At 74.6% G+C, this 43,243-nt stretch carries 46 protein-coding genes, 3 tRNA genes and 2 pseudogenes; 36 read left to right on the forward strand and 15 right to left on the reverse strand.

Translation table 11 applies throughout. The features are described from left to right. Together E4P41_RS09265 and E4P41_RS09270 are read right to left on the reverse strand one after the other, a co-directional pair. Positions 1–424, reverse strand: a 424-nt coding sequence (locus E4P41_RS09265) for a hypothetical protein (protein WP_209307625.1), incomplete at its 3' end; no start/stop codon positions are given. Between the two features lie 20 nt (positions 425–444). Then, positions 445–1,248 (reverse strand): hypothetical protein, encoded by an 804-nt coding sequence (locus E4P41_RS09270; RefSeq protein ID WP_135140814.1) that lies wholly within the window; start codon positions 1,246–1,248, stop codon positions 445–447. A 185-nt stretch (positions 1,249–1,433) separates the two neighbouring features. Here E4P41_RS09270 and serA point away from each other — a divergent pair, with 185 nt between their 5' ends. The 3 genes from serA (at position 1,434) to cimA (ending at position 5,930) form a co-directional block, all read left to right on the forward strand. Further along, complete coding sequence (serA, locus tag E4P41_RS09275) at positions 1,434–3,047, forward strand: phosphoglycerate dehydrogenase (RefSeq protein WP_245177214.1); 1,614 nt, start codon at positions 1,434–1,436, stop codon at positions 3,045–3,047. Between the two features lie 16 nt (positions 3,048–3,063). Then, on the forward strand, positions 3,064–4,086 hold the full coding sequence (locus E4P41_RS09280) for a 3-isopropylmalate dehydrogenase (protein WP_135140816.1): 1,023 nt from the start codon (positions 3,064–3,066) through the stop codon (positions 4,084–4,086). Between the two features lie 257 nt (positions 4,087–4,343). Beyond that, complete coding sequence (gene cimA / locus E4P41_RS09285; RefSeq protein ID WP_135140818.1) at positions 4,344–5,930, forward strand: citramalate synthase; 1,587 nt, start codon at positions 4,344–4,346, stop codon at positions 5,928–5,930. A 77-nt stretch (positions 5,931–6,007) separates the two neighbouring features. Here the strand turns inward: cimA and E4P41_RS09290 are convergent, their stop codons facing one another. Beyond that, complete coding sequence (locus E4P41_RS09290; protein ID WP_135140820.1) at positions 6,008–6,337, reverse strand: putative quinol monooxygenase; 330 nt, start codon at positions 6,335–6,337, stop codon at positions 6,008–6,010. A gap of 130 nt (positions 6,338–6,467) precedes the next feature. Beyond that, the gene (locus E4P41_RS09295; RefSeq protein ID WP_135140822.1) at positions 6,468–6,836 is read right to left on the reverse strand and encodes a VOC family protein; all 369 of its coding nucleotides are present in this window, start codon (positions 6,834–6,836) and stop codon (positions 6,468–6,470) included. Between the two features lie 66 nt (positions 6,837–6,902). Between E4P41_RS09295 and E4P41_RS09300 the strand changes: the two genes are divergently transcribed. The 9 genes from E4P41_RS09300 (at position 6,903) to E4P41_RS23125 (ending at position 13,584) form a co-directional block, all read left to right on the forward strand. Next, entirely contained in the window at positions 6,903–7,715 is an 813-nt protein-coding gene (locus E4P41_RS09300; RefSeq protein ID WP_135140824.1) for a fumarylacetoacetate hydrolase family protein, read from the forward strand. Further along, a complete protein-coding gene (gene gltX / locus E4P41_RS09305; protein ID WP_135140826.1) occupies positions 7,712–9,187 on the forward strand; it encodes a glutamate--tRNA ligase in 1,476 nt (491 codons plus the stop codon). The genes E4P41_RS09300 and gltX overlap by 4 nt, the downstream gene beginning before the upstream one ends. Positions 9,188–9,191: 4 nt before the next feature. After that, the gene (locus E4P41_RS09310; protein ID WP_135140828.1) at positions 9,192–10,508 is read left to right on the forward strand and encodes a CPBP family intramembrane glutamic endopeptidase; all 1,317 of its coding nucleotides are present in this window, start codon (positions 9,192–9,194) and stop codon (positions 10,506–10,508) included. Next, positions 10,494–10,565, forward strand: a tRNA-Gln gene (locus tag E4P41_RS09315). The genes E4P41_RS09310 and E4P41_RS09315 overlap by 15 nt, the downstream gene beginning before the upstream one ends. Before the next feature lie 53 nt (positions 10,566–10,618). Continuing rightward, positions 10,619–10,691, forward strand: a tRNA-Glu gene (locus tag E4P41_RS09320). A gap of 108 nt (positions 10,692–10,799) precedes the next feature. Next, a tRNA-Glu gene (locus E4P41_RS09325) sits at positions 10,800–10,872 on the forward strand. A gap of 144 nt (positions 10,873–11,016) precedes the next feature. Further along, on the forward strand, positions 11,017–12,105 hold the full coding sequence (galT, locus tag E4P41_RS09330) for a galactose-1-phosphate uridylyltransferase (protein ID WP_135140830.1): 1,089 nt from the start codon (positions 11,017–11,019) through the stop codon (positions 12,103–12,105). Beyond that, positions 12,102–13,259: a galactokinase gene (galK, locus tag E4P41_RS09335; RefSeq protein WP_135140833.1), complete on the forward strand. Its 1,158-nt coding sequence runs from the start codon at positions 12,102–12,104 to the stop codon at positions 13,257–13,259. The genes galT and galK overlap by 4 nt, the downstream gene beginning before the upstream one ends. Before the next feature lie 31 nt (positions 13,260–13,290). After that, the gene (locus E4P41_RS23125; RefSeq protein ID WP_245177215.1) at positions 13,291–13,584 is read left to right on the forward strand and encodes a hypothetical protein; all 294 of its coding nucleotides are present in this window, start codon (positions 13,291–13,293) and stop codon (positions 13,582–13,584) included. A gap of 217 nt (positions 13,585–13,801) precedes the next feature. On the opposite strand, the gene E4P41_RS09345 is transcribed toward E4P41_RS23125, so the two are convergent. Continuing rightward, entirely contained in the window at positions 13,802–14,611 is an 810-nt protein-coding gene (locus E4P41_RS09345) for a M23 family metallopeptidase (RefSeq protein ID WP_209307626.1), read from the reverse strand. Then, positions 14,608–15,120: an ArsR family transcriptional regulator gene (locus E4P41_RS09350; protein WP_135140834.1), complete on the reverse strand. Its 513-nt coding sequence runs from the start codon at positions 15,118–15,120 to the stop codon at positions 14,608–14,610. Before E4P41_RS09350 ends, E4P41_RS09345 begins: the two co-directional genes overlap by 4 nt. Positions 15,121–15,383: 263 nt before the next feature. Between E4P41_RS09350 and E4P41_RS09355 the strand changes: the two genes are divergently transcribed. Then, the gene (locus E4P41_RS09355; RefSeq protein ID WP_209307627.1) at positions 15,384–15,947 is read left to right on the forward strand and encodes a Uma2 family endonuclease; all 564 of its coding nucleotides are present in this window, start codon (positions 15,384–15,386) and stop codon (positions 15,945–15,947) included. A gap of 45 nt (positions 15,948–15,992) precedes the next feature. On the opposite strand, the gene E4P41_RS09360 is transcribed toward E4P41_RS09355, so the two are convergent. Continuing rightward, the gene (locus E4P41_RS09360; RefSeq protein WP_135140836.1) at positions 15,993–16,694 is read right to left on the reverse strand and encodes an IclR family transcriptional regulator; all 702 of its coding nucleotides are present in this window, start codon (positions 16,692–16,694) and stop codon (positions 15,993–15,995) included. A gap of 79 nt (positions 16,695–16,773) precedes the next feature. Here E4P41_RS09360 and leuC point away from each other — a divergent pair, with 79 nt between their 5' ends. Together leuC and leuD are read left to right on the forward strand one after the other, a co-directional pair. After that, entirely contained in the window at positions 16,774–18,195 is a 1,422-nt protein-coding gene (leuC, locus tag E4P41_RS09365; protein ID WP_135140839.1) for a 3-isopropylmalate dehydratase large subunit, read from the forward strand. Positions 18,196–18,200: 5 nt separating this feature from the next. Next, positions 18,201–18,806, forward strand: coding sequence for a 3-isopropylmalate dehydratase small subunit (leuD, locus tag E4P41_RS09370; RefSeq protein WP_135140841.1), 606 nt, complete (start codon positions 18,201–18,203; stop codon positions 18,804–18,806). 95 nt (positions 18,807–18,901) lie between these two features. Here the strand turns inward: leuD and E4P41_RS09375 are convergent, their stop codons facing one another. Genes E4P41_RS09375 through cofC form a run of 3 tightly spaced genes read right to left on the reverse strand, consistent with a single transcriptional unit; the run spans position 18,902 to position 22,622 of the window. Beyond that, positions 18,902–19,843, reverse strand: coding sequence for an NUDIX hydrolase (locus tag E4P41_RS09375; protein WP_135140843.1), 942 nt, complete (start codon positions 19,841–19,843; stop codon positions 18,902–18,904). After that, on the reverse strand, positions 19,833–21,908 hold the full coding sequence (locus tag E4P41_RS09380; protein WP_135140845.1) for an RNA degradosome polyphosphate kinase: 2,076 nt from the start codon (positions 21,906–21,908) through the stop codon (positions 19,833–19,835). The genes E4P41_RS09375 and E4P41_RS09380 overlap by 11 nt, the downstream gene beginning before the upstream one ends. A 48-nt stretch (positions 21,909–21,956) precedes the next feature. Beyond that, positions 21,957–22,622 carry a 2-phospho-L-lactate guanylyltransferase gene (gene cofC, locus E4P41_RS09385; RefSeq protein WP_135140848.1) on the reverse strand — a complete coding sequence of 222 codons (666 nt, stop codon included), beginning with the start codon at positions 22,620–22,622 and terminating at the stop codon, positions 21,957–21,959. Between the two features lie 514 nt (positions 22,623–23,136). Here cofC and E4P41_RS09390 point away from each other — a divergent pair. Genes E4P41_RS09390 through E4P41_RS09400 form a run of 3 tightly spaced genes read left to right on the forward strand, consistent with a single transcriptional unit; the run spans position 23,137 to position 26,125 of the window. Continuing rightward, positions 23,137–23,952 carry a lysophospholipid acyltransferase family protein gene (locus tag E4P41_RS09390; protein ID WP_135140850.1) on the forward strand — a complete coding sequence of 272 codons (816 nt, stop codon included), beginning with the start codon at positions 23,137–23,139 and terminating at the stop codon, positions 23,950–23,952. Beyond that, positions 23,949–24,965 (forward strand): NAD(P)H-dependent glycerol-3-phosphate dehydrogenase, encoded by a 1,017-nt coding sequence (locus E4P41_RS09395; RefSeq protein ID WP_135140852.1) that lies wholly within the window; start codon positions 23,949–23,951, stop codon positions 24,963–24,965. Before E4P41_RS09390 ends, E4P41_RS09395 begins: the two co-directional genes overlap by 4 nt. Positions 24,966–24,994: 29 nt before the next feature. Continuing rightward, positions 24,995–26,125: a cystathionine gamma-lyase gene (locus E4P41_RS09400; RefSeq protein WP_135140854.1), complete on the forward strand. Its 1,131-nt coding sequence runs from the start codon at positions 24,995–24,997 to the stop codon at positions 26,123–26,125. 70 nt (positions 26,126–26,195) lie between these two features. On the opposite strand, the gene E4P41_RS09405 is transcribed toward E4P41_RS09400, so the two are convergent. Beyond that, positions 26,196–26,990: a CDP-alcohol phosphatidyltransferase family protein gene (locus E4P41_RS09405; protein WP_135140856.1), complete on the reverse strand. Its 795-nt coding sequence runs from the start codon at positions 26,988–26,990 to the stop codon at positions 26,196–26,198. Positions 26,991–27,080: 90 nt separating this feature from the next. On the opposite strand from E4P41_RS09405, the gene E4P41_RS09410 reads away from it, so the two are divergent. Then, a complete protein-coding gene (locus E4P41_RS09410) occupies positions 27,081–28,256 on the forward strand; it encodes a D-alanine--D-alanine ligase family protein (RefSeq protein ID WP_135140858.1) in 1,176 nt (391 codons plus the stop codon). After that, complete coding sequence (locus E4P41_RS09415; protein WP_135140861.1) at positions 28,253–28,900, forward strand: hypothetical protein; 648 nt, start codon at positions 28,253–28,255, stop codon at positions 28,898–28,900. Before E4P41_RS09410 ends, E4P41_RS09415 begins: the two co-directional genes overlap by 4 nt. Positions 28,901–29,079: 179 nt before the next feature. On the opposite strand, the gene E4P41_RS09420 is transcribed toward E4P41_RS09415, so the two are convergent. Continuing rightward, positions 29,080–29,586, reverse strand: coding sequence for a DUF3515 domain-containing protein (locus E4P41_RS09420; protein ID WP_245177218.1), 507 nt, complete (start codon positions 29,584–29,586; stop codon positions 29,080–29,082). 134 nt (positions 29,587–29,720) lie between these two features. Further along, entirely contained in the window at positions 29,721–29,954 is a 234-nt protein-coding gene (locus tag E4P41_RS09425; protein ID WP_135140864.1) for an Lrp/AsnC ligand binding domain-containing protein, read from the reverse strand. Positions 29,955–30,046: 92 nt separating this feature from the next. Here E4P41_RS09425 and E4P41_RS09430 point away from each other — a divergent pair, with 92 nt between their 5' ends. Genes E4P41_RS09430 through E4P41_RS09440 form a run of 3 tightly spaced genes read left to right on the forward strand, consistent with a single transcriptional unit; the run spans position 30,047 to position 32,218 of the window. Beyond that, positions 30,047–31,087: a thiamine-phosphate kinase gene (locus E4P41_RS09430; protein WP_245177219.1), complete on the forward strand. Its 1,041-nt coding sequence runs from the start codon at positions 30,047–30,049 to the stop codon at positions 31,085–31,087. After that, a complete protein-coding gene (locus tag E4P41_RS09435) occupies positions 31,071–31,586 on the forward strand; it encodes a GNAT family N-acetyltransferase (protein ID WP_135140866.1) in 516 nt (171 codons plus the stop codon). Before E4P41_RS09430 ends, E4P41_RS09435 begins: the two co-directional genes overlap by 17 nt. After that, on the forward strand, positions 31,583–32,218 hold the full coding sequence (locus E4P41_RS09440) for a cytidylate kinase-like family protein (protein ID WP_135140868.1): 636 nt from the start codon (positions 31,583–31,585) through the stop codon (positions 32,216–32,218). The genes E4P41_RS09435 and E4P41_RS09440 overlap by 4 nt, the downstream gene beginning before the upstream one ends. Before the next feature lie 318 nt (positions 32,219–32,536). On the opposite strand, the gene rpmB is transcribed toward E4P41_RS09440, so the two are convergent. Beyond that, a complete protein-coding gene (gene rpmB, locus E4P41_RS09445; protein WP_012950027.1) occupies positions 32,537–32,728 on the reverse strand; it encodes a 50S ribosomal protein L28 in 192 nt (63 codons plus the stop codon). A gap of 163 nt (positions 32,729–32,891) precedes the next feature. On the opposite strand from rpmB, the gene E4P41_RS09450 reads away from it, so the two are divergent. The 12 genes and pseudogenes from E4P41_RS09450 to E4P41_RS23130 form a co-directional block, all read left to right on the forward strand. Continuing rightward, complete coding sequence (locus E4P41_RS09450) at positions 32,892–34,496, forward strand: DAK2 domain-containing protein (protein WP_135140870.1); 1,605 nt, start codon at positions 32,892–32,894, stop codon at positions 34,494–34,496. Beyond that, positions 34,496–36,676 carry an ATP-dependent DNA helicase RecG gene (gene recG / locus E4P41_RS09455; protein WP_135140872.1) on the forward strand — a complete coding sequence of 727 codons (2,181 nt, stop codon included), beginning with the start codon at positions 34,496–34,498 and terminating at the stop codon, positions 36,674–36,676. The genes E4P41_RS09450 and recG overlap by 1 nt, the downstream gene beginning before the upstream one ends. A 211-nt stretch (positions 36,677–36,887) precedes the next feature. Beyond that, positions 36,888–37,442: a 16S rRNA (guanine(966)-N(2))-methyltransferase RsmD gene (gene rsmD, locus E4P41_RS09460; protein ID WP_135140874.1), complete on the forward strand. Its 555-nt coding sequence runs from the start codon at positions 36,888–36,890 to the stop codon at positions 37,440–37,442. Continuing rightward, positions 37,439–37,921 (forward strand): pantetheine-phosphate adenylyltransferase, encoded by a 483-nt coding sequence (gene coaD, locus E4P41_RS09465; RefSeq protein WP_135140878.1) that lies wholly within the window; start codon positions 37,439–37,441, stop codon positions 37,919–37,921. Before rsmD ends, coaD begins: the two co-directional genes overlap by 4 nt. Then, entirely contained in the window at positions 37,918–38,607 is a 690-nt protein-coding gene (locus tag E4P41_RS09470; protein WP_135140880.1) for a hypothetical protein, read from the forward strand. The genes coaD and E4P41_RS09470 overlap by 4 nt, the downstream gene beginning before the upstream one ends. Positions 38,608–38,860: 253 nt before the next feature. Continuing rightward, positions 38,861–39,508: a DUF177 domain-containing protein gene (locus tag E4P41_RS09475; protein WP_135140882.1), complete on the forward strand. Its 648-nt coding sequence runs from the start codon at positions 38,861–38,863 to the stop codon at positions 39,506–39,508. Between the two features lie 2 nt (positions 39,509–39,510). Next, on the forward strand, positions 39,511–39,690 hold the full coding sequence (rpmF, locus tag E4P41_RS09480; protein WP_135140884.1) for a 50S ribosomal protein L32: 180 nt from the start codon (positions 39,511–39,513) through the stop codon (positions 39,688–39,690). Positions 39,691–39,709: 19 nt separating this feature from the next. Beyond that, complete coding sequence (rnc, locus tag E4P41_RS09485; RefSeq protein ID WP_135140886.1) at positions 39,710–40,504, forward strand: ribonuclease III; 795 nt, start codon at positions 39,710–39,712, stop codon at positions 40,502–40,504. Positions 40,505–40,510: 6 nt separating this feature from the next. Beyond that, positions 40,511–41,392: a bifunctional DNA-formamidopyrimidine glycosylase/DNA-(apurinic or apyrimidinic site) lyase gene (gene mutM, locus E4P41_RS09490; protein WP_135140888.1), complete on the forward strand. Its 882-nt coding sequence runs from the start codon at positions 40,511–40,513 to the stop codon at positions 41,390–41,392. Then, a complete protein-coding gene (locus E4P41_RS09495; RefSeq protein WP_245177220.1) occupies positions 41,389–41,658 on the forward strand; it encodes an acylphosphatase in 270 nt (89 codons plus the stop codon). Before mutM ends, E4P41_RS09495 begins: the two co-directional genes overlap by 4 nt. 149 nt (positions 41,659–41,807) lie before the next feature. Then, on the forward strand, positions 41,808–41,999 hold the full coding sequence (locus E4P41_RS09500) for a hypothetical protein (RefSeq protein ID WP_135140892.1): 192 nt from the start codon (positions 41,808–41,810) through the stop codon (positions 41,997–41,999). Between the two features lie 119 nt (positions 42,000–42,118). After that, positions 42,119–42,409 (forward strand): annotated as a pseudogene (locus E4P41_RS23130) (AAA family ATPase); the annotation flags it as partial. On the opposite strand, the gene E4P41_RS23135 reads toward E4P41_RS23130, so the two are convergent. Continuing rightward, the gene (locus E4P41_RS23135; protein WP_245177221.1) at positions 42,343–42,570 is read right to left on the reverse strand and encodes a hypothetical protein; all 228 of its coding nucleotides are present in this window, start codon (positions 42,568–42,570) and stop codon (positions 42,343–42,345) included. The pseudogene E4P41_RS23130 and the gene E4P41_RS23135 sit on opposite strands and share 67 nt — an antisense overlap. Positions 42,571–42,609: 39 nt before the next feature. Here E4P41_RS23135 and E4P41_RS23140 point away from each other — a divergent pair. After that, positions 42,610–43,243, forward strand: a pseudogene (locus E4P41_RS23140) (chromosome segregation protein SMC); the annotation flags it as partial.

Here is a 43,243-nt window from a genome sequence, read left to right on the forward strand (position 1 = left end):
GAGGCCTGCGAGCCGCGGTGAAGTACTCCCGTGCAGGCGCCTGCAGCAGGAGGACGACGGCGGTGACACCGAGCAGCAGGATGAGCGCCGGGAAGAGGGCGAAACCGGTCCCGGATGCGATGCCGACGACGACGGCGGTCAACCCCAACGCGCCGGCGACCGCTCCCGAGGCGACCAGGAGGCGGCGGCCCCGGCCCTGGAGCGCCGCGACTCCGCCCCAGGCGCAGGCCACCGCCAGGGCCAGGTACAGGACGCCGAAGACCGCGAACAGACCTGCCGCCACGCTGAACGTGAAGGAGGCCAGGGCCGCCAGGAGGAGGAACCCGGCCTCGACGAAGCCTGCGACCGCCGCGAGGAGGACGTGGGGCGGGCGCCCGCCGCCGGCTGTGGGGATGCCGGGCTCGGGACGACGGGGCATCGACATGGTGCTGCGGTCCCGTGGGCTCAGCGACCGCGCCGCGCGCGGTGGGTGGCGAAGAACTGCCTGGCGGGCCGCAGGCAGAGCAGGACCACGATGGCCAGCGCGGCGAGGAAGAACAGCAGGAAGAAAACCACCTCGCCACCGCCGAACTCACCCGTCGACAGCCCGGAGAGGGCGGCGAGGAGGAAGAACGCGGTCACCGCGACCGCGATCGAGCCACCCACCAGCAGTGGCACCCGGCTGCGGCCGGTCAGCGCGCGCACCGAGCCCCAGACCATGAGCGCCGTCCAGAGGAGGGCGACCACTCCGAAGCCGATCCCGAAGAGGAGTGCGGCGTCGGTGACCTCGGTGGTGTCGACGCCCTCGAACGCCGGGTCGCTGGCGACCATGTCCTCGAGGAGGGGGCCCAGCAGGGCGCCGCCCAGGAGCAGGCCCAGGGTCACCAGCGCGCCGAGCGCACTGAAGAGGAAGCCGAGCACCGCGGCCACCACGACCGGCGCGGGCTTGGCGGGAGCCGCGGCGTAGCCGTACTGCCCGTACTGGCCCGGGGGCAGGTACTGACCGTAGCCCGGCGGCGGGCCGTATCGACCCGTGGGCCCGTACTGGCCGTAGTCCGGCTGCTGGCCGTACTGCTGCGGGTGTCCGGCCTCCCCCTGCGGCTGGCCCTGGCCGTAGGGGGAGGTCTGGTACTGCGGGCCCCCGTACGGCTGTCCGGTCGCCCCGTACTGCGGCTGCTGCCCGTACTGCGGCTGTTGCCCGTATTGCTGAGGCGGCCGTCCCGGCTGCGGGTCGGTGCCGGAGCCGTGCTCGTCGTCGTGGGTGCTCATGGTCTCCTCCGTCGGCGCCGGCGTCCGCCGACCGTTCGCGGCCAGGATGTCGGCCTACCCCTACCCGGGCAAGCGACCCCACCCCTCACGTGGGAGGTGGACCGGCACGCCCCGACCGGCGCGTCGCCGTCCGGAGAAGGGGCTGGTCGGGCCCTGGGGACCCGCCCTCCCTAGGCTGTGCTCCCGTGACCGTCACGATGTCAGGGACCGCGCCCGTCGTCCTGATCGCCGAAGAACTCGCCCCGAGCGTGCTGCAGGTGCTCGGGCGCGACGTCGAGATCCGCCACGTGGACGGCGCCGACCGCGCCGCGCTGCTCCCGGCGCTGGCCGACGCCTCCGCCGTGATGATCCGCAGCGCCACCCAGATCGACGCCGAGGCGCTGGCCGCGGCCCCGAACCTCAAGGTGGTCGCCCGGGCCGGCATCGGCCTGGACAACGTCGACGTGAGTGCGGCGACCGAGCGCGGCGTCATGGTCGTCAACGCCCCGACGTCCAACATCGTCAGTGCGGCCGAGCACGCGGTGGCCCTGCTGCTCGCGGCCGCCCGGCACATCCCGGCCGCCGACGCGTCGTTGCGCGAGGGCACCTGGAAGCGCTCGAAGTTCACCGGCGTCGAGATCACCGACAAGGTCGTCGGCGTGGTCGGACTGGGCCGGATCGGGCAGCTGGTCGCCCAGCGGCTGGCCGCCTTCGGCGTCACGTTGATCGCCTACGACCCCTACATCCAGCCGGGCCGCGCCGCGCAGCTCGGCGTCCGCATGGTCCCGCTGGAGGAACTGCTCCGCGAGGCCGACTTCATCACCATCCACCTGCCCAAGACGCCGGAGACGCTCGGCCTGGTCGGCGCCGCCGAGCTGGCCACCACCAAGCGCGGCGTCATCATCGTCAACGCCGCCCGCGGCGGGCTGGTGGACGAGGCGGCCCTGGCCGATGCGCTGAAGTCGGGGCAGGTCGGCGGGGCCGGTATCGACGTGTACGCCGAGGAGCCGTGCACCGACAGCCCGCTGTTCGGCCTGCCCAACACCGTCGTCACCCCGCACCTGGGGGCCTCCACCACCGAGGCGCAGGACAAGGCCGGTACCGCCGTGGCGCACTCGGTGCGCCTGGCGCTGCAGGGCGAGTTCGTGCCCGACGCGGTGAACGTCCAGGCCGGCGGGGTCGTCGCCGAAGACGTCCGCCCGGGGCTGCCGCTGGCCGAGAAGCTGGGGCGGGTGTTCACCGCCGTCGCCGGCGGGCTGGCCCAGTCGGTCACCGTCGAGGTCCGGGGCAAGATCGCCGAGTTCGACGACTCGGTGCTCCAGCTGGCGGTGCTCAAGGGCGTCTTCTCCGACGTCGTCGAGGAACAGGTCACCTACGTCAACGCCCCGCTGTTCGCCGACCAGCGCGGCCTCGAGGTCGCGCTCACCAGCGAGGTGGAGAGTCCCGACTACCGCAACCTCGTCAGCGTCCGCGGCGCGATGGCCGACGGCACGGAGGTGACCGTCTCCGGCACCCTCTTCGGCAAGAACCAGGTACCCAAGCTGGTCGAGGTCAACGGCTTCGACATGGACCTGGATGCCTCGGGCTACCTGCTCTTCTTCGTCTACACCGACCGGCCCGGCGTCGTCGGCACGGTGGGTGCGGCGCTGGGGGAGGCCGGCATCAACATCGCCGGCGCGCAGGTCAGCCGCACCACCCGCGGCGGCGAGGCGCTCATGGCGGTGACCGTCGACAGCCCGGTCCCGGCCGAGCTGCTCGGGGACATCGCCGGCCGGATCGGTGCGCGCGAGGCCCGCTCGGCGGACCTCACCGCGCGCTGACCCAGGGAGGACGACCATGCGATTGGCAGTGATCCCTGGGGACGGCATCGGCCCGGAGGTGGTGGCCGAGGGCCTCAAGGTCCTCCGTGAGGTGGCTCCCGACGTCGAGAGCACCCCCTACGACCTCGGCGCGCTGCGCTGGCAGCGGACCGGGGAGCTGCTGCCCGACACGGTGCTCGACGAGCTGCGCCAGCACGACGCGATCCTGCTCGGCGCCATCGGCGACCCGAGCGTCCCGCCCGGCATCCTGGAGCGTGGGCTGCTGCTGCGGCTGCGCTTCGAGCTGGACCACCACGTCAACCTGCGCCCGGCCCGGCTCTTCGACGGCGTCCGCAGCCCGCTGGCCGCCCCCGGCGGCATCGACATGCTCTGCGTCCGGGAGGGTACCGAGGGCCCCTACGTCGGCAACGGTGGCGTGCTCCGCAAGGACACCCCGCACGAGGTCGCCACCGAGGTCAGCCTGAACACCGCGTTCGGCGTCGAACGGGTCGTCCGCTACGCGTTCGAGCGCGCCCTGGCCCGGCCGCGCCGGCACCTCACGCTGATCCACAAGACCAACGTGCTCACCCACGCCGGGTCGCTGTGGTCGCGGACGGTCGAGGAGGTGTCTGCCGAGTTTCCCGAGGTCACCGTCGCCTACCAGCACGTCGACGCGGCCTCGATGTTCTTCGTGACCGACCCGGGCCGCTTCGACGTCATCGTCACCGACAACCTCTTCGGCGACATCGTCACCGACCTGGCCGCGGCGGTGACCGGCGGCATCGGGCTGGCCGCCAGCGGCAACCTGGACGCCTCCGGCACCAACCCGAGCATGTTCGAGCCGGTGCACGGCTCGGCGCCGGACATCGCCGGTCGGGGCGTCGCCGACCCGACCGCCACCGTGCTGTCGGTGGGCCTGCTGCTCGAGCACCTCGGCCGCGCCGACCAGGCCAGGAAGGTCGACGCCGCGGTCGCCTTCGACCTCTCCACCCGCGACCCGGAGGCGCCGGTCCGGACGCACGAGGTCGGCGACCGGCTCGCCGCGCTCGCCGGGGGCTGAACTCTCCGACGAGCGTGTGCGCCGACGCCCGGTTCTCAGCGTCCGAACCGGGCGCCGGCGCACACGCTGGCCGATCCTGCCGGGGCCCCTGCGGCCCACCACCGGCACCGGGCGCGTGCTTTACTCGACGCGATGTCCCGCACCGGCTCGATTCTCATCGCCTAGCGCGCAGTCACCTCTCCGACTGCGCGCAGACCTCCCGTTCCCGGGGGGTCTTTCTCGTGTCTGGGGCACTTCGCCGTCTCCGGGAGGACACCGTGCCGACTCCGACCAGCACCGACTTCCACGTCTTCGACACGACGTTGCGCGACGGCGCCCAGCGCGAGGGGGTCAGCTACTCCGTCGCCGACAAGCTGGCCGTCGCCCGTCTGCTCGACGAGATCGGCGTCGGCTTCATCGAGGGCGGTTGGCCGGGCGCCCTGCCCAAGGACACCGAGTTCTTCGCCCGCGCCCGCACCGAGCTGAAGCTGCGCAACGCCGCGCTGGTGGCGTTCGGCTCCACCCGCAAGGCCGGCGTCCGCGTCGAGGACGACGCCCAGGTGCGGGCCCTGCTGGACGCCGACACGCCGGTGGTCTGCCTGGTCGCGAAGTCCGACGTCCGGCACGTGCGCGAGGCGCTGCGGACGACGCTCGAGGAGAACCTCGCCATGGTGCGCGACACCGTGGCCTTCTTCGTCCGGCACGGCCGGCGGGTGTTCCTCGACTGCGAGCACTTCTTCGACGGGTACGCCGCCGATCCCGACCACGGCGTCGAGGTGCTGCGGACGGCGTTCGCGGCCGGGGCCGAGGTCGGCGTCCTGTGCGACACGAACGGCGGGATGCTGCCGATGGGCGTGGGCCGGGTCGTCGCCGACGTCCGCGCGCGGGTCGACGGCAAGCTGGGCATCCACTGCCAGGACGACACCGGCTGCGCCGTCGCCAACACCCTGGCCGCCGTCGAGGCCGGCGTCACCCACGTCCAGGGGACGGCGAACGGCTACGGCGAGCGCGCCGGCAACGCCGACACCTTCGCGTTGATCGCCAACCTGGTGACCAAGATGGGCATCCCGGCGGTGCCGGCCGAGTGCCTGCCCGAACTGCAGCGGGTGAGCCACGCGATCGCGGAGCTCGCCAACATCGCCCCCGACGACCACCAGCCCTACGTCGGTGCCTCGGCGTTCGCGCACAAGGCCGGCCTGCACGCCAGCGCGATCAAGGTCAGCCCCGAGCTCTACAACCACCTGGACCCCGCGGTGGTCGGCAACGACATGCGCATCCTGGTCACCGAGATGGCCGGCCGGGCGTCGGTGGAGCTCAAGGGCCGCGAGCTCGGCGTCGACCTCGACGGGCACGCCGACGTCATCGGTCGGGTCGTCGACCGGGTCAAGGTGCTCGAGGCCGGTGGCTGGTCGTTCGAGGCCGCCGACGCGTCCTTCGAGCTGTTGCTGCGTGCCGAGCTGCCCGACGCCCCGCCGCCGCTGTTCGAGCTGGAGAGCTACCGGACCTCCGTCGAGCACTGGGGCAACGGCGTCGTCGTCAGCGAGGCCACGGTGAAGGTCCACGTCGACGGCGAGCGGATCATCTCGACCGCCGAGGGCAACGGGCCGGTCAACGCCCTCGACAACGCGCTGCGCCAGGCGCTGGTGAGCCGGTACCCGCGGCTGGCCGACGTCTCGCTGGCCGACTACAAGGTCCGCATCCTCGGCTGGAAGGGCGGCACCGGCGCCACGACCCGGGTGCTCATCGACACCACCGACGGAGTGGGGGAGTGGACCACCGTCGGCGTCCACGCCAACATCGTCGAGGCATCCTGGCACGCGCTCGTCGACGCCCTCTCCTACGCCGTCCGGCATCGCCAGCGGTGACCTCCGGCGGGTGGGCGCAGGAGCGCAGATCTGCTCCCCGGATCGACTGCACCCCTGCGCACGCTGTCAGGCCGGAGTCAGCCCCTCGGCCGCACCTCGCCCATGGGGCCCCAGCCGCTGACGTCGGGGGCGTCGACGTAGACGATCTGCGGCTGCGCCGACACCAGGTCCGGCGCCTGCTCGACGAACCGGGTGAAGGAGTCCGTGCTCGTGTGCGCGCCACCGGCCTCGGCGTCCCGGAAGCCCTCGACGCAGACCCAGGTGTCGGGCTCCTCGACGCTCCTCGACCACTCGAAGAAGAGGCAGCCCTCCTCCGCGTTCACCGCGCGGGCGTAGTCGCGGGCCAGCACCGTCCACTCGTCGGCGCGCTCGGGACGCACGGGGAACTTCACGACGATCAGGATCACGGGCGATCTCCCCTGCTCGGTGGGATCGCGCCGAGTGGGGCCCGAAGGGTCCCGGGCAGGCGCGATGCAGCGGCTCAGCGGCGTCGGGGGACGGTACTTGGCCGCGGTGCCGTCCGGTAGGACGACGGTGTCACAGCCGGCTGCGCAGCAGGCAGAACGGGTTGCCCTCGGGGTCGGCGAGCACGTGCCAGCCCTCCCCGCCGGTCTGTCCCACGTCGGCAGGCGTGGCGCCCAGCGCGAGCAGCCGCTCCAGCTCGGCGTCCTGGTCGCGGTCGGTCGGGTTGAGGTCCAGGTGCAGCCGCGGCTTGCCCGGCGCGGGTTCGGCGACGGGGGCGAACACCAGGGTCGGGGCAGCCCCGCCGAACCCGGCCTCCGGCCCGATCTCGACCGCTCCCTCCTCACGGCCGAGCACCCGGTAGCCGAGGACCTCGGCCCACCACGCGGCCAGCGCCTCGGGGTCGCTGCTGTCGACGACGATCTCGCTGAGCCGGCACGCCATGGTGCGACCGTAGGGCCCGACCGGCGCGGGCGCGGGCCGAGGGCCGGGAGTCAGTAGCCTCGGAGCGTGCGCATCGTCCGTTTCGCCTCGCCCTCGGGCATGTCCTTCGGCGTCCTCGACGGCGACGGCCAGGTCGCCCAGATCGAGGGTCACCCGTTCGGGACCATCTCCTTCACCGGCCAGCGGTTCGCGCAGGCCGACGTCCGGCTGCTCTCGCCGATCCTGCCGAGCAAGGTCGTCTGCGTCGGCAAGAACTACGCCGAGCACGTGCAGGAGATGAACACCGGGGAGGCCCCCGAGGAGCCGCTGCTGTTCCTCAAGCCGTCGACGACGGTCATCGGCCCCGGTGACGCGATCCGCATCCCGCCGGGCAGCACGAACGTCCACCACGAGGTGGAGCTGGCCGTCGTCATCGGCGCCCGCGGTGCCCGCCAGGTCCCCCCGGAGCAGGCGCTGGCCGGCGTCTTCGGCTACACGATCGGCAACGACGTCACCGAGCGGGACATGCAGAGGAACGACGGCCAGTGGACCCGCGCCAAGGGCTTCGACTCCTTCTGCCCGCTGGGCCCGTGGATCGAGACCGACCTGCCGGCTCAGGGCTTGGACCCCGCCGACCTCGAGGTCACCTGCAGCGTGGACGGCGAGCTGCGCCAGCAGGGACGCACCAGCCAGCTGCTCTTCGGCATCCCCACCCTGATCTCGCACATCTCCCAGGTGATGACGCTGCTGCCCGGCGACGTCGTGCTCACCGGCACCCCGGCCGGCGTCGGCCCGATCCGGCCCGGTCAGCGGGTCGAGTGCACCATCGAGGGGCTGGGCACGCTGGGCAACACGGTCGCCGGCGCCGACGTCACCTCCACCGCGGGAGGTCCCAGGTGAGCGGCGTCCGCACCCGTTTCTGTCCCTCGCCGACGGGCATGGTGCACGTCGGCCTGCTGCGGACGGCGCTGTTCAACTGGGCGCACGCCCGCCACACCGGCGGCACCTTCGTCGTCCGCATCGAGGACACCGACGCCTCCCGCAACTCCGAGGAGTCCTACCGGCACCTGCTCGACAGCCTGCGCTGGCTCGGTCTCGAGTGGGACGAGGGTCCCGAGGTCGGCGGTCCGCACGGCCCCTACCGACAGTCCGAGCGGCACGAGGTCTACCGCGAGGTGGCGCAGAAGCTGCTGGCGGCCGGGCACGCCTACGAGTCGTTCTCCACGAACGAGGAGGTCGAGGCCCGCCGGCTGGCCGCCGGGCAGGACCCCAAGCTCGGCTACGACAACGTCGACCGTTTCCTCACCGACCAGCAGAAGGCCGCCTTCCGGGCCGAGGGTCGGGAGCCGGTGCTCCGGCTGCGGATGCCCGACGAGGACCTGGCCTGGACCGACCTGGTCCGCGGGGAGATCCGCTTCGCCGCGGGCTCGGTCCCCGACTTCGTCATCGTCCGGGCCAACGGTGTGCCGCTGTACCCCTTCGTCAACCCGGTGGACGACGCCCTGATGGGCATCACCGACGTCCTGCGCGGCGAGGACCTGCTGCCCTCCACCCCGCGGCAGCTGGCCCTCTACGCGGCCCTGACCGACATCGGCGTCGCGGACGGCGCGCCGCGCTTCGGCCACCTGCCCTACGTGACCGGGGAGGGCAACAGGAAGCTCTCCAAGCGCGACCCGCAGTCCAACGTCGACGTCCACCGCGCCCGGGGATTCCTACCGGAGGGGTTCGCCAACTACCTGGCGCTGCTGGGCTGGTCGATCGCCGAGGACCGCGACGTCTTCTCGATGCAGGAGATGGTCGAGGCCTTCGACGTCACGCGGGTCAGCGCCAATCCGGCCCGCTTCGACCTCAAGAAGGCCGAGGCGATCAACGCCACCCACCTGCGCGCGCTGCCGGTCGAGGAGTTCGTCGCCCGCGTGCTGCCCTTCCTCGCCGGCGCCGGCCTGGTCGGCGACCCGCCGACCGCCGAGCAGGACCGGGTCCTGCGCGCGGTCGCGCCGATGGTGCAGGAGCGCGTCGTCGTCCTCGCCGACGCCGTGGACCTGGTGCGCTTCCTGTTCGTGGAGGACGTCGAGATCGACCCGGCGGCCGCGGCCAAGCAGCTGGCCGGAACGGAGGCGGCGGAGGTGCTCGACGCCGCCGCGGCCGCGCTGCGGGAGCTGCCCTCGTGGGCCACGGCGGACATCGAGGCCGCGCTCAAGGAGAGGCTGGTCGAGGGGCTGGGCCGCAAGCCGCGTCAGGCGTTCGGACCGGTGCGCGTCGCGGTCAGCGGCCGCACGGTGTCGCCGCCGCTCTACGAGTCCATCGAGCTGCTCGGCCGCGACCGCACCCTGGCCCGCCTCGCGGCCGCGCGCGCGGCCGTGCCCGGATGACCCGGTGACCGCAGCGGTACCGCCCGGCTGGCCCCCGCCGGACGACGAGCCCTACACGGGGCCGCCGCCGACCGGTCCCTACGGGGCGCCGCCGTACGTGCCGGGGGCGCTGCACGGGGTGCACTCGCTGCCCGCCACCGGAGCGGCGGCCGGGCCGGTGCCCTGGCCGCTCGGGCCGGTGCCGTTGCAGCCGGGCCCGCACACCGCCCCGCCCGGGACGCCGTGGGGACCGCCACCCGGTCCGCCGTGGGGTGGTCCGCCCGCCCCGCCGTGGGGACCGCCACCGGGCCTGCGGTGGCAGCCGCCGCCCGGCACCCCGCCGCACGACGAGCCGGTCGAGTTCCTGCACGCCATGCGCTCGCGGGACTGGCACTGGTGGCGGCCGCTGCTGGGCCTGCTGCTGTTCACCGTGGTCTATCTCGTCGCCACCGTTCTGGTGCTCCTGGTCGGCTTCGCGACCGGGGTGTTCCCCGACCCCGCGACCATCGACCCCACCGACCTCACCGACCCCGGCCTCCTGCTGGTCACCAACGTCTCGCTGATCGCCGCCATCCCGTGCGTGTGGCTGGCCTGGGCCGTCGCGCACGGCATGCGGATCGGCTGGTCGTCGTCGGTGCTGGCCCGGCTGCGATGGCGGCTGCTGCTGCCGTCCACCCTGTCGGCCCTGCCCACCCTCGGTGTCGGCATCCTGGCGAGCGTCCTGCTGGGCTTCCTGTTCGGTGGCTGGGAGGTCACCGGCCCGGTGGCGGGCTATGGGTGGCTGCTGCTCGTGGTGGTGCTGACCACGCCGCTGCAGTCGGCCGCCGAGGAGTACGTGTTCCGCGGCTACCTCAGCCAGGCGATCGCCGGGTGGTTCCGCAACGCCCGGGCGGGCGCGGTGACCGCCGGGGTGCTGACCGCCGCCCTGTTCTCGGTCGCCCACCTCCCGCCGGACGTGTGGACGTTCCTCGACCGGTTCGCCTTCGGGCTGGCCGCCTCGGCCGTCGTCTGGCTGACCGGCGGCCTGGAGGCGGCGATCGTGCTGCACGCCGTCAACAACGTGCTGGTCTTCCTGCTGGCCGGTGGGCTGGGAGAAGGGGTGGCCACCGCCGCGGTGCCGGCCGGCACCGGCGTGATCGTGGTGGCGATCGACCTGCTGGCCATGGGCGGCTACGTGGCGCTCGTCGCCCGCTCCCGCCGGCGGCTGCGGCCCGCGACGCTGACCGCCGCGCGGGACCTGCGGCCACCGTCACCCTGGGGGCTGCCGGGACCACTCCCGGGCGTCGGGTATGGTGGTCCCCGGCGCCGCGAGGCGCAGCGCGACCCTTGGGGTATGGGGTAATTGGCAGCCCGACGGATTCTGGCTCCGTTAGTCTAGGTTCGAGTCCTGGTACCCCAGCGAGGAAGCTGTCTGTGGAGACAGCATTCCTCAGCACGACCGCACCACCGCACGGCCCCGTCGTCTAGCGGCCCAGGACGCCGCCCTCTCACGGCGGTAGCGAGGGTTCGAATCCCTTCGGGGCTACAGCGAGCGAGAGCCCCCGACCACACCGGCCGGGGGCTCTCGTCGTCTCCCGGTTCCGGTACCCGGTACGCGGTCCCGGTGGTGGGCGTGGCACCATGGGGCCCGTACGGCCCCGTCGTCTAGCGGCCCAGGACGCCGCCCTCTCACGGCGGTAGCGAGGGTTCGAATCCCTTCGGGGCTACAGCGAGCGGGAGCCCCCGACCAGACCGGCCGGGGGCTCTCGCCGTCCCGGGGGCGGGCCGGGGTGACCTGGGCGTCGGGCCGGTTCTAGCGTCGGGGGCGCCGCTCACGCACAGTGACGGGCGGCGGAAAGGCAGGTCCCACCGTGCTCCGGACGAGTCGTCGGCTGGCCGACGGCCGGGAGATCCTCTACTTCGACGCAGGGGACGCCGCGCCACCGCGGACGGTCGAGGACCCGCGCGACCTGCCTCCGGTCAGCACTCGCTCGCAGCTGCGGTGGGACCCGCTGCTCGGTGAGTGGGTGGTCCTGGCCTCGCACCGGCAGACGCGGACCTTCCTGCCGCCGGCGGACCTCTGCCCGCTGTGCCCGACCCGGCCCGGCCGCGAGCCCACCGAGGTGCCCGAGGCCGACTACCAGGTCGTCGTCTTCGAGAACCGCTTCCCGTCCCTGGCGACGGCGGTGCAGCGCGACCTCCCTCCCACCGCTCCCGGCGCCCCCCTCACGGAGTTGCGGCCCGGCTTCGGCCGGTGCGAGGTCGTAGTCTTCACCAGCGAGCACGACCGGTCCTTCGCCACGCTGGGTGCCGACCGAGCCCGCCTGGTGGTCGACGTGTGGGCCGAGCGCACCGCGGAGCTGTCCGGCATCGACGGCGTCGAGCAGGTCTTCGTGTTCGAGAACTCCGGCGAGGAGATCGGGGTCACCCTCTCCCATCCGCACGGGCAGATCTACGCCTACCCGTTCGTGACGCCGCGGGTGGAGGAGGTGCTGGCCTCCGTCGAGCGGCACCGACGGGAGACCGGCGGCGACCTGTTCGCCGACGTCCTCTCCGCCGAGCGCGCCGGGCCGCGGGTGGTCGCCGCCAACGGGCACTGGACGGCGTTCGTCCCGGCCGCCGCCCGCTGGCCCTACGAGCTGCAGCTGTTCCCGCACCGCCGGGTGCCCGACCTGCCGGCCCTCACCGGTGAGGAACGGGACGCGCTGGCCGAGGTCTACCTCGACGTGCTCGGCCGCCTCGTCCGCCGGTTCGACAGCCCCATGCCCTACATCGCCTCCTGGAACCAGGCGCCGGTCGGCCGCGGCCGCGGGGACTGGTGGCTGCACCTGCAGCTGTTCTCGCTGCGCCGTGCGCCGGGAAAGCTGAAGTACCTGGCCGGCTCGGAGTCGGGCATGGGCGTGTTCATCAGCGACACCACGCCGGAGGACGTCGCCGAGCAGTTGCGGAACGTGCGGTGACCCCGGTCGAGCGGGCCCGGCAGGCGTTCGCCGACGCGTTCGGCGGCGAGCCCGAGGGCGTCTGGGCGGCGCCGGGCCGGGTGAACGTGATCGGCGAGCACACCGACTACAACGACGGCTTCGTGCTGCCGGTGGCGCTGCCGCACACCACGCGCGCCGCGGTCGCCCGCCGGGAGGGCGGGCTGGTCGCGCTCGTCTCCGCGCAGCACCCCGGCGACCGGGTGGAGGTGCCGGTCGCCGAGCTGGCGCCGGGGCGACCGGACGGCTGGGCCGGCTACCCGGCCGGGGTCGTCGACGCGCTGCGCGACCGGGTGCCCGGCGGGGTGAGCGTGCTGGTCGACGGCGACGTCCCCGCGGGCATGGGGCTGTCGTCGTCGGCGGCGCTGTCCTGCTCCGTCGCGTTGGCCCTCCGCGACCTCGCCGCCCCCGACCTCGCCGTCGCCGACCTGGTCGACGTCGCCCGGAGCGCGGAGAACGACTTCGTGGGCGCGCCCACGGGCATCCTCGACCAGTCCGCGTCGCTGCTCTGCACCGCCGGGCACGCGCTGTTCCTGGACACCCGCGACCGCAGCTCCGAGCAGGTGCCCCTGGACCTGGCCGCGGCCGGGCTGGAGCTGCTCGTCGTCGACACCGGGACGACGCACGACCACGCCACCGGCGGCTACGGCGACCGGCGCCGCGAGTGCGAGCAGGCCGCCGAACGGCTGGGGGTGCGGGCGCTGCGCGACGTCGCGGACGTGGCCGCGATCGCCCCGCTGGACGACGGCACCGCCGAGGGGGCCGTCCTGCTGCGACGCGCCCGGCACGTCGTCACCGAGAACGCCCGCGTCCTCGAGGTGGTGCGGATCCTCCGCGGCACCGGTGGGCCGGCGGAGATCGGGCCCGTGCTCACCGCCGGGCACGCTTCGCTGCGCGACGACTTCCAGATCTCCACCGGAGAGCTCGACACCGCCGTGGCCACCGCCCTGGAGGCCGGCGCCGCCGGCGCGCGCATGGTGGGCGGCGGCTTCGGCGGCAGCGCCGTGGTGCTGGTCGGCGCCGACCGGACCCACACCGTGGCACAGGCGATCGCCGACCGCTTCGGGCAGGAGGGTCTCACCCCACCGCGCGCCTTCGCGGTCGTACCGTCCCCGGGCGCCCAGCGCCTGGCCTGACCCGGACCACGACCCCGGAGGTCCCAGCCACGTGGACACCCTGCGCCTCGACGCCTCGTTCGTCGACTACCTGCTGGTCGCCGCCTACTTCGTCGTCGTCCTGCTGATCGGCTTCGCCGCCCGGCGGCGGGTGTCGGACAGCCTGGACTTCTTCCTCTCCGGGCGCTCCCTGCCGGCGTGGGTCACGGGTCTGGCGTTCCTCTCGGCCAACCTCGGCGCGGTCGAGACCATCGGCATGTCGGCCAACGGCACCAGTACGGCTTCCCGACCATGCACTGCTTCTGGATCGGCGCCGTCCCCGCGATGCTCTTCCTGGCCATCGTGATGATGCCCTTCTACTACGGGTCGAAGGTGCGCAGCGTCCCCGAGTTCATGCGCCGCCGTTTCGGCACCGGCGCACATCTGGTCAACGCGCTGTCCTTCGCGGTCGCCCAGATCCTCATCGCCGGCATCAACCTGTTCCTGCTGGCCACGATCGTCAACGCGCTGCTCGGCTGGCCGCTGTGGATCTCGCTCATCGTCGCCGCGGCGGTGGTGCTCAGCTACATCACCCTGGGGGCGTCCGTGCCCAGGAGCTCGTCGTCGCCGGGCAGCCCGTCCGAGCCGTCGGGCGCGCCGCCCCGCACCGTGATCGGTCGGCCGCAGGAGCCGGCCAGCCGCGCGGAGTCGGTGAGCTGGACGTGCAGGTGAGGCTCGCTGCTGTTGCCGGAGTTGCCGCACTCGGCCACCTGCTGCCCGGCGGTGACCCGGTCGCCGGGACGCACGCGCAGCGATCCGCGGCGCAGGTGGGCGAGGACGGCGCACGTGCCGTCGGGTGCCTCCACCACGACGTGGTTGCCGACCATCCACCGGGTGCCGGCGACCTGGCGGACGAAGCCCTCCGCCAGCAGCAGGTACGCCAGCGACAGCCAGCCGCTGCGGGCCCGGTGGTCGCGGCGGCGGTCGTGCGCCCGCACCACCGTGCCGGTCAGCGGAGCGTGCACCGGCCGGCCGAACGCCGGGTACTCGGCGGCGGCCCGCCACTGCGGCCCCGAGCCGAAGCGCGGCCGGCTGCCGTCGGTGGGGTCGAGGAGCAGGTCGATGGCGTGGGTCTGGCCGAGGCCGTGCGTCCCGTGCGACGGCACCCGGGTGGCGGGGGAGTTCAGCGCCCGCCACGGCCCGCGCACCGGCGGCTCGACGACAGTCGCGGGAGCCGGCGGCGGCGCCACGCGGTCCAGGACGACGAACACCATGAGCACCGCCACGCCGATCAACTGGCCGGCGGGGAGCCCGGCGACCCCGGCGAGGACCAGCAGGACGCCCACGAGCAGCAGAACCGGCCGCACCCGCGCCGCCAGTACCCGGGGCCTCACGCCGCACCCGCCGCGAGGACGACGTGCAGCGGCACCACCCGGTCGGCCGGGACGGCGTAGGCGCCGCGGGCGGCCGTGCGCAGCCAGCCGGCCGCGGTGAGCTGGCGCAGGTGGTGGTGCAACTGGCCGGTGGTGCCCAGGCCCGGCAGGGCGGCGAGCTGTGCCGTGGTGCGGGTGCCGGTCAGCACTTCGCGCAGCAGCCGCAGCCGGACCGTGTGGCCGAGCGCGGCGAGCACGGCGGCGGTCGCGGCGTCGTCGTCCCCGGTGCCGCGGACCTGATCGGCCGCGTGGGTGCGCTGCCAGGCGTACTCCTCACCGGTCGGCAGCGTGACCCGCCCGGCGTAGACCACCGCGCCGCCGGGCATCGCCGCGGCGTCGTCCGCGAGGCCCTCGAGTGCCCAGAACCGGCCGGACGGCGGGGGGCCCGGCTCGGCGCCGGGGACGGCGACAGCGGCCTCCAGGGCCGCGAGGCGTTCCTCCATCCGTGCCAGCCGGTCGTCGTCCGTCATGCCATCAGACTACGGAAGGACGTACGAACGTCCAGTCGTCGTCTGCAAGTCGATCATCGCTCGTTGTCGGCACCACGAGGAGAGGCGCGCAGAGCCCGGCCATCACCCCATGGTCAACGAGGTCAGGCTTCCTGGCGGGCGTCGGGCGTCACCGCACGCGCCGACGCTCACCGACGACGACGGCATCGGCAACGGCTGGACCACCCGGCGCCCGGCTGCGCGTATTCGTCCGAGGTGATCCGGACCGGCATAGGGTGGCGGTCGTGAGCGCACAGCCGGTCTCCGCGGTGGCGCTGATGACGGCCGAGCAGCTGATGGACCTGCCCGACGACGGTCGGCGTCGCGAGCTGGTGGACGGGGAGCTGAAGGAGATGGCGCCGGCCGGCTTCCACCATGGACAGGTGGCGTTGACCATCGGTGCCCTCCTCCGCGACCACGTCCGCCGCGATCGGCTCGGCGTGGCGGTGGCCGCAGAGACCGGCTTCCGGCTCTCCCGGGACCCCGACACGGTCCGCGCTCCGGACGTGGCCTTCGTGGCCGAACACCGCCTGCCTCCTCGTTCGGAGCGGCAGCGTTTCCTCGACCTCGCTCCCGATCTCGCCGTCGAGGTCGTCAGTCCGTCCGACCGGGCGGCCGATGTCACCGAGAAGGCGCTGGCCTGGCTGGCGGCGGGGACATCGCTGGTGTGGGTGGTGTATCCGGTTCAGCGGGTGGTGGCCGTCCATGCCGCCGACGGGACGGTCGCACACGTACGGGCCGACGGGGAGATCGAGGGCGGGGAGGTCCTGCCCGGGCTGCGCCTGCCGGTTGCCGACCTGTTCGAGTAGGCCCCTCCTGAGCTCGCGAACGGTGGGAAGGGGGGAGTTTCCCTCTCAGCGAGCGGCGCGGGAGATCGCGCCGGCGGCCTCGAGCACCGCGCCCACGACCTCCGGGGCGGGACGGCGACCCAGCCGCTCGACCGGCCCGGAGATGGAGACCGCGCCCAGCACCGCACCCGTGCCGTCCCGCACCGGGGCCGACAGCGATGCCACGCCCGGCTCCCGCTCGGCGACGCTGTGCGCCCAGCCCCGTCGGCGGACGTCGAGCAGCGTGCGTGCGGTGAAGCTCGCGTTGGGCAGCAGCGGGGTGACCTCGTCGGCCGGGGCGAAGGCCAGTAGTGCATGCGCCGCGGAGCCTGCCGTCATCGGCAGCCGCGCCCCGACCGGCACGGTGTCCCGCAGCCCGTGCGCCCGCTCGGCGACGGCCACGCACACCCGGCTGGCGCCGTCGCGGACGTAGAACTGCGCGCTCTCCCCGCTGGCGTCGCGCAGCGTCACCAGGTGTCGGCCGGCGAGCTGGGCGAGGTCGGCGAGCCCGCGGCCGAGCTCGGCCAGTGCCGGCCCGGGCGCCCACGCACCGGCCGTGGTTCGCCGCACCAAGCGGTGCCCCTCGAGGGCCACCGCCAGCCGGTGGGCGGTCGCACGGGGCAGTCCGGTGCGCTCCACCAGCTCGGCGAGGGTCGCCGGTTCGGCGGCCACGGCGCGGAGGATCGCCACCGCTTTGTCCAAGACGGCGACGGGGTTAGGCTGTCCCACACAGCAATACTCGCATCCCACAGCGTGAGATGGCCACACCCCGGCCGCCGCTGCGGGCGAGCCCCGGGAGGGACCAGTCGTGCCGAAGACCCTGGCGGAGAAGGTCTACGACGCCCACGTCGTGCGCAGTGCCGCGGGTGAGCCGGACCTGCTCTACATCGACCTGCACCTCGTGCACGAGGTGACCAGCCCACAGGCCTTCGACGGCCTCCGCGCGGCCGGTCGCCCGGTGCGCCACCCCGAGCTCACGATGGCGACCGAGGACCACAACGTCCCGACGCTCGACATCCTCAAGCCGATCGCCGACCCGGTCAGCCGCGCGCAGGTCGAGGCCCTGCGCAGGAACGCGGCCGAGTTCGGCATCCGGCTGGCCCCCATGGGTGACCGCGACCAGGGCATCGTCCACGTCATCGGCCCGCAGCTGGGGCTCACCCAGCCGGGCATGACGATCGTCTGCGGCGACAGCCACACCTCGACGCACGGCGCGTTCGGCGCGCTGGCCTTCGGGATCGGCACCAGCGAGGTGGAGCACGTGCTGGCCACCCAGACGCTTCCGCAGTACCGGCCCAAGCAGATGGCCGTGACCGTGGACGGCGAGCTGCCCGAGGGCGTCTCGGCGAAGGACGTCATCCTGGCCGTCATCGCGCAGATCGGGACCAACGGAGCCGCGGGCCACGTCATCGAGTACCGCGGCAGCGCCATCGAGGCGCTGTCGATGGAGGCCCGGATGACGATCTGCAACATGTCGATCGAGGCCGGCGCGCGCGCCGGGCTGATCGCTCCCGACCAGACCACCTTCGACTTCCTGCAGGGCCGTCCGCACGCCCCGCAGGGCGCCGACTGGGACGCCGCCGTCGAGTACTGGAAGACGCTGCGCACCGACGAGGGCGCGGTCTTCGACACCGAGGTCGTGCTGGACGCCGCCTCGCTGACGCCGTTCGTCACCTGGGGCACCAACCCCGGCCAGGGGCTGCCGATCGCCGAATCGGTCCCCGACCCGGCCGCCATCGCCGACGGGGACGAGCGCCGGGCCGCCGAGCAGGCGCTGGCCTACATGGGCCTGACCCCGGGCACACCGCTGCGCGAGATCGAGGTCGACACCGTCTTCCTCGGCTCCTGCACCAACGGCCGCATCGAGGACCTGCGGGTCGCCGCCGAGCTGCTGCGCGGGAAGAAGATCGACGCGAACACCCGGATGCTCGTCGTCCCCGGTTCGGTCGGCGTGAAGACGCAGGCCGAGGCCGAAGGCCTGGACCAGGTGTTCACCGAGGCCGGCGCCGAGTGGCGGGGTGCGGGGTGCTCCATGTGCCTGGGCATGAACCCCGACCAGCTGGAGCCGGGGGAGCGTTCGGCCTCGACCAGCAACCGCAACTTCCAGGGCCGGCAGGGCAAGGGCGGCCGCACTCACCTGGTGTCGCCGTCCGTGGCTGCCGCGACCGCTCTCACCGGGAAGCTCACCGCCCCCGCCGACCTCGACCGTTCCGAGCTGGCTGGAGTCTGAGACCGATGCAGCCCTTCACCACCCACACCGGCACCGCCGCCCCGCTGCGCCGCAGCGCCGTCGACACCGACCAGATCATCCCGGCCGAGTACCTCAAGCGGATCACCCGCAGCGGGTTCGAGGACGGTCTGTTCGTCGCCTGGCGCACCAACGAGCCCGACTTCGTGCTCAACAGGTCCGAGTACGCCGACGCCTCGGTCCTGGTCGCCGGCCCCGACTTCGGCACCGGCTCCTCCCGCGAGCACGCGGTGTGGGCGCTGCTCGACGGCGGTTTCCGCGTCGTCATCAGCTCGCGGTTCGCCGACATCTTCAAGAACAACTCAACCAAGGCCGGGCTGCTCACCGTCGTCCTGCCGCAGCCGGAGGTCGAGGCGCTCTGGGCGGCGGCGGAGGCCGACCCCGCCACGCAGGTGACCGTCAACCTGCAGCTCAGGCAGGTCACCTACGGCGACACGACGGTGCCGTTCGAGATCGACGACTACACCCGCTGGCGGCTGCTGGAGGGCCTCGACGACATCGGGCTGACCGAGCGGCACCTGACCGACATCGAGGACTACGAGGCCCGGCGTCCGGCCTGGCTGCCCGAGGCCCTCCCCGCACTGCCCGCCTGAGCCGTTGATGATCAGCTGACCTGATCGAACGGGGTCCTGGCTCACCGCCGGTCGTGAGCCCGGACCCTGAACGGTGAGCTCAGCTGATCATCGGGTCAGCGCGGCCCGACGTCGGCGCTGTCGGCCCAGAAGTCGCGGTAGTAGTCGGCGGCCAGCGCACCCGGCCGGCCTCCCAGCACCCAGGTGCTGCCCTTCGCCGCCGGCGGGTGCAGCCGGCCGGCCATCCCCTCCCAGCGGACGCCGAGGCTCATCAGGACCGACGGGATCGCCCCGCCCTGGCTGCAGACGACGCTCACCCCGGGCTGCTCGCGCGGTGCGAGCAGCCGCTCGACCGCGGCGAGGGCGGCCTGCGGGTCGGCGGCGAACTCCTCCTCGCCGAGCTCCGGCAGCGGGCGGATGTCGCAGCCCAGCCGTTCGGCCAGCGGCTCGAGGGTCTCCCGGCAGCGCACCCGCTCGGCGGTCAGCAGTTCGACCGGGGCGAACGACGGCAGCACCTGCGCCAGCTGTGCCGCCTGCCGGCGTCCCTTGGCATCCAGCGGGCGCAGGTCGTCGGGGCCGTCCCAGTCGGACTTGCTGCCGGCCCGGCCGTGCCGGACCAGCAGCAGCGAGGGCTCCCGCGGGACGTCGGTGCGCGCCAGGTCGGCCAGCACCGCACGGTCGTGGGCGTGGCTGGCCAGCGCACACGCCTCGTCCACCTGCATCCAGCGGAGCTCGTCCACCTCGTCGTTGGGCAGGAAGTCACCGCCGACGACGCGCATCAACCAGTAGTCGACCCGCTTGGGGCCCTCGGGGACCTCGTACTCGGTGCGCACGCTGCGCCGTCCGACGACGACGTCCAGCCCGGTCTCCTCGGCCACCTCGCGGACCGCGGTCTGCAGCAGGTGCTCCCCGGCGTCCGGCTTGCCCTTGGGCAGCGACCAGTCGTCGTACTTCGGCCGGTGCACCAGCGCCGTCTCCAGGCCACCGCCGACCACCGGGCGCCACAGCGCGCCGCCGGCCGCCCGGACGAGACGGGTGCCCTCTCCCTCAGCCGGCATGGTCGGCCGCCGCCATCAGCTCGGCCTGGTAGTCGCGCTCCCCGGTGCGCGTCCAGGCGCCGTCGCTGCCCAGCTCCCAGCAGCGCACCCCCTCGGCCATCGCCCCGAGGAACATCTCGTCCAGCTCCCGCTGGGCGACCTCGTCGCACACCCGCAGCAGCACCTCGACGCGGCGGTCGAGGTTGCGGTGCATGAGGTCGGAGCTGCCGATCCACCACTCGCCCTCGCCGCCGCCGGCGAACCACATCGCGCGCGAGTGCTCCAGGAAACGACCGACGATGGACCGCACCCGCACGTTCTCGGACAGGCCGGGGACCCCGGGGCGCAGGGAGCAGATGCCGCGGATGAGCAGCTCCACCGGGACGCCGGACACCGAGGCCTCGTACAGCGCGTCGATGACCTGCTCGTCGACCAGCGCGTTGACCTTGACGCGGATGCCGGCCGGGCGGCCCTCCCGGGCGTTTCGCGCCTCCCGGCGGATCTTCTCGACCAGCCCGGAGCGGATCCCGTGCGGGGCCACCATCAGTCGGCGGTAGGTCGTCTGCCGCGAGTAGCCGGTCAGCGTGTTGAACAGGTCGGTGAGGTCGGCGCCCACCCGGGGGTCGGCGGTGAGGATGCCGAGATCCTCGTAGAGCCGGGCGGTCTTGGGGTTGTAGTTGCCCGTGCCGATGTGGCAGTAGCGGCGGATCATGCCGTTCTCCCGGCGCACCACGAGCGCCGTCTTGCAGTGGGTCTTCAGGCCGACCAGCCCGTAGACCACGTGGCAGCCGGCGCGCTCCAGCGAGCGGGCCCAGCTGATGTTGGCCTCCTCGTCGAAGCGGGCCTTGATCTCGACGAGGACGACGACCTGCTTGCCGGCCTGGGCCGCGTCGATGAGCGCGTTGACGATCGGGGAGTCGCCCGACGTGCGGTACAGCGTCTGCTTGATGGCCAGCACGTTGGGGTCGGCGGCGGCCTGCTCGATGAAGCGCTGCACGCTGGTCGCGAAGGAGTGGTACGGGTGGTGGACGAGCACGTCGCCCTCCCGCAGGGTCGCGAAGACGCTCTTCGGCGTCTCGCCCTCGGAGAGGCGGGGGTGGGTGGCGGGGACGAACGGCTCGTCCTTGAGCTCGGGGCGGTCCAGGCGGTAGAGCTCCCAGAGCGCGGCCAGGTCCAGCAGGCCGGGCACGTGGACGACGTCCTCCTTGTCCACCTCCAACTCGGACATGAGCACCGACAGGATCTGCGGGTCCATGGGCTCGGCGACCTCGAGGCGCACCGCCGGGCCGAAGCGGCGGCGGGCCAGCTCGCGCTCGAGGGCCTGGAGCAGGTCCTCGTCGCGGTCCTCCTCGACCTCGAGGTCGGCGTTGCGCGTGACCCGGAACAGGTGGTGGTCGATGACCTCGAGGCCGGGGAACAGCTGCGGCAGGTGGGCGGCGATGAGGTCCTCGAGCGGCAGGAACGTCGTCCCCGGGGCTGTTGCATCGACGGACCCGCCCGCCGCCACCGGCACGAAGCGGGGCACGTTGTTGGGCACCTTGAGCCGGGCGAAGCGCGGGGCACCGGTGTCGGGGTCGCGCACCTGGACGGCGAGGTTGAGCGAGAGGCCGCTGATGTAGGGGAACGGGTGGGCCGGGTCGACCGCGAGCGGGGTCAGCACCGGGAACACCTGGTCGCGGAAGTAGTCCCGCAGCCGCGTGGTCTCGTCGTCGGCCAGCTCGGTCCAGTGCACGATCCGGATCCCGGCCTCCTCCAGGCGCGGGCTGATGTCCTTGGTGAAGACGTCGGCGTGCCGGTGCACCAGGTCGCGGGTCCGCTCGGTGACCCGGGCCAGTTGCTCCCGGATGGTCAGCCCGTCGGGGGAGCGGACCGTGAGGCCGGTGCTCTGCCGGCGCTTCAGGCCGGCGATGCGGACCATGTAGAACTCGTCGAGGTTGCTGGCGAAGATCGCCAGGAACTTCGCCCGTTCCATCAGCGGCAGGGAGTCGTCCTCCGCCAGCTCGAGCACGCGGGCGTTGAAGTCCAGCCACGACAGCTCGCGGTTGATGTACCGGTCGGCGGGGGCGCCGGATCTGGTCGAGGGCACGGGCTCATCGTGCCGCAGTCGGGGGGACGGCGGGTGGTGAGCAGCGGGTCAGCCGGTGCGGGGACGTGCGCCGCCGAGCACCGCGGCGGTGTGCGTCCCCACGCCCAGCGCGAGCGCGGCGCGGAGGTCCTCGGCCGTGTCGACGTCCCGCGCCAGGCCGGGCCACGTGCCGGGGAGCTCGACCGCTCCGCCGGCCGCGTGCCGCTGCGCCGACCCGGCGCCGAAGGCGGGGGAGAGGTCGGTCGCGACGGCGGTGAGCAGTGTCGTCCCGGTGCCCTGCGCGTCGGCGACGAAGCACCGGCCGCCTCGTCCACCCACCCGGGCCTCCGCGGCCGCCAGCGCGGCGGTCAGCTCCTCCGGGCGCAGCGCCGGCAGGTCGGAGGAGAGCGCCGCCACCGCGGTGCTCCCGGTGGCGCGGGCCCCGTGCGCAAGGGCCGGGTTGAGGCCGCGGTCGGGCTCGTCGGGCACCGTGCGGGCGCCGAGGCGGGTGACGACCTCTCCCGCGGCGGTGTCGTCGGTGACCACCAGCACGCCGGCGACGGCGGGGCAGGCGAGTGCGGCGGCGACCGTGTCGGCCAGCAGCGCCAGGACCAGCCGGGCGTGCGCGGCGCCCGGCGGGCCGCCGAGGCCGTCGGTCAGCGGGGTCAGGCGGGTCTTGGCCAGCGGCAGCCGCTTCGCCGGGACGACCACCGACCACGCACGCACGGCACCCATGCTCCCCTGACGATGACGACGTGATGGCGCGGGGCCATCCGACCGGATTCCGTGAGCGCCCCGGTCCGGGGCAGTCCGGTGCTCATGCCACGCAGAGGCGTGGCCGGCTGGTTCCTGCTCCACCGGGCGGCACCGCCGCGGCCGGACCGGCCGCGGCTGCCCCCCACCCTCCACAGGCAGGCCGAGCGGGCTCGGCTGACGGGCCGCCCGATCGTGGCGCCCGTTCCACGCGAACCGGCGAGCATCCGCGGCCGCAGCAGCATGCCGGCCTGGACGTCGGGCCACGTCCAGCCGAACCCGCACCGCGCCGTGGCTGACGCCCGAGATGGTGCCGGTCGGGTAAGGGTTCAGTTCGCCGTCACCGTCAGGGGAGCCGGGGTCGGCGCACCGGTGCGCCGGACGCATCCGGGCCGGCCCGGACCCCGGTGCGCTGCAGGGACCGGTCCAGGGCCGATCATGGGCCTCATCACGTCCTGGCCGGGTAGCGGCCGGGCGGGCAGGAGGGGAGGAACCGGTGACGCAGGACGGATCCCCGGACGCCGGGCTGTCGCGCGCGACCGGAGCCCCGCCGTCCCGGTGGCGCACCCGCAGGCCGCTTCCGCCGGCCCTGCTGCTGTGCGTGCTGGTGATCTACCCGGTCACCCTGCTGCTGTTCCGGATGCGCTACCGGCACGCCGAGCGGTTCCCCCGCACCGGCCCGGTGCTCGTGGTGGCCAACCACGTCTCGGTCCTCGACCCGCTGGCCTGCGCGCGGCTGGTCTGGGACTGCGGCCGCGTCCCGCACTTCCTGGCCAAGCAGGCGGTCTTCGCCGGGCTCGCCGGACGGATCCTGCGCGCCGCCGGGCAGATCCCGGTGGCCCGCGGCTCGGCCGACGCCCGGAGCTCGCTGGCGGCGGCCGAGGCCGACCTGGCCGCCGGCAACGTCGTGGTCATCTACCCGGAGGGGTCGGTCACCCGCGACCCGGAGTGGTGGCCGATGGAGGCGCGCACCGGGGTGGCGCGGTTGGCGCTGGCCACCGATGCCGTCGTCCTGCCGGTGGCCCAGTGGGGCCCGCAGCGCGTGCACGACTACCACGCCAAGGAGCTGCACCCGCGGCTGCGGGCGCCGGCGGACTACCTGGTCGGCGAGCCACTCGACCTCGCCGACCTGCGTACCCAGGTGCGCGACGGTCGGCCGATGAGCGGCGAGCTGCTGCGGGAGGTCACCGACCGCATGATGGCCTCCGTGCGCGACCAGCTGGCCGAGCTCCGGGGGGAGCCGGCGCCGACGACGTTCGCCCCGCACCCCCGGCGGCGGCTGCCCGGCGACCTGCCCGGGAGTGCCGCGTGAGCCCGCGGAACGGGCACCGCACACGGGCCGCCGTCCTCGGGGCCGGATCCTGGGGGACCACCTTCGCCAAGGTGCTGGCCGACGCCGGCTGCTCGGTGCTCCTGCACGCCCGCCGCCCCGAGCTGGCGCGCGTCATCGCGGCGACCGGTGAGAACCCCGACTACCTGCCCGGCATCCGCCTGCCCGGGCGGCTGTGCGCCACCGCGGACGCCGCCGAGGCCCTGGCCGGCGCCGAGATCGTGGTGCTCGCCGTCCCGTCCCAGTCGCTGCGGGCCAACCTCACCGAGTGGGCGCCGCTGCTGCCGGCGGACGCAGTCCTGCTGTCGCTGATGAAGGGCATCGAGCTGGGCAGCACCAAGCGGATGAGCCAGGTGATCTGCGAGGTCACCGGCGCCGGGGCCGACCGCGTCGCCGCGCTCTCGGGCCCGAACCTGGCCCGGGAGATCGCCGAGGAGCAGCCGGCCGCGACCGTCGTGGCCTGTACCGACCACAAGCGCGCCGCGCAGGTCCAGGCCGCCTGCCACACCCCGTACTTCCGTCCCTACACCAACCGCGACCTCGTGGGCTGCGAGCTCGGCGGCGCGGTGAAGAACGTCATCGCGCTCGCGTGCGGCGTCACCGAGGGCATGGGTTTCGGGGACAACACCCGCGCCTCGCTGATCACCCGCGGCCTGGCCGAGACCGCCCGGCTGGGACTGGCCCTCGGCGCGGAGCTGACCACCTTCGCCGGGCTGGCCGGCCTGGGCGACCTCGTGGCCACCTGCAGCTCCCCGCTGTCGCGCAACCGCACCTTCGGCGAGCGGCTCGGCCGCGGCATGACGGTGGAGGAGGTGCAACGGATCACCCGGCAGGTCGCCGAGGGGGTCAAGAGCTGCCGGCCGGTGCTCGACCTGGCCCGGGCGAACGGGGTCGACATGCCGCTCACCGAGGCCGTGGTCCGGGTCTGCCACGACGGCGTCCCGGCGGCGCAGATGGTGAAGGAGATCATGTCCCGCGAGGCGAAGCCGGAGTGAGCGACGCAGCCGGGGGCCGAGCCCGAGTGATGGACACCGCCTGGGGTGACGGCACCCGGTCGGTCCGCGCAGGGGAGGAGGCCCCGTTGCCGGGCACGCCGCTGCGGCCCTCACCGGTGTTCGCCGCCCCGTACCACCTGGGCGACCGGCCGCCCCGCGAGGGCGGCGCGGACGCCTACGCGCGCACCGAGCACCCGACGCTGCGGGTCTTCGAGGCGGCGGTCGGTGAGCTGGACGGCGGCCGGTGCCTGTCCTTCGCCACCGGCATGGCTGCGATCAGCGCGGCCGTGCTGGCCGTGGCCCGGGCCGGCGACCGCGTGGTGCTGCCCTCCGACGGCTACTACACGACCCGGCTGCTGGCCCGCGAGGAGCTCGAACGGTTCGGGGTGGACGTCGAGTACGTGGCCACCCCGGAGATCGGGGCGGTGGCCGCCCGCGGCGGCCTCACGGGCGCCCGGCTGGTCCTGCTGGAGACGCCGAGCAACCCGCAGCTGGACGTCTGCGACATCGCCGCCGTCGCCCGCGCCACCCGCGCCGCCGGAGCGGTGCTCGCCGTCGACAACACCACCGCCACGCCGCTGGGGCAGCGGCCGCTGGCGCTCGGTGCCGACCTCACCCTGGGCAGCGACACCAAGGCGCTCACCGGGCACAGCGACCTCCTGCTCGGCCACGTCAGCACGGCCGACGACGAGCTGTACGCGCGGCTCAAGGCCTTTCGCGACTCCACCGGGGGTCTGCCCGGCCCGTTCGAGGCGTGGCTGGGCCATCGCTCGATGAGCACGCTGGACCTGCGGCTGGCCCGCCAGGCGGCCACCGCCGCAGCGGTCGCCGACCTGCTGGCCGCACACCCCGCGGTGACCGGCGTCCGGTGGCCGTGGCGGCCCGGCGACCCGTCCCGCGACCTCGCCAGCCGGCAGATGCTGCGCCCGGGCGGCGTGGTCTCCGCCGAGCTGGCCGACGCGGCCGCCGTCTCGCGGCTGCTGACCACCGCACGGCTCTGGACGGCGGCCACCAGCTTCGGCGGGGTGCACAGCACCGTCGATCGGCGGGCCCAGTGGGGCGGGGACGCCGTTCCGGCGGGGTTCGTGCGGCTCTCCTGCGGCATCGAGGACACCGCCGACCTGGTCGCCGACCTCACCGCCGCCCTCGACGCGGTCTGAGCAACGGCCCCCTGCCCCCGCCACTCGCACGCTCGCGGCGGGACCCTGCAGGGGGGCCGTCGGAGGCCGGTCAGCCGACGGCGGCGAGCCCCTCCGGGCGCTCGGCGCGCCGGCGGCGGGCCGCCCGGGCGGTCAGCCAGAGGCTGACCAGGAGGTAGTAGGCGAGGTAGGCCAGCGACAGCGCCACCACCGCCGGGTGCGGGTCGGGCACCTGCACCAGCAGGACGACGTAGGTTCCCAGCCAGACCGCCGTCGACGCCAGGCTGAGGCCCCGCAGGACCGGGGTGCGCGACGGGTACAGGTAGCGCACCGGCACGAACACCAGCACGGAGCAGATCACCAGCACGGCCGCGACCGCCGTCGGCCCCAGGTCGAGCACGATCGCGTAGAAGGCGACCACGTTCCAGTAGCTGGGGAAGCCCAGGAAGGTGTGGTCGTCGGTCTTCGCGTCGACCCGGCAGAACTGGTACGCCGACGCCAGCAGCGGCAGCGCGGCCACCACCCAGCCGGCCCATCCGCCGGGAAGCGCGCCGATGGTCCACAGCAGCACGACCGGCGCGAAGGCGTAGGTGAGGTAGTCGACGATGTCGTCGAGGCGGGCCCCGTCGAACCAGGGGATCGTCTCCTTGACCCGCATCCGGCGGGCCAGCATCCCGTCGGTCCCGTCGATGACGAGCGCGACCAGGCCCAGCCACAGCGCCGCCACCGCGTCGCCGTCGAACGCCGCCAGCACGATGAGCAGCCCGAGCACCGAGCCGCTGGCGGTGTAGAGGTGGACGGCGGCCCCCGCGAGGCGCAGCCGGCGCGGGAAGACCGCCGCCGCCGGGCGATCCCCACCGGGTGCGGCGGCTCCGTTCTCGCGCATCGGTGTCGAGGTTCCCACACCGCGGGCTCGCCGGCCCGTCCCCGCCCGTCGCCCGGGCTCCGCGGACCCGCTCCACTAGGCTCGGCCGCGATGAGCGGACAGGCGGGCAAGCTGCGCGTCGCGGTCGTGTTCGGCGGCCGCAGCGCCGAACACTCCATCTCCTGCATCTCCGCCGGGGCCGTCCTCGCGGCGCTGGACCCCGAGCGGTACGACGTCGTGCCGGTCGGCATCGCCCGGGACGGACGGTGGGTGCTCGCCGACCCCGGACAGCGCCTGGCCATCACCGACGGCGAGCTGCCGGAGGTGGCCGGCGGGACGGCGGTCTCCCTGGTGGGTGACCCGGAGGGCCGTGGCCTGGCCGTCCTCGAGCCGGCCGCCGGGATGGCCTCCGCGCTCACCGAGGTGGATGTCGTTTTCCCCGTGCTGCACGGCGCCTACGGCGAGGACGGCACCATCCAGGGCCTGCTGGAGATGAGCGGCATCCCGTACGTGGGCTCCGGGGTCTTCGCCAGCGCGGCGTCGATGGACAAGGAGTTCACCAAGAAGCTGCTGGTCGCCGCGGGGCTGCCGCAGGGCGACCACGTGGTGCTGCGGGACGCGTCGGGTGCGGTGTCGGCCGACCCCGACGTGCTCGACGCCGCCGGCCGCGAGCGGCTGGGGCTGCCGGTGTTCGTGAAACCGTGCCGCGCCGGCTCCAGCATCGGGATCACCAAGGTCACCGACTGGGCACAGTTCCCCGAGGCGGTGGCGACGGCGGCCGCGGTCGACCCGAAGGTGATCGTCGAGGCCGCCGTCCCGGGACGGGAGATCGAGTGCGGTGTGCTGGCCCGGCCCGGCGGCCCCCCGGAGGCCAGCCTCCCGGCCGAGATCCGGCTGCGTGCGGGCACCGACTGGTACGACTTCGCCGCCAAGTACCTCGAGGACGCGGTCGACCTCGACGTCCCGGCCGACCTCACCCCCGAGCAGACCCGGGCGGTGCAGGAGGCCGCGTGCAAGGCATACCTGGCCCTGGACTGCCGCGGCCTCGCCCGGGTCGACTTCTTCCTCGGGGTCGGCCCGGACGGCACCGAGCGGCTCGCCGTGAACGAGGTGAACACCATGCCCGGGTTCACCCCGATCTCGATGTACCCGCGGATGTGGGCCGCGACCGGCGTGGACTTCGCCGCGCTGGTGGACCGGCTCATCGGGGTGGCGCTGGCCGAGGTGGCGCTCACCGGGGCCGGGGCGGCCGAGGCCGACACGACGCTGGACGGCACGCCGGCGTGACCCCGCCGGCGGCCGTCCGGCTGGGCGGGCTGGCGCTGCTGCTGGCCCTGCTGCCCGGCTGTGCGCCCCCGGTCGACGACGAGGCGACGGCGGTCCCGGCCGCGTCGACCCCGGCCACGCCCGAGCAGCTCGAGGACCTGGTCGTCCCGGCGGTGCCCTCCGGCCTGCCGCGGGTCCCCGACGGGCATCTCGCGCCGCCGGCCGGGGAGAAGTCGGTCGAGGACGTCGCCGGCTACGCCGAGGACCCCGCCCGCGAGCGGGAGGTGCTCGCGGACTACGGCTACCGGTTCGGCTGGGAGCGCTACTGGGGGTCCGGGACGGGGCCGCTGACCAGCGTGTTCGCTCACCAGTTCGAGACCCGGGGCGGCGCGGCGGCGTTCACCGGCGACGTGGCCGCGCACGATGCCGAGGTCTACGGCGGCGTGCTGCGCGAGGATCCCCCGGACCTGCCCGAGGACTGTCGGCTGCTCGTCCTGGAGGAGGGCGCGCCTGCGGCCGGGGTGACCTCGCCCGCGGCGTTCGCCTGGTGCGCGCGCGGGGTGTTCAGCGTGGCGGTGACGGCCGTGGCCGGGTCGGTGGAGGCGGCCACCGAGGAGGTCCAGGCGGTCGTGGCCGCGCAGCTGGAGCGCCTGCCGCCGTCCTGACGAGCGCCGCGGCCCTCCCGCCGGCCCCCCTGCAGGTGGAAGGACCCCCTCCTCCCCACCGCTCGCAGGCTCGCGGCGGGCCCCTGGAGGGGGCCGAGTGGCGGGGGGCAGGGGGCCCTCTGACGAAGGGTGGGGAGGACGGGGTCCTTCCCCGGTGAGGGGACAGTCCTGCTGCTTGTTCAGCCGTCAACCTGGATCGGTTGTCTCGGAAGGGTCTCGTTGATGACCGGGCCGAGCGCGGTCACCGGCGCGCTGTCGGTGTCGGCGGAGACGGTCACCTGCACGTACACCGGCCGGTCGACGGCCGTCCAGACGACGGTGTCCGGGTCGCTGGTGTCCACCAGCCAGTTCACGCCGTTGATCTGGATCAGCGGGGACGTCGGCTCCAGCGCGGCCGGTCGCTCGACGCCGCACACCAGCACGACCGGCGGCTCGCCCCAGGCGTAGACGTAGGGGCTGTCGGAGTCGACCCGGCGCGACTGCCCGCCGGCCAGCTCCAGCGGCAGCTGGCCCATGAGCGACTCGCAGGGCGCCTCGGCTTCCGGGGGGACCGGTGGGGCCTCCACCGGCAGCGGCGGCAGGTCGGCACGGCCGGGTGCCGGGGTGCCCTCGACGTCGGCGACGGGGGACTCGCCCTGCCCGGCGTCCCCCTCTCCGCCGAGGACCCGGCTGAGCACGACGAGCACGACGACCAGGGGCAGGACGACGGCCGTGACGAGCAGCGCGATGCGCCGCAGCGGGTCGTCCGGCCGGGACGGCCGCGGTGCCGGCTGCTCCCCGGGCTGCGGTTCGGGAGGAGGCGGGTTCTCGATCAGGGCGCTCAGATGTTGACGACGGGGCAGGTCAGCGTGCGGGTGATGCCGTCGACCGACTGCACCCGGGCGACGACCAGCCGGCCGAGCTCGTCGACGGTCTCGGCCTCCGCGCGCACGATCACGTCGTAGGGGCCCGTGACGTCCTCCGCCTTGGTCACACCCGAGATCTGGCTGATCGTCGACGCGACCTGGGCGGCCTTGCCGACTTCGGTCTGGATGAGGATGTAGGCGTGGACCACGGGAGACCTTTCCTCGGGCGGCGCTGCCGGTGCGGCGTCCGCGCCGGTGGGCGGACAGTTGCGCAACCTACCCCAGCACTCCGGAGGGACCGGTGACTCGTCCCCGCCCGCTCGTCCCGCGCGGAGACCCCGCCGACAGCGTGCGCGTGGTCGGCGAGTTCGGTGTGATCGCCCGCGTGCTGGCGCGGTCCGGTGCGGCGCGGGTCGCCGAGGTCGGCCCCGGTGACGACGCCGCCGTGCTGCGGACGCCGGACGGCCGGGTGGTCGCCACCACCGACGTGCTCGTCGAGGGCCGGCACTTCCGGCGCGACTGGTCGTCGGCCGAGGACATCGGGCACAAGGCGGCCGCGGCCAACCTCGCCGACGTCGCCGCGATGGGCGCGACGGCCACCGCGCTGCTGGTCGGGCTGGCCTGTCCGCCCGACACCTCGACGACCTGGTTGGAGGGCGTGGCTGCCGGGCTGGCGGCGGAGTGCGCACCGCTGGGAGCGGCCGTCGTCGGTGGGGACACCGTCTCCGCGGCACCGGACAGCGGCGCCGTCGTCCTGTCGGTGACCGCGCTGGGCGACCTCGGCGGGCGGGCTCCGGTGCTTCGGTCGGGCGCCCGGCCGGGGGACGTGCTGGCCCTGGCCGGCCGGCTCGGCTGGTCGGCCTGCGGCCTGGCCGTGCTCCGGCGTGGATTCACCAGTCCGGCCGCGGCGGTGGCCGCGCACCGCCGTCCGGCGCCGCCGTACGCGGCCGGTCCGGCCGCGGCAGAGGCGGGCGCGACGGCGATGTGCGACGTCAGTGACGGTCTGCTGGCCGACGCCGGACACCTGGCGCAGGACAGCGGCGTGCTGATCGACGTCGACCGGGCCGCACTGGTCCGGGCCACCCTCGAGCTGCCCGGGCCGCTGCAGCAGGTGGCGACCGCCCTCGGCGGGGACCCGATCGCCTGGGTGCTCGCCGGAGGGGAGGACCACGCCCTGCTGGCCACCTTCCCCGCCGGCGCCGACCTACCGGAGGGCTGGCGGACGATCGGCACGGTGCGCGAGGCGCCCGACGGCCCAGGGGTGCGGGTCGGCGGCGAGCCGGCGGAGGCGGTTGCGGCGGCCGTCGGTGCGGAGGGGACCGGCCATGCGCACTTCCGCTGAGGTCCGGCTGGCCGACGGTCGCTTGGTCGTGCTGCGGGCGGTGCCCTACGACGACCCGGTCGCCCGGGAGCTGGTGGACCGGGTGCAGCAGGAGTACGTGACCCGCTACGGCGGTCCGGACGGGGCGGTCGTCGACCCGGCCGAGTTCGTCCCGCCCGTGGGGCTGTTCCTGGTCGCCGAGGTGGACGGCGTCCCCGCGGGCTGTGGCGCCTGGCGGGTGCACGAGCCGGGGGTGGCCGAGGTCAAGCGGGTCTACGTGGAGCCGGCGTTCCGGCGGCAGGGGCTGGCGCAGCTGCTCATGGCCGCGCTCGAGAACAGCGCGGCCGCGGCCGGTCACGGTGCGGTGGTGCTGAACTCCGGGCACCGGCAGCCCGAGGCGCTGGCGCTGTACGCCGCCCTCGGCTACGCCCGGGTGCCCGGGTACGGCCTGTACGCCGACGCGCCCGGCGCGGTCTTCCTCGGCAAACGGTTGCCCGGGGCCGGGGAGGAGGAGTGGTGACGGGCAGGGGTGTGGTGACGATCTCGGCCTCCTACGGTGCCGGCGGCGCCGAGGTGGGGCCTGCCGTCGCGGTGCGGCTGGGCCTGGTCTTCCACAACCGCGTGATCCCGGCCCAGGTGGCCGGTCGGCTCGGCGTCCCGCTGGCCGAGGCCGAGGCGAACGACGAGACCGTCGCCCGTGGGTTGTGGCGCGTCGTCGCCTCGCTCGGCGCCATGCCCGACCCCATGGGCGGCGTGGTCCCGGTGACCGAGCAGCTCGACGAGCGGACCTTCCGGCAGCAGACCGAGCGGGTGGTCCGCGAGATCGCCGACGGGCCGGGCGGGGTCGTGCTGGGCCGGGCTGCGGCGCTCGTCGTCGGCGACCGCCCCGATGCGCTGCACGTCCGCCTGGACGGCCCCGCGGAACGGCGGCTCGAAGCGGCGGTCGGGCGCATCGGCCGCCCGCGCGAGGAGGTGCGGCGGGAGCTGCGGGCCAACGACGCCGCCCGTGAGGGATACGTGCGGCGGGCCTACCGCGTCGACCCCGTCGCGGCGCACAACTACCACCTCGTCATCGACAGCACCGCGCTGCCGCTGCAGACGGTGGTCGACCTCGTCGTCACCGCCGCGCGCGCACGAGGGATCGGGGACTGAATCCGCCGCGCGCGCACGAGGGATCGGGGACTGAATCCGCCGCGCGCGCACGAGGGATCGGGGACTGAATCCCTTCCCGGAACTCCGGGGGCGGCACGCTCTTGCGGTTGTTCACTCGCTCTTGCGGTGCGGCAGGGCCGCAAGAGCGGCTGGAGAACCGCAAGAGTGCTCTCTAGCGAGGCCGGTCGCCGACCGCGCACAAAGAGAACCCCGGAGGTCACGGACCTCCGGGGTCTGGGCTCGGCACGGCCGGGCGGGGCGGCCCCCCTGCAGGGTCCCGGCGCGAGCTGGCGAGTGACGGGGGGCAGGGGGCCTCTTTCAGGCGCGGACGACCTTGCCCGCGCGGATGCACGAGGTGCAGGCGTTGATGCGGCGGCGGTTGCCCGGGGCGACGAGCGCCCGCACGGACTGGATGTTCGGGTTCCAACGGCGCGGCGTGCGACGGTGCGAGTGCGACACCGACATACCGAAACCGGGCCCCTTGCCACAGACATCGCACACGGCAGCCACGGTGGATCACTCCCAGGAGAATCGTTCACGGACGGCGGCACGCCGACGCGCCCGCACACAGACCGTCGAGCAGTCTAGCCACTTCGCGGCGTCCTCGTCGCGGAGGTCGGTGGACGCCGGTCGCGCGCCCGGCGGTGTCGGCGTCCCTGGGTACCCTCCGGCCGTGCTGCCGGCGCTGGACGACGCCGCGGTCGGCCAGTGGTGCCGGGCCGCGGTGGCAGCCCTGTCCGCGGCCCGCGGCCGGATCGACGACCTCAACGTCTTCCCGGTGCCCGACGGGGACACCGGCACGAACCTGCTGGCCACCGCCGAGGCCGCCCTGGCCGCGCTCGAGGAGGCCGGCCCGGGCCGCATCGAGCCCGCGTGGGCGGTGGCCGCCCGCGGGGCCGTCCTGGGCGCCCGCGGCAACTCCGGCACCATCCTCGCCCAGCTCCTGCGGGGGCTGGCCGACCAGCTCGCCCACCAGCCCCCGGCCGACGGGCCCGCGCTCGCCGCCGCACTGCAGAAGGCGGCCGACGCCGCCTACGCCGCGGTCGCCGACCCCGAGGAGGGCACCTTCCTCACCGTGGCCCGCGCAGGCGGGGAGGCGGCGGTCATCGCGGTCACCGGCGAGCAGACCTCGCTCGCCGAGGTCGTGCGGGCGGCGGCCGACGGCGCACGGGCCGCCCTCGAGGCGACGCCGGGGCAGCTGGCCGCGCTGCGCGACGCCGGGGTGGTCGACGCCGGGGGAGCCGGGCTGTGCCTGGTCCTCGACGCGCTCGTCACCACGGTGACCGGGGTCGAGCCGGCCCGCCCGCCGCTGGTCCGGGGTTCCGGGCGCGCCCACGACCACGGCGACGTGCCGCACCAGCCGCCCGCCGGCCCGGGCAGCGAGGTGCAGTACCTGCTCGCCGACAGCGACGAGACGGCCGTGGCGCGGCTGCAGGACCGGCTGGCCGCCCTCGGCGACAGCCTGGTCGTCGTCGGTGTGGACACGGCGGCCGGCCGCGAGTGGAACGTGCACGTCCACGTCGCCGACGTCGGCGCGGCGATCGAGGCCGGCATCGAGGCCGGCCGCCCGTACCGGATCTCGGTGACCCCCTTGGCCCCGGTCCGGCCGTCGGCGCCGGTTCCCGACGCCCGGGCGGTCGTGGCGATCGTCCCCGGCGGTGGGCTCGCCGAGCTGTTCGCCGCCGAGGGCGCCGCCGTCGTCCCCTGCGGGCCGGACGGCGTCACGGAGGACGACGTGCTCGCCGCGGTCCTGGGGTCGGCCGCGGCCGGCGTCGTCGTCCTGCCCAACGACCCGTCCCTCACCGCGCTGGCCTCCCACGCCGCCGAGCGCGCCCGGGAGGAGGGGCGCGACGTGGCCGTGGTGCCCACCCGCTCGCCGGTGCAGGGCCTGGCCGCGCTCGCCGTCGCCGACCCCGCCCGGCGGTTCGGCGACGACGTCATCACCATGGCCGAGGCGGCCGCGGCGACCCGCTGGGCCGAGGTCACCGTCGCCGAGCACGAGGCGCTGACCAGTGCCGGCCTCTGCCGGCCCGGCGACGTGCTCGGTTCCGCGGAGGGGGACGTCGTCCTCATCGGCGCCGAGCCCGCCGCGGTCGCCTGCGAGCTGCTCGACCGCATGCTCTCCGCCGGCGGTGAGCTTGTCACGCTCGTCGGCGGCCCGGACGCCGACCTCGGCGACGCCGTCTGCGCGCACCTCGCCGGGAGGCATCCGACGGTCGAGGTGACTCGCTACGACGGCGCGCCCGAGGGGGTCCGGCTGCAGGTGGGGGTGGAGTGATGGCCGTGGAGATGACGACCCGGCTGGACCGGGTGCTCGGTGCCAAGACCGCCAAGGCGATGGCCGAGTCGCTGGAGCTCCACACGGTGCGCGACCTGCTGCGCCACTACCCGCGCCGCTACGCCCGCCGCGGCGAGATGACCCGCCTCGACGACCTCCAGGTCGGCGACCGGGTCACCGTGCTGGCCCAGGTGCGCTCGGTAGACAGCCGCCCGATGAAGCAGCGGCGCGGCACCCTCACCGAGGTCACCGTCGGCGACGGCGGCGGCACGATGAAGCTGGTCTTCTTCAACCACCGGCACGCCCGCCTCGTGCCCGGCGCGTGGGGGTTGTTCGCCGGCACGGTCAGCGAGTACCGCAGCCGGCTGCAGTTCGCCCACCCCGACTGCCACCTCATGACCGGGGACGACGACGAGGACTGGGCCCGCGCGCTCATCCCGATCTACCCGGCGAGCAAGGACGTCTCCAGCTGGGTGATCCAGCGCTCGGTCAGGCTGCTGCTCGACGCCTCCGGCGGCTTCGGCTTCGTCGAGGACCCGCTGCCCGAGGAGCTGCGTGCCCGGCACGGCCTGTCCAGCCTTCCCGCGGCGCTCCTCGACGTCCACCGGCCCATCTCGCGAGACGACGTCGAGCAGGCGGAGCACCGGCTCAAGTGGGACGAGGCGCTCACCCTCCAGCTGACCCTCGCCGCCCGCCGCCGCGCCGCGGCGCTGGAGCCCGGAGTGGCCCGGCCGCGGCGCCCCGGCGGCCTGCTCGACGCCGTCGACGCCGCACTGCCGTTCGCGCTCACCGAGGGCCAGCGCGAGGTGGGGGAGGAGCTCGCTGCCGAGCTGGCCCGTGAGCAACCGATGCACCGGCTGCTGCAGGGCGAGGTCGGTGCCGGCAAGACCGTCGTGGCGCTGCGCGCGATGGCGCAGGTCGTCGACGCCGGCGGCCAGGCCGCGCTGCTGGCGCCCACCGAGGTGCTCGCCGCCCAGCACGCGCGCAGCATCGGCGCGATGCTGGGCCCACTGGGGCGGGCCGGCGAGCTGGACGGCGACCCGGCCGGCACCCGCGTGGTGCTGCTCACCGGCTCGCAGAAGGCCGCCGTCCGCCGGGCGGGCCGCGCCGCGGTGGCCGACGGCAGCGCCGGCATCGTCGTCGGCACCCACGCGCTGCTGCAGGAGGGCGTGGACTTCGCCGACCTCGGCCTGGTCGTCGTCGACGAGCAGCACCGCTTCGGCGTGGAGCAGCGCGACGCCCTGCGGGCCAAGGGCAGCCGGCCGCCGCACGTGCTGGTGATGACCGCGACCCCCATCCCGCGGACGGTGGCGATGACCGTCTACGGCGACCTGGAGACCTCGACGCTGCGCCAGCTGCCCGGCGGGCGCGGCGGCGTGGCGAGCTCCGTGGTCCCCGTCCGCGAGAAGCCGGCCTGGCTGGACCGCGCCTGGGCACGGCTGCGCGAGGAGGTCGCGGCCGGGCGGCAGGCCTACGTCGTCTGCCCGCGCATCGGGGAGGACGCCGGCAGCGAGGAGGAGCCCGACGACGCCGACGGCGCCCCCGCCGAGGAGACCTCCGGCCGTCGTCCGCCGCTGGCCGTCCTCGACGTCGCCGAGGAGTTGCGCGCAGGGCCGCTGGCCGGGCTGCACGTGGAGGTGCTGCACGGCCGGCTGACCCCGGAGGACAAGGAGGCGCGGATGCGGGCCTTCGCGGCGGGTGAGGTCGACGTGCTGGTCGCCACCACCGTCGTCGAGGTCGGCGTAGACGTGCCCAACGCCACCGTGATGGTGGTCATGGACGCCGACCGCTTCGGCGTCAGCCAGCTGCACCAGCTGCGCGGCCGGGTGGCCCGCGGGGAGCACCAGGGGCTGTGCCTGCTGGTGAGCGAAGCGGCTACCTCCTCGGCCACCGGGCAGCGGCTGGCCGCGGTCGCGAGCACCTCCGACGGCTTCGCGCTGGCCCGCCTGGACCTCGAGACCCGCCGTGAGGGCGACGTCCTCGGGGCGGCGCAGTCCGGCCGCCGCTCGGGCATCAAGCTGCTGTCGCTGCTGGAGGACGAGCAGCTCATCGCCGAGGCCCGCGCCGAAGCCACCGCGCTGCTGGCCACCGACCGCGGCCTGGCCGACTTCCCGGGCCTGGCGATGGAGGTGGCGGCCCTCGCCACCGACGAGAGGGCCACGTACCTGGAGAAGGCATGAGAAAGGACCCCTCGAAGGACCCCTCGCCCCCCGAGAAGGACCCTCCTGCCCCCCACCGCTCGCACGCTGGCCTCGCCCGGAGGCTCAACCCGAGCTCGCGAGGGCTGAGAGGGGCGAGGTCCTTCTACCTGCAGGAGGACCGTCCGACGTTCGCGGCGGGCCCGTGCGAGGGGCCGCCTCGCAGGCTCGGGGCGAGCCTCGGGACGGGGCCGTGACCAGACTCATCTCCGGCGTCGCCGGAGGGCGGCGGCTGAAGGTGCCCCCCTCGGGCGTGCGCCCCACCGGCGACCGCGCCCGGGAGGGGCTGTTCAACAGCCTCTCCACGCTGCTGGACCTCGAGGGCGCCACCGTCCTGGACCTCTACGCCGGGTCGGGCGCGCTGGGGCTGGAGGCGCTCAGCCGCGGCGCGGCGCAGGTCCTGTTCGTCGAGAACGGGTCGCGGGTGCTGCCGGTCCTGCGGGCCAACGTCGAGACGGTGGGCCTGCCCGGCGGGCGGGTGGTGGCCGGCTCGGTCCCCACCGTCGTCGCCGGCCCGTCGCCGGCCCGCTTCGACCTCGTCCTCGCCGACCCGCCCTATGCCACGCCCGTGGCCGAGGTCCTCGGCGTGCTCGAGGCCCTGGTCGCCGGGGAGTGGCTGGCGCAGGACGCCCTCGTCGTCCTCGAGCGCTCGAGCCGCGAGGCGCCCTTCGAATGGCCGACACCCCTGCGCGGACTGCGCGAGCGCCGTTACGGGGAGGCCGTGCTCCGGTACGGTCGCTGTCCGTGAGGCGAGCGGTCTGCCCCGGGTCGTTCGACCCCGTGACGAACGGTCACGTCGACGTCATCACGCGGGCCGCGGCCCTCTACGACGAGCTGGTCGTGGCCGTCCTGGTCAACCCGGGGAAGGCCGGCCTGTTCACCGTCGAGGAGCGCATGGCGCTGCTCCGCGAGTCGGTCGCCGACGTGCCTAACGTGACCATCGACAGCTTCCAGGGCCTGCTGGTCGACTATTGCCGCAGCCACGGCATCCCGGTGGTGGTCAAGGGCCTGCGGGCGGTCAGCGACTTCGAGTACGAGTTGCAGATGGCGCAGATGAACCGCGAGCTCGCCGGGGTCGAGACGCTCTTCGTGCCCACCGCCCCGCAGGTCGGGCACCTCTCCTCCAGCCTGGTCAAGCAGATCGCCACCTTCGGTGGGGACGTCTCCGGGCTGGTCCCCGAGGCCGTGCACGAGCGGCTGGCGGCGCACCGGGAGCGCGACGCATGACGGAGGTCGTCTACCGGCTCTACGAGACCGTCGACGAGCTGAGCAGCGTCATCGAGAACGCGCGCAGCGTGCCGATGTCCGGCGGCTCCTGCATGGTGCCCCGCGACATCCTGCTCGACCTGCTCGACGACCTCCGGGAGAACCTCCCCGAGGAGGTGCACAAGGCCGGCGCGATCGTCGAGCAGCGCACCGAGATCCTCCAGCAGGCGCAGGCCGAGGCCGAGCGGATGACCGGCCGCACCCGCAGCGAGAGCGAGCAGGTGGTCGGCGCGGCCCGGCGGCAGCGGGAGGAGATCCTCGGCACGGCCCGCCGGCAGCGCGACGACCTGCTGGCCCGCGCCCAGGCCGAGGCCGAGGACCTGCTCGCCCAGGCCGAGGAGGAGGCCGGGCAGATCGTCGAGGAGGCCCGCCGGCACCACGACGCGCTGCTCGCCGAGGCGCACGCCCAGCAGGCCGAGCTGCTGGTGGCCGCCCACGCCGAGCACGAGCGGCTGGTCAGCGAGACCGAGGTCTACCGCGGGGCGGTGGGCCGGGCCGACGAGCTCGGCGCGCAGACGGTGGCGGACGTCGCCCGGATGCGGGCGGAGGTCGACGAGTACGTCGACACCCGGCTGGCCGACTTCGGCAGCACGCTCGAGCGGATGTTGCGCTCGGTCGAGAAGGCGCGGGCCAGCCTCCGCGAGTAGAAGGACCCCGTCCTCCTCACCGCTCGCACGTTCGCGGCGAGCCTCTGGACGGGGCCGCCGTTCCAGACCGTCACCAGGCTCGTGGCGGAACCTGCAGGAGGGCCGCCGGGACGGGCCGGCGGGACCCGGAAGGGGGGCGGCTCCGGGCCGGACGCGCCGATCCGCCCATCGGGTAGTCTGGGCGCCTGGTCCGACCGCTGGAGGTCCCCGCACCCCGGCCGGCCATCCCCCGTTGCCTACCGCGAGTACCGACATGCCTGCCGCCCCGCCGTCCCGCCCAGGCGCCGCGTCCTCGGACGCCCGGCGTCCCGCCGCCAACCCCTGGTTCGTGGACCTGCGGGAGCTCGGCCGCCGTGCCGGCTCGCTGCAGGAGCTGGAGCGCACGCTGCCGGCGCCCGGCGACTGGCGCGTCGAGCTCATCGGCGTGCCCCAGGGCACCGAGGTCCGGCTGCGGCTGCGGCTGGAGTCGGTGATGGAGGGTGTGCTGGTCTCCGGTGAGGTCGTCGTCCCCGTCGTCGGCTCGTGCGCCCGCTGCCTGGAGCCGGTCGAGGACACCCTCGAGCTCGACGTCCAGGAGCTGTTCGCCTACGCGGGCAGCACGACCGAGGCCACCAGCGAGGAGGACGAGGTCCGCCGGGTCGAGGGGGACCACATCGACCTCGAACCGATGGTCCGCGACCTCGTCGTCCTCAGCCTTCCGCTGGCACCGACCTGCACCGAGGACTGCGCCGGGCTGTGCGTCGACTGCGGGCAGCGGCTCGACGACCTGCCCGCCGACCACACGCACGAGCGGCTCGACCCGCGCTGGGCCGGGCTGGCGGGGCGCTTCGGTGCCTCGCAGACCGACCGTTTCGCCTCCGCACCGGGCAGCCCCGGTGCGGACAACCCGGAGGAGAACTGACCGTGGCCGTTCCGAAGCGGAAGATGTCCCGCGCCAACACCCGTGCCCGGCGCTCGCAGTGGAAGGCCTCCGCGCCCACCCTGTCGCCGTGCCCGAACCGGGCCTGCGGCCAGCTCAAGCCGCCGCACCAGGCCTGCGCGAACTGCGGTCAGTACGCGGGCCGTCAGGTCCTGTCGGTCTGACCCGGCAGGTCGACCAGCCGTGGGGACGACGGCCGCCGGCACCCAGCCCACCCCGGGCGGGACCTCCGGCCGTTCCCCGGCCGGGAAGGCGCACGCCGACCGCGCGGCCACCTGGCTCCTCGACGCCCTCGGCGCCGAGCTGCCCGGCGGCCTGCTGGCGTTGGCGCTGACGCACCGGTCCTACGCCTACGAGCACGGGGGGCTGCCCACCAACGAGCGCCTGGAGTTCCTGGGCGACTCGGTGCTCGGGCTGGTCGTCACCGACGAGCTCTACCGGCGCCATCCCGAGCTGCCCGAGGGCCGGCTGGCCAAGCTGCGCGCCTCGGTCGTCAACATGACCTCGCTGGCCGGCGTGGCCCGCCGGCTCGGGGACGGCGGCCTGGGCGCGCACCTGCTGCTCGGCCGCGGCGAGGAGACCACCGGCGGCCGGGAGAAGGACTCGATCCTCGCCGACGCGCTCGAGGCGCTCATCGGCGCGGTCCACGTCGGGCTCGGCCTGGACACCGCCGCGGCGATCGTGCACCGGCTGTTCGACCCGCTGCTCGACCAGGCTGCCACCCGCGGCGCCAGCCTGGACTGGAAGACCAGCCTCCAGGAGCTCGGCGCCGCCCTCGGCCTGGGTGCGCCCGTCTACCGTGTCGAGGACGACGGCCCCGACCACGCCAAGACCTTCACCGCGGCCGTCGTCCTCGCCGACACCGTCCAGGGCCGCGGCGTCGGACGGACGAAGAAGGCCGCCGAGCAGGAGGCGGCCGAGGCCGCGTGGCGGGTCCTGTCCGCGGCCGCCGCCGAGTCCACGACCGCCGGGAACTGAGCGGCGGTGCCCGAGTTGCCCGAGGTCGAGGTGGTCCGGCGCGGCCTGGAGCGCTGGGTCGCCGGGCGGACCGTCGCCGCCGTCGAGGTGCGCCACCCGCGTGCCGTCCGCCGTCACCTCGAGGGCACCGACCACTTCCTCGCCGCGCTCACCGGGCGCACCCTCACCGGCGCCCACCGACGAGGCAAGTACCTCTGGCTCCCGCTCGCCGAGCCGGACGGCACGCCCGCAGGGCAAGCGCTCGTCGCGCACCTGGGGATGAGCGGACAGCTGCTGGTCGAGAAGCCCGCGCAGCCCGACGAGACCCACCTGCGGGCCCGGTTCACGTTCACCGACGGTGGCCGCGAGCTGCGGTTCGTCGACCAACGGACGTTCGGCGGCCTGGCCGTCGAGGAGACCGGTCCCCAGCCGGACGCGTTGCCGTCGCGGCTGGCGCACGTCGCCATCGACCCGCTCGACGACACGTTCGACGCCGACGGCTTCAGCACCGCGCTGCGCCGGCGGCGCACCGAGGTCAAGCGGGCGCTGCTGGACCAGACGCTGATCGGCGGGGTGGGCAACATCTACGCCGACGAGGCGCTGTGGAGGGCCCGGCTGCACGGCGCCCGCCCGACCGACCGGCTCACCCGGGCGCAGGTCACCGACCTGCTCGACGGCGTCCGCGACGTGATGCACGAGGCGCTGGCGCAGGGCGGGACCTCCTTCGACTCCCTGTACGTCGACGTCAACGGGCAGAGCGGCTACTTCTCCCGGTTCCTGGCCGTCTACGGGCAGGCCGACCGGCCGTGCCCGCGGTGCGGGACCCCGATCGTCCGGGAGTCGTTCATGAACCGGTCGAGCTACAGCTGCCCGCATTGCCAGCCCCGCCCGAGAGCCCGCCGCCCGTGACCCGTCGCGTCGTCGCCCTCGTCTCCGGCACCGTCCAGGGCGTCGGCTATCGCTGGTTCGTGCGCGGACGGGCGGAGGCGGCGGACCTGGCCGGGTCGGCCACGAACCTGCCCGACGGGCGGGTCGAGGTCGTCCTCGAGGGACCCGGCGCCGCGGTCGCCGGCGTCCTGGCCGACCTCGACGGCCCGCGGGCACCCGGGGCCGTGACACGGGTCGACGTCCGCGACGAAGCGGCTCGCGGCGCCGCCGGATTCACGACGGCGTGACGAACGCGACACACGCCCGACACGGTCCCTGTACAGTCCCGCCGTTGACCTGCGTGTCCGGGCCTGTCACCCTGGGAGCACACGGACCGCGCCGACCGACGTACGGGGCGCAGGTCATCCCCTCACGTAGTCGAAAGGCCGTTGTCGCCATGGCCAAGGCCCTGTTCGGTCACGTCGTCGCCCCCGCAGCTCTTCGAGTAGCCGAGGAGAACGCCGTCCTGCGGGCCAGGGTGCGCCGGCTGGAGCAGGAACTCGAGGAGCTGCGCGCCCAGCGCGACGCCGCCATCGCCCACGAGCTGCTCAGCCTCGCCGGCGACAACGCCGAGCCCGCCCTCGCCTAACCCGGCCCCGCCTAGAGGCTCGTGCCGAGCCTGCGAGGCATGAGGAAGGCGGGGTCCTTCAACTGTTTCTCTCGAGCCTGACGCTGAAGGGCTTCAAGTCCTTCGCGTCCGCGACGACCCTGCGCCTCGAGCCGGGGATCACCGCCGTCGTCGGCCCCAACGGCTCCGGGAAGTCCAACGTCGTCGACGCCATCGCCTGGGTCCTGGGCGAGCAGGGCGCGAAGAGCCTGCGCGGCGGCAAGATGGAGGACGTGATCTTCGCCGGCACCGCCGGCCGCCCCGCTCTCGGCCGGGCCGAGGTCACCCTCACCATCGACAACGCCGACGGCGCGCTGCCGATCGACTACACCGAGGTCTCGATCACCCGGCGCATGTACCGCTCCGGGGAGAGCGAGTACGAGATCAACGGCGACAAGGTCCGGCTGCTCGACGTCCAGGAGCTGCTCAGCGACTCCGGCATCGGCCGGGAGATGCACGCGTCGTCGGCCAGGGCCAGCTCGACGCCGTCCTCTCCGGCCGTCCCGAGGACCGCCGCGCCTTCATCGAGGAGGCCGCCGGCGTCCTCAAGCACCGCAAGCGCAAGGAGAAGGCGCTCCGCAAGCTCGACGCGATGCAGGCCAACCTCGACCGGCTCGCCGACCTCACCGCCGAGCTGCGCCGCCAGCTCAAGCCCCTGGGACGGCAGGCCGAGGTGGCCCGCCGCGCCGCCGGCGTGCAGGCCGACCTCCGCGACGCCCGGCTGCGGCTGCTCGCCGACGACCTGGTGCAGCTGCGCGACGCCCTGGACGAGGACGTCGCCGACGAGACCGCCGCCCGGCAGCGGCGTACCGCCGTCGAGGCCGACCTGGCGCGGACGTCGCAGCGCGAGGCGGCGCTGGAGACCCAGCTGGCCGCCGACGCCCCGCTGCTGGCCGCCGCGCAGGACACCTGGTACCGGCTCTCCGCCCTCGGCGAGCGTTTCCGCGGCATCGCCCAGCTGGCCGCCGAGCGCTCCCGCCACCTCTCCGCGTCACCGCCCGCGACCGCCGTCGGCCGGGACCCCGACCAGCTGGAGGCCGAGGCCGAGCGGGTCGCCGCCACCGAGACGCAGCTCGCCGCCGGGCTGGACGCCGAACGGGGTCGGCTGGCCGCCGCCGTCGCCACCCGCGGCGAGCTGGAGACCGCACTCGCCGAGGCCGAGCGCGCCTGGGTCGCTGCCGCCCGGGCCCTCGCCGATCGCCGGGAGGGGCTGGCCCGGCTCTCCG

It is taken from the genome of Geodermatophilus sp. DF01-2, assembly GCF_004571065.1.
Lineage (GTDB): Bacteria > Actinomycetota > Actinomycetes > Mycobacteriales > Geodermatophilaceae > Geodermatophilus.

What these genes read in the sequence shown, in the direction of transcription:
- E4P41_RS09270 (WP_135140814.1), bottom strand. Translation starts at nt 1,248, where the DNA reads ATGAGCACCCACGACGACGAGCACGGCTCCGGCACCGACCCGCAGCCG.
- E4P41_RS09280 (WP_135140816.1), top strand. Translation starts at nt 3,064, where the DNA reads ATGCGATTGGCAGTGATCCCTGGGGACGGCATCGGCCCGGAGGTGGTG.
- E4P41_RS09295 (WP_135140822.1), bottom strand. Translation starts at nt 6,836, where the DNA reads ATGGCGTGCCGGCTCAGCGAGATCGTCGTCGACAGCAGCGACCCCGAG.
- E4P41_RS09350 (WP_135140834.1), bottom strand. Translation starts at nt 15,120, where the DNA reads ATGACGGACGACGACCGGCTGGCACGGATGGAGGAACGCCTCGCGGCC.
- leuD (WP_135140841.1), top strand. Translation starts at nt 18,201, where the DNA reads ATGCAGCCCTTCACCACCCACACCGGCACCGCCGCCCCGCTGCGCCGC.
- E4P41_RS09375 (WP_135140843.1), bottom strand. Translation starts at nt 19,843, where the DNA reads ATGCCGGCTGAGGGAGAGGGCACCCGTCTCGTCCGGGCGGCCGGCGGC.
- cofC (WP_135140848.1), bottom strand. Translation starts at nt 22,622, where the DNA reads ATGGGTGCCGTGCGTGCGTGGTCGGTGGTCGTCCCGGCGAAGCGGCTG.
- E4P41_RS09400 (WP_135140854.1), top strand. Translation starts at nt 24,995, where the DNA reads ATGGACACCGCCTGGGGTGACGGCACCCGGTCGGTCCGCGCAGGGGAG.
- E4P41_RS09405 (WP_135140856.1), bottom strand. Translation starts at nt 26,990, where the DNA reads ATGCGCGAGAACGGAGCCGCCGCACCCGGTGGGGATCGCCCGGCGGCG.
- E4P41_RS09410 (WP_135140858.1), top strand. Translation starts at nt 27,081, where the DNA reads ATGAGCGGACAGGCGGGCAAGCTGCGCGTCGCGGTCGTGTTCGGCGGC.
- E4P41_RS09435 (WP_135140866.1), top strand. Translation starts at nt 31,071, where the DNA reads ATGCGCACTTCCGCTGAGGTCCGGCTGGCCGACGGTCGCTTGGTCGTG.
- recG (WP_135140872.1), top strand. Translation starts at nt 34,496, where the DNA reads ATGGCCGTGGAGATGACGACCCGGCTGGACCGGGTGCTCGGTGCCAAG.
- E4P41_RS09470 (WP_135140880.1), top strand. Translation starts at nt 37,918, where the DNA reads ATGACGGAGGTCGTCTACCGGCTCTACGAGACCGTCGACGAGCTGAGC.
- E4P41_RS09475 (WP_135140882.1), top strand. Translation starts at nt 38,861, where the DNA reads ATGCCTGCCGCCCCGCCGTCCCGCCCAGGCGCCGCGTCCTCGGACGCC.
- E4P41_RS09500 (WP_135140892.1), top strand. Translation starts at nt 41,808, where the DNA reads ATGGCCAAGGCCCTGTTCGGTCACGTCGTCGCCCCCGCAGCTCTTCGA.